62 protein-coding genes (2 of these 62 only partly in view) are annotated in these 55,012 nt (G+C 62.9%); 15 read left to right on the top strand and 47 right to left on the bottom strand.

The window, feature by feature from the left end:
* The 5 genes from BUC08_RS01620 to BUC08_RS01600 all read left to right on the top strand — a co-directional run.
* Positions 1–197, top strand: partial view of a Hint domain-containing protein gene (locus tag BUC08_RS01620; protein ID WP_037921237.1) — the end only. The gene continues 823 nt to the left of window position 1, outside the view; 197 of the gene's 1,020 nt are visible here — the last part of the coding sequence; the start codon falls outside the window, past its left edge; the stop codon is at positions 195–197.
* Between the two features lie 56 nt (positions 198–253).
* The gene (locus BUC08_RS01615) at positions 254–1,861 is read left to right on the top strand and encodes a peptide chain release factor 3 (RefSeq protein WP_037921240.1); all 1,608 of its coding nucleotides are present in this window, start codon (positions 254–256) and stop codon (positions 1,859–1,861) included.
* A gap of 5 nt (positions 1,862–1,866) precedes the next feature.
* On the top strand, positions 1,867–2,877 hold the full coding sequence (locus BUC08_RS01610) for a glycosyltransferase family 2 protein (RefSeq protein WP_051693869.1): 1,011 nt from the start codon (positions 1,867–1,869) through the stop codon (positions 2,875–2,877).
* Positions 2,874–3,809, top strand: coding sequence for a glycosyltransferase family 2 protein (locus BUC08_RS01605; protein ID WP_037921242.1), 936 nt, complete (start codon positions 2,874–2,876; stop codon positions 3,807–3,809). Before BUC08_RS01610 ends, BUC08_RS01605 begins: the two co-directional genes overlap by 4 nt.
* A 128-nt stretch (positions 3,810–3,937) precedes the next feature.
* Positions 3,938–5,476, top strand: coding sequence for a DEAD/DEAH box helicase (locus BUC08_RS01600; RefSeq protein ID WP_037922133.1), 1,539 nt, complete (start codon positions 3,938–3,940; stop codon positions 5,474–5,476).
* A 101-nt stretch (positions 5,477–5,577) separates the two neighbouring features.
* On the opposite strand, the gene BUC08_RS01595 is transcribed toward BUC08_RS01600, so the two are convergent.
* The 39 genes from BUC08_RS01595 to BUC08_RS01410 form a co-directional block, all read right to left on the bottom strand.
* Positions 5,578–6,003, bottom strand: coding sequence for an OsmC family protein (locus BUC08_RS01595; protein ID WP_037915050.1), 426 nt, complete (start codon positions 6,001–6,003; stop codon positions 5,578–5,580).
* Between the two features lie 86 nt (positions 6,004–6,089).
* The gene (locus BUC08_RS01590) at positions 6,090–7,757 is read right to left on the bottom strand and encodes a ribonuclease J (protein WP_037921244.1); all 1,668 of its coding nucleotides are present in this window, start codon (positions 7,755–7,757) and stop codon (positions 6,090–6,092) included.
* Positions 7,758–7,760: 3 nt separating this feature from the next.
* On the bottom strand, positions 7,761–8,534 hold the full coding sequence (locus BUC08_RS01585; protein WP_028956130.1) for a type III pantothenate kinase: 774 nt from the start codon (positions 8,532–8,534) through the stop codon (positions 7,761–7,763).
* 12 nt (positions 8,535–8,546) lie between these two features.
* Complete coding sequence (locus BUC08_RS01580) at positions 8,547–9,296, bottom strand: biotin--[acetyl-CoA-carboxylase] ligase (protein ID WP_037921245.1); 750 nt, start codon at positions 9,294–9,296, stop codon at positions 8,547–8,549.
* A gap of 63 nt (positions 9,297–9,359) precedes the next feature.
* Positions 9,360–10,799, bottom strand: a complete 1,440-nt coding sequence (nuoN, locus tag BUC08_RS01575; RefSeq protein WP_037921248.1) for an NADH-quinone oxidoreductase subunit NuoN — start codon at positions 10,797–10,799, stop codon at positions 9,360–9,362.
* A 16-nt stretch (positions 10,800–10,815) separates the two neighbouring features.
* Positions 10,816–12,357: an NADH-quinone oxidoreductase subunit M gene (locus BUC08_RS01570; RefSeq protein WP_037921250.1), complete on the bottom strand. Its 1,542-nt coding sequence runs from the start codon at positions 12,355–12,357 to the stop codon at positions 10,816–10,818.
* Positions 12,357–14,477: an NADH-quinone oxidoreductase subunit L gene (nuoL, locus tag BUC08_RS01565; protein WP_037921252.1), complete on the bottom strand. Its 2,121-nt coding sequence runs from the start codon at positions 14,475–14,477 to the stop codon at positions 12,357–12,359. Before nuoL ends, BUC08_RS01570 begins: the two co-directional genes overlap by 1 nt.
* 4 nt (positions 14,478–14,481) lie before the next feature.
* The gene (gene nuoK, locus BUC08_RS01560) at positions 14,482–14,787 is read right to left on the bottom strand and encodes an NADH-quinone oxidoreductase subunit NuoK (protein ID WP_008553673.1); all 306 of its coding nucleotides are present in this window, start codon (positions 14,785–14,787) and stop codon (positions 14,482–14,484) included.
* A 91-nt stretch (positions 14,788–14,878) separates the two neighbouring features.
* Complete coding sequence (locus BUC08_RS01555) at positions 14,879–15,481, bottom strand: NADH-quinone oxidoreductase subunit J (RefSeq protein ID WP_037921255.1); 603 nt, start codon at positions 15,479–15,481, stop codon at positions 14,879–14,881.
* Positions 15,478–15,876, bottom strand: coding sequence for a carboxymuconolactone decarboxylase family protein (locus BUC08_RS01550; RefSeq protein ID WP_037921257.1), 399 nt, complete (start codon positions 15,874–15,876; stop codon positions 15,478–15,480). Before BUC08_RS01550 ends, BUC08_RS01555 begins: the two co-directional genes overlap by 4 nt.
* Entirely contained in the window at positions 15,873–16,367 is a 495-nt protein-coding gene (nuoI, locus tag BUC08_RS01545) for an NADH-quinone oxidoreductase subunit NuoI (protein WP_028956122.1), read from the bottom strand. Before nuoI ends, BUC08_RS01550 begins: the two co-directional genes overlap by 4 nt.
* A 2-nt stretch (positions 16,368–16,369) precedes the next feature.
* On the bottom strand, positions 16,370–17,410 hold the full coding sequence (nuoH, locus tag BUC08_RS01540; protein WP_028956121.1) for an NADH-quinone oxidoreductase subunit NuoH: 1,041 nt from the start codon (positions 17,408–17,410) through the stop codon (positions 16,370–16,372).
* Positions 17,411–17,416: 6 nt separating this feature from the next.
* Complete coding sequence (locus tag BUC08_RS01535; RefSeq protein WP_037921259.1) at positions 17,417–17,800, bottom strand: hypothetical protein; 384 nt, start codon at positions 17,798–17,800, stop codon at positions 17,417–17,419.
* On the bottom strand, positions 17,797–19,815 hold the full coding sequence (gene nuoG, locus BUC08_RS01530; RefSeq protein ID WP_037921261.1) for an NADH-quinone oxidoreductase subunit NuoG: 2,019 nt from the start codon (positions 19,813–19,815) through the stop codon (positions 17,797–17,799). The genes BUC08_RS01535 and nuoG overlap by 4 nt, the downstream gene beginning before the upstream one ends.
* 3 nt (positions 19,816–19,818) lie before the next feature.
* Positions 19,819–20,229: a DUF5333 domain-containing protein gene (locus tag BUC08_RS01525; protein WP_037921262.1), complete on the bottom strand. Its 411-nt coding sequence runs from the start codon at positions 20,227–20,229 to the stop codon at positions 19,819–19,821.
* Between the two features lie 134 nt (positions 20,230–20,363).
* The gene (locus BUC08_RS01520; RefSeq protein ID WP_037921264.1) at positions 20,364–20,690 is read right to left on the bottom strand and encodes a hypothetical protein; all 327 of its coding nucleotides are present in this window, start codon (positions 20,688–20,690) and stop codon (positions 20,364–20,366) included.
* A complete protein-coding gene (locus BUC08_RS01515; protein WP_037921266.1) occupies positions 20,690–21,094 on the bottom strand; it encodes an MAPEG family protein in 405 nt (134 codons plus the stop codon). The genes BUC08_RS01520 and BUC08_RS01515 overlap by 1 nt, the downstream gene beginning before the upstream one ends.
* Positions 21,095–21,096: 2 nt before the next feature.
* Entirely contained in the window at positions 21,097–22,392 is a 1,296-nt protein-coding gene (gene nuoF / locus BUC08_RS01510) for an NADH-quinone oxidoreductase subunit NuoF (RefSeq protein WP_037921268.1), read from the bottom strand.
* Positions 22,393–22,398: 6 nt separating this feature from the next.
* Positions 22,399–22,617, bottom strand: a complete 219-nt coding sequence (locus BUC08_RS01505) for a DUF5337 domain-containing protein (RefSeq protein ID WP_037921273.1) — start codon at positions 22,615–22,617, stop codon at positions 22,399–22,401.
* 15 nt (positions 22,618–22,632) lie between these two features.
* The gene (locus tag BUC08_RS01500) at positions 22,633–23,499 is read right to left on the bottom strand and encodes a hypothetical protein (protein WP_037921275.1); all 867 of its coding nucleotides are present in this window, start codon (positions 23,497–23,499) and stop codon (positions 22,633–22,635) included.
* Positions 23,500–23,522: 23 nt separating this feature from the next.
* Positions 23,523–24,698: an NADH-quinone oxidoreductase subunit E gene (locus tag BUC08_RS01495; RefSeq protein ID WP_037921277.1), complete on the bottom strand. Its 1,176-nt coding sequence runs from the start codon at positions 24,696–24,698 to the stop codon at positions 23,523–23,525.
* Positions 24,699–24,789: 91 nt separating this feature from the next.
* The gene (locus BUC08_RS01490) at positions 24,790–26,004 is read right to left on the bottom strand and encodes an NADH-quinone oxidoreductase subunit D (protein WP_037921279.1); all 1,215 of its coding nucleotides are present in this window, start codon (positions 26,002–26,004) and stop codon (positions 24,790–24,792) included.
* Positions 26,004–26,231, bottom strand: a complete 228-nt coding sequence (locus tag BUC08_RS01485; protein WP_037921282.1) for a hypothetical protein — start codon at positions 26,229–26,231, stop codon at positions 26,004–26,006. The genes BUC08_RS01490 and BUC08_RS01485 overlap by 1 nt, the downstream gene beginning before the upstream one ends.
* Positions 26,231–26,404 (bottom strand): hypothetical protein, encoded by a 174-nt coding sequence (locus BUC08_RS24735; protein WP_037921284.1) that lies wholly within the window; start codon positions 26,402–26,404, stop codon positions 26,231–26,233. Before BUC08_RS24735 ends, BUC08_RS01485 begins: the two co-directional genes overlap by 1 nt.
* On the bottom strand, positions 26,404–27,033 hold the full coding sequence (locus tag BUC08_RS01480) for an NADH-quinone oxidoreductase subunit C (protein ID WP_037921286.1): 630 nt from the start codon (positions 27,031–27,033) through the stop codon (positions 26,404–26,406). The genes BUC08_RS24735 and BUC08_RS01480 overlap by 1 nt, the downstream gene beginning before the upstream one ends.
* Entirely contained in the window at positions 27,030–27,431 is a 402-nt protein-coding gene (locus BUC08_RS01475) for a hypothetical protein (RefSeq protein WP_143186653.1), read from the bottom strand. Before BUC08_RS01475 ends, BUC08_RS01480 begins: the two co-directional genes overlap by 4 nt.
* Before the next feature lie 20 nt (positions 27,432–27,451).
* The gene (locus BUC08_RS01470; RefSeq protein WP_028956107.1) at positions 27,452–27,985 is read right to left on the bottom strand and encodes a NuoB/complex I 20 kDa subunit family protein; all 534 of its coding nucleotides are present in this window, start codon (positions 27,983–27,985) and stop codon (positions 27,452–27,454) included.
* A gap of 242 nt (positions 27,986–28,227) precedes the next feature.
* A complete protein-coding gene (locus tag BUC08_RS01465; protein WP_028956106.1) occupies positions 28,228–28,593 on the bottom strand; it encodes an NADH-quinone oxidoreductase subunit A in 366 nt (121 codons plus the stop codon).
* A gap of 137 nt (positions 28,594–28,730) precedes the next feature.
* Entirely contained in the window at positions 28,731–28,994 is a 264-nt protein-coding gene (locus tag BUC08_RS01460) for a hypothetical protein (RefSeq protein ID WP_037921290.1), read from the bottom strand.
* A 226-nt stretch (positions 28,995–29,220) separates the two neighbouring features.
* Entirely contained in the window at positions 29,221–30,003 is a 783-nt protein-coding gene (locus tag BUC08_RS01455) for a crotonase/enoyl-CoA hydratase family protein (protein ID WP_037921292.1), read from the bottom strand.
* Between the two features lie 23 nt (positions 30,004–30,026).
* Entirely contained in the window at positions 30,027–30,881 is an 855-nt protein-coding gene (locus BUC08_RS01450) for a hydroxymethylglutaryl-CoA lyase (protein ID WP_037921295.1), read from the bottom strand.
* Positions 30,882–30,909: 28 nt separating this feature from the next.
* Positions 30,910–32,844, bottom strand: a complete 1,935-nt coding sequence (locus tag BUC08_RS01445) for an acetyl/propionyl/methylcrotonyl-CoA carboxylase subunit alpha (RefSeq protein ID WP_037921297.1) — start codon at positions 32,842–32,844, stop codon at positions 30,910–30,912.
* Between the two features lie 60 nt (positions 32,845–32,904).
* Positions 32,905–33,315: an ASCH domain-containing protein gene (locus BUC08_RS01440; protein ID WP_037921299.1), complete on the bottom strand. Its 411-nt coding sequence runs from the start codon at positions 33,313–33,315 to the stop codon at positions 32,905–32,907.
* 25 nt (positions 33,316–33,340) lie between these two features.
* Positions 33,341–34,948, bottom strand: a complete 1,608-nt coding sequence (locus BUC08_RS01435; protein WP_037921301.1) for a carboxyl transferase domain-containing protein — start codon at positions 34,946–34,948, stop codon at positions 33,341–33,343.
* Positions 34,945–36,432 carry an AMP-binding protein gene (locus tag BUC08_RS01430; RefSeq protein ID WP_051693875.1) on the bottom strand — a complete coding sequence of 496 codons (1,488 nt, stop codon included), beginning with the start codon at positions 36,430–36,432 and terminating at the stop codon, positions 34,945–34,947. The genes BUC08_RS01435 and BUC08_RS01430 overlap by 4 nt, the downstream gene beginning before the upstream one ends.
* A complete protein-coding gene (locus BUC08_RS01425; protein WP_224769734.1) occupies positions 36,429–36,923 on the bottom strand; it encodes a lysozyme inhibitor LprI family protein in 495 nt (164 codons plus the stop codon). The genes BUC08_RS01430 and BUC08_RS01425 overlap by 4 nt, the downstream gene beginning before the upstream one ends.
* A 42-nt stretch (positions 36,924–36,965) precedes the next feature.
* Positions 36,966–37,307 carry a hypothetical protein gene (locus BUC08_RS01420; protein ID WP_051693877.1) on the bottom strand — a complete coding sequence of 114 codons (342 nt, stop codon included), beginning with the start codon at positions 37,305–37,307 and terminating at the stop codon, positions 36,966–36,968.
* Positions 37,294–37,701, bottom strand: coding sequence for a DUF1622 domain-containing protein (locus BUC08_RS01415; RefSeq protein ID WP_037921303.1), 408 nt, complete (start codon positions 37,699–37,701; stop codon positions 37,294–37,296). The genes BUC08_RS01420 and BUC08_RS01415 overlap by 14 nt, the downstream gene beginning before the upstream one ends.
* 25 nt (positions 37,702–37,726) lie before the next feature.
* Complete coding sequence (locus BUC08_RS01410) at positions 37,727–38,890, bottom strand: isovaleryl-CoA dehydrogenase (RefSeq protein ID WP_037921305.1); 1,164 nt, start codon at positions 38,888–38,890, stop codon at positions 37,727–37,729.
* Positions 38,891–39,037: 147 nt separating this feature from the next.
* Between BUC08_RS01410 and BUC08_RS01405 the strand changes: the two genes are divergently transcribed.
* Both BUC08_RS01405 and BUC08_RS01400 read left to right on the top strand, forming a co-directional pair.
* The gene (locus BUC08_RS01405; protein WP_037921307.1) at positions 39,038–39,526 is read left to right on the top strand and encodes a pyridoxamine 5'-phosphate oxidase family protein; all 489 of its coding nucleotides are present in this window, start codon (positions 39,038–39,040) and stop codon (positions 39,524–39,526) included.
* Positions 39,527–39,531: 5 nt separating this feature from the next.
* Positions 39,532–39,981: a CreA family protein gene (locus tag BUC08_RS01400; protein ID WP_037922141.1), complete on the top strand. Its 450-nt coding sequence runs from the start codon at positions 39,532–39,534 to the stop codon at positions 39,979–39,981.
* Between the two features lie 126 nt (positions 39,982–40,107).
* Here the strand turns inward: BUC08_RS01400 and BUC08_RS01395 are convergent, their stop codons facing one another.
* The 4 genes from BUC08_RS01395 to BUC08_RS01380 form a co-directional block, all read right to left on the bottom strand.
* The gene (locus tag BUC08_RS01395; protein WP_073194093.1) at positions 40,108–40,818 is read right to left on the bottom strand and encodes a transporter substrate-binding domain-containing protein; all 711 of its coding nucleotides are present in this window, start codon (positions 40,816–40,818) and stop codon (positions 40,108–40,110) included.
* Positions 40,815–41,180 (bottom strand): MerR family transcriptional regulator, encoded by a 366-nt coding sequence (locus BUC08_RS01390; RefSeq protein WP_037921309.1) that lies wholly within the window; start codon positions 41,178–41,180, stop codon positions 40,815–40,817. The genes BUC08_RS01395 and BUC08_RS01390 overlap by 4 nt, the downstream gene beginning before the upstream one ends.
* Before the next feature lie 192 nt (positions 41,181–41,372).
* Entirely contained in the window at positions 41,373–42,566 is a 1,194-nt protein-coding gene (locus tag BUC08_RS01385) for a DegT/DnrJ/EryC1/StrS family aminotransferase (protein ID WP_037921311.1), read from the bottom strand.
* A complete protein-coding gene (locus tag BUC08_RS01380) occupies positions 42,563–43,234 on the bottom strand; it encodes an HAD-IA family hydrolase (protein WP_037921313.1) in 672 nt (223 codons plus the stop codon). Before BUC08_RS01380 ends, BUC08_RS01385 begins: the two co-directional genes overlap by 4 nt.
* 140 nt (positions 43,235–43,374) lie before the next feature.
* On the opposite strand from BUC08_RS01380, the gene glmU reads away from it, so the two are divergent.
* Genes glmU through BUC08_RS01360 form a run of 4 tightly spaced genes read left to right on the top strand, consistent with a single transcriptional unit; the run spans position 43,375 to position 47,771 of the window.
* Positions 43,375–44,727 carry a bifunctional UDP-N-acetylglucosamine diphosphorylase/glucosamine-1-phosphate N-acetyltransferase GlmU gene (gene glmU, locus BUC08_RS01375; RefSeq protein ID WP_037921316.1) on the top strand — a complete coding sequence of 451 codons (1,353 nt, stop codon included), beginning with the start codon at positions 43,375–43,377 and terminating at the stop codon, positions 44,725–44,727.
* 1 nt (position 44,728) lies between these two features.
* Entirely contained in the window at positions 44,729–46,549 is a 1,821-nt protein-coding gene (glmS, locus tag BUC08_RS01370) for a glutamine--fructose-6-phosphate transaminase (isomerizing) (protein ID WP_037921318.1), read from the top strand.
* Entirely contained in the window at positions 46,549–47,100 is a 552-nt protein-coding gene (locus BUC08_RS01365) for a pyridoxamine 5'-phosphate oxidase family protein (RefSeq protein WP_037921321.1), read from the top strand. Before glmS ends, BUC08_RS01365 begins: the two co-directional genes overlap by 1 nt.
* Entirely contained in the window at positions 47,097–47,771 is a 675-nt protein-coding gene (locus BUC08_RS01360) for a DNA alkylation repair protein (RefSeq protein ID WP_037921323.1), read from the top strand. The genes BUC08_RS01365 and BUC08_RS01360 overlap by 4 nt, the downstream gene beginning before the upstream one ends.
* A gap of 71 nt (positions 47,772–47,842) precedes the next feature.
* On the opposite strand, the gene BUC08_RS01355 is transcribed toward BUC08_RS01360, so the two are convergent.
* A complete protein-coding gene (locus BUC08_RS01355; RefSeq protein WP_037921325.1) occupies positions 47,843–48,220 on the bottom strand; it encodes a winged helix-turn-helix transcriptional regulator in 378 nt (125 codons plus the stop codon).
* Positions 48,221–48,317: 97 nt separating this feature from the next.
* On the opposite strand from BUC08_RS01355, the gene BUC08_RS01350 reads away from it, so the two are divergent.
* Entirely contained in the window at positions 48,318–49,214 is an 897-nt protein-coding gene (locus BUC08_RS01350) for an NAD(P)H-dependent oxidoreductase (RefSeq protein ID WP_073194091.1), read from the top strand.
* Positions 49,215–49,378: 164 nt separating this feature from the next.
* On the opposite strand, the gene BUC08_RS01345 is transcribed toward BUC08_RS01350, so the two are convergent.
* Positions 49,379–49,876 carry a hypothetical protein gene (locus tag BUC08_RS01345; RefSeq protein WP_037922146.1) on the bottom strand — a complete coding sequence of 166 codons (498 nt, stop codon included), beginning with the start codon at positions 49,874–49,876 and terminating at the stop codon, positions 49,379–49,381.
* An 85-nt stretch (positions 49,877–49,961) separates the two neighbouring features.
* Here BUC08_RS01345 and moaA point away from each other — a divergent pair, with 85 nt between their 5' ends.
* The 3 genes from moaA to BUC08_RS01330 are packed head-to-tail and all read left to right on the top strand — an operon-like array spanning position 49,962 to position 53,248.
* Positions 49,962–50,969: a GTP 3',8-cyclase MoaA gene (gene moaA, locus BUC08_RS01340; RefSeq protein ID WP_037922148.1), complete on the top strand. Its 1,008-nt coding sequence runs from the start codon at positions 49,962–49,964 to the stop codon at positions 50,967–50,969.
* A complete protein-coding gene (locus tag BUC08_RS01335; RefSeq protein WP_037921328.1) occupies positions 50,970–52,250 on the top strand; it encodes a 3-deoxy-D-manno-octulosonic acid transferase in 1,281 nt (426 codons plus the stop codon).
* Positions 52,247–53,248: a glycosyltransferase family 4 protein gene (locus BUC08_RS01330; protein ID WP_037921329.1), complete on the top strand. Its 1,002-nt coding sequence runs from the start codon at positions 52,247–52,249 to the stop codon at positions 53,246–53,248. Before BUC08_RS01335 ends, BUC08_RS01330 begins: the two co-directional genes overlap by 4 nt.
* 73 nt (positions 53,249–53,321) lie before the next feature.
* Here BUC08_RS01330 and BUC08_RS01325 read toward each other — a convergent pair whose 3' ends face one another.
* Both BUC08_RS01325 and BUC08_RS01320 read right to left on the bottom strand, forming a co-directional pair.
* Complete coding sequence (locus tag BUC08_RS01325) at positions 53,322–54,485, bottom strand: M20 aminoacylase family protein (protein ID WP_037921331.1); 1,164 nt, start codon at positions 54,483–54,485, stop codon at positions 53,322–53,324.
* A 42-nt stretch (positions 54,486–54,527) separates the two neighbouring features.
* A protein-coding gene (locus tag BUC08_RS01320) for a M20 aminoacylase family protein (protein ID WP_037921333.1) crosses the window boundary here: on the bottom strand, positions 54,528–55,012 show its final stretch. The gene runs 676 nt beyond the window's last position; the window shows 485 of its 1,161 coding nt (coding positions 677–1,161); its start codon lies beyond the right edge, outside the window; its stop codon occupies positions 54,528–54,530.

Below are 55,012 nucleotides of genomic sequence, written 5' to 3'. Positions count from 1 at the left end.
CCGAGGGAATCGCCGCGGAATCGACGCTGGTCGACACCCGCACCCGCGCGACCATGCCGGACGAGGTGACGGCGCAGCTGATGGGCAATGCCGCGACCGAACGCGGCAGTGCGGGGCTTTCGGGGCTGGACGTGCAGGAAACCCTGCTGAACCGTCCCGACGCCGCCGAACTGCTGCGCAAGGCCAGCACGCGTTAGGGTCAGAGCCCTAAGCATCCTTGCGCCGGACGCACCCGCAGAATATACGCCGCAACATGCTGGATATTGCCCCCAACCGCCCCGATCTGCCGCCCGAGATTGCGCGTCGTCGCACCTTTGCGATCATCTCGCACCCGGATGCCGGTAAAACGACATTGACGGAAAAATTCCTGCTGTTCGGCGGGGCGATCCAGATGGCCGGACAGGTCCGTGCCAAGGGCGAGGCGCGGCGCACGCGGTCGGACTTTATGGCGATGGAAAAAGACCGCGGAATTTCCGTGTCCGCCTCGGCCATGTCGTTTGATTTCAAAAACTTCCGGTTCAACCTGGTCGACACGCCCGGCCACTCGGATTTCTCCGAAGACACCTATCGCACGCTGACGGCGGTGGATGCTGCCGTGATGGTGATCGACGGAGCGAAGGGCGTGGAAAGCCAGACGCAAAAGCTGTTCGAAGTGTGCCGGATGCGCGATCTGCCGATCCTGACCTTCTGTAACAAGATGGACCGGGAAAGCCGCGATACGTTTGATATTATTGACGAAATTCAGGAAAACCTGGCCATCGACGTGACCCCGGCAAGCTGGCCCATCGGTGTGGGCCGCGATTTTGTCGGCTGCTATGACATGCTGCGCGACCGGCTGGAACTGATGGACCGCGCCGACCGGAACCGTGTGGCCGAAAGCATCCAGATCGACGGGCTGGACGACCCCAAGCTGGCCGATCACGTGCCCGCGCACCTGCTGGAAAAGCTGCGCGAAGAGGTCGAGATGGCCCGCGAGCTGCTGCCCCCCATGGACCACGCCGCCATGCTGGAGGGGTCGCTGACCCCCATCTGGTTCGGCTCTGCGATCAATTCGTTCGGGGTCAAGGAACTGATGGACGGCATCGCCACCTATGGCCCCGAGCCGCAGATCCAATCGGCCGAACCGCGCCAGATCCTGCCCGAGGAGAAATCCGTTTCCGGCTTTGTTTTCAAGGTTCAGGCCAACATGGACCCCAAGCACCGCGACCGCGTGGCCTTTGTCCGGCTGGCGTCGGGGCACTTTCACCGCGGCATGAAGCTGACCCATGTGCGCACCAAGAAGCCGATGGCAATCTCGAACCCTGTGCTGTTCCTGGCGTCCGACCGCGAGCTGGCCGAAGAGGCGTGGGCCGGTGACATCATCGGCATCCCCAACCACGGCCAGCTGCGCATCGGCGACACACTGACCGAGGGCGAGGCGATCCGGGTGACCGGCATCCCGTCCTTTGCCCCCGAACTGCTGCAAGGCGTGCGCGCGGGCGACCCGATGAAGGCCAAGCACCTGGAAAAGGCACTGATGCAATTCGCCGAGGAAGGTGCGGCCAAAGTGTTCAAGCCGGCCATCGGCTCGGGCTTTGTTGTGGGCGTGGTCGGGCAGTTGCAATTCGAGGTGCTGGCCAGCCGGATCGAGCTGGAATACAGCCTGCCGGTGCGGTTCGAGCCATCGCAGTTCACGTCCGCCCGCTGGGTGAACGGTGCGCGACAGGCCGTTGATAAATTTGTGGAATCCAACAAACAGCACATCGGATATGACCACGACGGCGACGTCGTCTATCTGACCCGGCTGCAATGGGACATCGACCGCGTGGTGCGCGACTATCCCGACATTCGCCTGACCGCGACCAAAGAAATGATGGTGTAGACGCGATGCGTTGGGGCAAGCCGGACAAGGCGCCCGAGCGCGCCAAGACGACGCTGATCGCCAAGGACATCGTGACCGATCCCGACGCGCTGCGCTGGGGCACGGTGTCGACGATCAAGGCCCCCGTTCAGCAGATCGCCCGCTTTATCGCCTACCATCTGGAGGCGGGTGCGGCGCAGATGGACATCTTTCTGGATGTGCCCGACGCAGAGATTGCGCGACAACTGGCCCACCCACGGGTGCGCTTTCACCAATGCGACGATGCCTTTTGGGCCGACAAGCCGGACAAGGCCCGCGAAAGCCACCAGCTGCGGCAGGCGTCCAATGCCTCGCAGGCCTACAAGGCGTCGGATCTGGAGTGGTTGGCGCATATCGACGTGGATGAATATATCCTGACGGATCAACCGCTTGCACAGCACCTTGCCGCTGTGCCCGCTGATATGGCCTTTGCCCGGATGCAGCCGGTGGAGCTGATGGCCTCGGGCGATCCCTGGACCGGCCCCGCCTATTTCAAACGCACCCGCAAGGCGGTCAAGGCCAAGACCGCCGACCTGATCGACATCTACCCCACCTTTGGCGCCTATGTGCCCGAGGGGTTCATCAGCTATACTGGTGGCAAGAACATCGTGCGCACCGGTTTTCGCCGCATCCGGCTGGGCATTCACGCGATGATGCAGGCAGGGTTCAAAGTGTCCAACGGTGCGATGCTGGAAACGGTGCACGTGGGCCACGCCCATGCGCCCGATTGGGACACCTTTCAACGCCATTTCGACTTTCGCATGACTCACGGGTCGTACCGAAAGAAAACAAACGGAAACATGATATTAAACGACGTTCTTCAGGTGTTGATTGAAGAGGAAGGCGACAGCGGCCTGCGCCGTTTCTACGACGAGATGTGCGCCGCCACACCCGAACGGCTGGGCTTGCTGCGCAAACATGACATGCTGGTCACGGCGCGTCTGGACCTGGATGAAAAGGTCGCCCGGATTTTCGGATCGCAGGAGCCTGTCAAATGACCACCTGGGGCCTATCCTCCACCATCCTCGCACCTGCGCGCGAGATCCTGCGCTTTGTCGCCTATCACATCGAGTCCGGCGCGCACCGGCTGTATATCTACCTGGACGATCCCGACAGCGATGCCTTTGCCCCGCTGAAAGCGCACCCGAAAATCCGCGTCACCCGCTGTGATGCGCAGCACTGGCAAAAGCTGGGCGGCAAACGGCCCGAGAAACATCAGGTCCGGCAAAGCCGCAATGCCACCCACGCCTATGCCCGCCGGACCGAGGTCGATTGGCTGATCCATATGGACGCCGACGAATTTCTTGTCTCTGACGCTCCGGTCGCCGATGCACTGGCCGCCCTGCCCGCCACGGTGCAGACCGCCCGCGTGCGCCCGATGGAACAACTTGCAGGCGAAGGCCGCCACTTCAAAGCCTTCGTGCCCAACGGGCCGGACCGCGCGCAGATCGTCAATCGCCTGTACCCGAACTATGGTCCCCACATCAAAGGCGGGTTCCTGTCCCATGTGGCGGGCAAACTGTTCGCGCGCACGGGTCTGGAGGGGCTGGACGTGCGTATTCACAACGTCTTTCAGGGCAAGGTCATGAACCCCGCCGAGGTTGAGCTGGACCAGGTCGACCTGGCCCATTGCCATGCAAAGACCTGGGAAGACTGGCTGTCCAGCTACCGCTACCGGCTGGAAAAGGGATCGTATCGCGCCGAACTGGCCCCCGCCATGCCGCGCGAGGCGGGGGGCTTGAGCCTGCACGAGCTGTTCCGGTTCATCGAGGCCGACAGTGGCGAAGCGGGCTTGCGCGCCTTTTACCGCGAAGTGGCCGAAGACAGCGCGGATTTGCGCGCGCGGCTGGAGGCTCAGGGCCTTTTGCGCACGCATGCGTTGAATCTCGACGAAATAATGACCCGCCACTTCCCTGATTTCACGACATGATTTGACCCCGGCCCCGCGCTTTGGTATGGGCAATCAATGTCGCGGCCTTTGGGCTGCCTTTGGGCCATGCGGGCCGACATTTCAAAGCTGCCGCGGGCCAAGTCAGTGTCCGCAAACTTCGGACATACATGACAAAATTCTCAGATCTGAACCTGAATCCCAAAGTGCTGAAAGCCATCGAGGAAGCAGGATACGAAACGCCGACCCCCATTCAGGCCGGCGCGATTCCCCCCGCCCTGGACGGCCGCGACGTTTTGGGCATTGCCCAGACCGGCACAGGCAAGACCGCAGGCTTTGTTCTGCCGATGATCACCCTGCTGGCCCGTGGACGCGCCCGCGCGCGGATGCCGCGCAGCCTTGTGCTGTGCCCCACGCGCGAGCTGGCTGCACAGGTTGCCGAAAACTTCGACACCTATACCAAACACCTGAAACTGACCAAGGCGCTGCTGATCGGTGGCGTGTCGTTCAAGGAACAGGACACGCTGATCGACAAGGGCGTGGACGTTCTGATCGCCACGCCTGGCCGTCTGCTGGACCATTTCGAGCGTGGCAAGCTGATCTTGTCGGACGTCAAGGTCATGGTCGTGGACGAAGCCGACCGGATGCTGGACATGGGCTTTATCCCCGATATCGAACGCATCTTTGGCCTGACACCGTTCACCCGTCAGACCTTGTTCTTCTCGGCCACCATGGCGCCCGAGATCGAGCGCATCACCAACACATTCCTCAGCAACCCCGCCCGCATTGAAGTGGCCCGCCAGGCCAGCGCCTCAGAGACCATCGAACAGGGCGTTGTCATGTTCAAAGGCTCGCGCAAGGATCGTGAGGCATCGGAAAAACGCAAGGTTCTGCGCATGTTGATCGACGCCGAAGGTGACAAATGCACCAACGCGATCATCTTCTGCAACCGCAAGACGGACGTGGACATCGTTGCCAAGTCGCTGAACAAATACGGCTATGACGCGGCCCCGATCCATGGCGACCTGGACCAAAGCCAGCGCACGCGCACCCTGGACGGCTTCCGTGCCGGCACCCTGCGCTTTCTCGTGGCCTCGGACGTGGCCGCGCGCGGTCTGGACGTGCCCAGCGTCAGCCACGTGTTCAACTTCGACGTGCCCAGCCACGCCGAGGACTATGTGCACCGCATTGGCCGCACGGGCCGCGCCGGACGGGACGGCAAGGCCGTGATGATCTGCGTGCCCCGCGACGAAAAGAACTTTGAAGACATCGAACGGCTGATCCAGCGTGAAATCCCGCGCATCGAGAATCCGTTGGGCCACATCGGTGCCGAGGCGCAGGGCGATGCGCCCGAGGACACCACCGAGAAGAAACCGACCTCCAGCCGCTCACGGTCGCGCTCGCGCAGCCGCAAGACGGACGACGCACCCAAGGCCGACGCCCCGGCTCAGACCAAGCCCGAAGCCGCGCCCAAGCAGGCCGAAACGCCAAAGCGCGACGCGGCCCCGGCCGAAACCCGCGCCGAGCCGCAGAAGGACACGCGCGCGGACAATCGGTCCGACAACCGGAACGACACCCCGGACAGCAAGCGCAGTTCGTCCAGCCGGTCGCGCAGCAATCGCGACGACCGTGGAGGTCGCGTGACAGGTCTGGGCGATCACACGCCCACCTTTATCGAGAAAAGCTTTGCCGAACGCTACGACAGCTAAGCGGCGGGGCTAAGCCCCTGCCCTGAAACCAAAAATGCGCGTCAGGACACAGCCCGACGCGCATTTTTTGTATCTATGACACCGATGGCGTCAAAACGGGTTCAGACCAGTTTGGCGTCCATGGTGATCTCGGCGTTCAACAGCTTGGAGATCGGGCAGTTTTCCTTGGCCGTCTTCGCGCATTCGTCGAAGGACACCTTGTCGGCACCGGGGACGCTGGCGGTCAGGTCCAGATGCACCTTGGTCACTTCAAAGCCTGCATCCTTTTTCTCAAGCGATACGGTGGCCTTGGTTTCGATGCTGTCCGCCTGCAAACCCTTTTCGCCCAGGATCATGCTCAGCGCCATCGAGAAACAGCTGGCGTGGGCCGCACCGATCAGCTCTTCGGGGTTGGTGCCCTTGCCGTCCTCGAAACGGGTGTTAAAGCCATAAGGCTGGTCTTTCAGCACGCCGGTTTCAGTCGAAACATAGCCTTTGCCGGTCTTCAGATCGCCCGACCACTTTGCGGAACCGCTTTTCTTAATCATTGGAAACTCCTTTGCGCGTGAAAAAGGGGCGCAAAGCGTGCGCCCCCGTTATATTTTCAACGCGCTGAGAAGCGGTTTGGTTCCGCTCAGGTCAGACGGCTGATGATCACCGTCACTTCGGGTTTCTTGCCGATCTCGTCCTGCGCGGTCTTGCGCACGGTCCGGCGCAGCGCCTGCTCCAACGCTTCATCGTCGCGCAGGGTTTTGGGGTCTGCACGGCCCAGGAATTGGCTCAGGTCCGCTTCCATGATTTCCACCAGCGGCGCGTTGCTGCTGCCGGTTTCCGCGATGCCCATGGTTTCGCACCACGGATCGCCCAGCGGCTCGTCCTGTTCGTCGATGATCAGCGTCACGACCACATGACCGTTCAGCGCCATGCGGATACGGTCGCGCACGACCCCGTCCAGCGCGCCGATCTGCACCGACCCGTCCAGATAGGTGCGGCCGGTTTCGACATATTCGGCGACCTTGGGTTCATTGCCACTGAGGTCGATCATCATGCCGTTGACGGCCAGAATGCCCTGCATCCCCTTGGCATCCGCGATCTTTGTGTGTTCACGCAAATGGCGGTGTTCGCCGTGCATGGGGATCAGGATCTGCGGTTTGACCACTGCGTGCATCTCTTCCAGATCGGGACGGTTGGCGTGGCCGCTGACGTGGTAATGGCCGCTGTTGTCGTCCACAATATCCACGCCCATTTCCGAAAACGCGTTCATGATCTGGATCACGCCGCGTTCGTTGCCGGGGATCGTCTTGGACGAAAACAGGAATGTATCGCCCTTTTTCATCTCAAGCCCCATGTATTTACCACGGGCCAGCTGCGCACTGGCGGCACGGCGCTCGCCCTGGCTGCCGGTGACCAGCAGCAACAGGTTCTCGCGCGGGATGCTGCGGGCATCCTCGGGGGCGACGACCTGCGGGAATTCGGTCAGGACGCCGGATTCAATCGACGCCTCGATCATGCGTTTCATCGCGCGCCCCAACAGCACGACCGACCGCCCTGCCCGGTCCCCCGCCTCGGCCAGCGTTTTCACCCGTGCCACGTTCGAGGCGAAGGTGGTGGCGACGACCATGCCCGTGGCCGCATTCATCATCTTTTCGATCTCGGGGCCAACGGTCACTTCCGACCGGCCCGCATGGGGGGAAAACACGTTGGTGCTGTCACAGACCAGCGCCTTGACCCCGCCCTTGGACACGTCGGCCCACAGCTCGGGGTCCCACGCCTCGCCCACCAGCGGTGTGCGGTCCAGCTTGAAATCGCCCGAGTGGATCACGCGGCCCTTGGGGCTGTCGATGACCAGACCCGAGCTTTCGGGGATCGAATGCGAGATCGGCAGAAAGCCCACCTTGAACGGGCCAGCCGCGACCTGGTCGGGCCAGGCCTCGACGACGGTGACGGCGTCGGCCGGGTGGCCGTTCTCGGCCATCTTGCGCTTGGCATGGTTGGCCGTGAAGGCACGCGCGAAAATCGGCGCTTCCAGACGGCCATAGGTGTGGGCAATCGCGCCGATGTGGTCCTCGTGGGCATGGGTGACAAACACCGCCTCGATGCGGTCGCGCCGCTCTTCCAGCCAGCTGATGTCGGGCAGGATCAGGTCCACCCCCGGCGTGCTGTCCATGTCGGGAAAGGCCACGCCGATGTCCACAACGATCAGACGTTCCTTTTCAGGTTTTCCGTAACCGTAGACATAGCAATTCATGCCAATTTCGCCCGCCCCACCGAGGGGCAGGTAGATCAATCTTTCACTGCTCATAAGTCAGTTATTTTCCTTGTTGTATCGATGGATCACGGTCAGCCCGTGCATCGTCAAATCATCATGAAATTCGTCAAACAGGTCTTCAGTCTGCTGGAACAATGGTGCCAGTCCGCCGGTCGAGATAATTTTCATCTCGCGCGCCCGTTCGCCCTTGATCCGGGCACATATCTCTTTCACCAGTCCGACGTAACCCCAAAAGACGCCGGATTGCATACAGGCAACAGTGTTGGTGCCGATCACCGACTGCGGTTTGGCAATGTCCACATGGGGCAAGGCGGCGGCGGCGTGGTGCAGCGCCTCAAGGCTGAGGTTCACACCGGGCGCAATCACCCCGCCGATATAGGCGCCATCCTCGCTGACCACGTCAAAGGTGGTGGCGGTGCCGAAATCCACCACGATCAGGTTGCCACCGTAAAGATCATGTCCGGCCACGGTATTGACCAGCCGGTCCGGCCCCACGGCAGTGCCCGTGTCCACGCGCACATCCACGGGCAACAGGCAGTCGGGCTTGCCCACCACGATGGGACGTGTGTGGAAATAACGGTCGGCCAGCACACGCAGGTTGAACACCACGCGCGGCACGGTCGAGCTGATGATCATGTCGGTGATTTCAACGTCGATCTTCTGGAATTTCATCAGCGTCGACAGCCAGACATAATATTGGTCCGCCGTGCGCTGCCAGTCGGTCGAGGTGCGCCAGGTGCCGATAAAGCTTTCACCGTCCCAGATCGAAAAAACCGTGTTCGTGTTGCCGCAGTCGATGGCCAGAAGCATATGCGCTCCCCCTTAGAAATAGACCTCGGCCGCCGTGATCGGCACGGGGCCTTTGGATGTCTCCAGTATCAGGTTTCCCGCGCTGTCCACATCGGCAAAGGTGCCCGTGGTCTCGTCGCGGGTCGTGCGCGCGGTGATCACTTCGCCCAAGCGGGCGGCGTGGCTCAACCAGGCGCTGCGGATCGGCGCAAAGCCGTATGTGGTGAATTGGGTCTCGAACCGGGCATAGGCCTCGGCCAGCAGGTCCAGAAATGCCTCGGGCGCGATCACGGTGCCCAGTTCGCCCTTGAGCGACACGGGGCGCACGGCCCCCGCCTCGACCTCATCCGCGCCGGGGGCCGCGGCCAGGTTCACGCCGATGCCGATCGCCAGGTGCCGCAGTTGCGCACCCTGGCCTGCGCTTTCCAGCAGGATGCCCGCCAGCTTGCCCCCGCGCAAAAGCACGTCGTTGGGCCATTTCAGTGCAAATATGTCGGCGCGGCCCGTTGCCGCCACCAGTGCCTCGTACAAGGCCAGCGATGCCACGAAGGACCGCAAGGCCGCCTGCCCCGGCGCCTCGGACACCGGCAACAGCAGCGTCGCGGCGAAGTTGCCCGCAGGCATGGACCAGGGCCGCCCGCGCCGGCCCCGCGCGGCTGTCTGTTGTTCGGCCATGATCCAGACCGGCCCCGACGCATCGGCGGCCATGCGTGCCGCCTCGGACAGCGTCGAATCGACGCTTTGCAGCACGCGGCGTCCGTATCCGTCAGGCCAGCCGGTCATGTCTTCTCTGGTTCGGGACAGTCCCCGCCGGAGGCGCCCTCAGCAGCCACCAGCATCACCGGATCAGTTGACAAGAGACGCAGCCGCCGCAGCCGCCGCCCCCTCGACCCCGAACATGTTGACGATGCCCAGCACCATCACCACGGCAGAGGCCATCAGAAAGCCCCACAACACGGGCGACTTGCCGCCATCCAGCCCTTCGGCGTTCTCGTCGCCAAAGTACATGTAGAACACGATGCGCAGGTAATAGAAGGCACCGATGACGGATGCGACCACACCGGCAATCGCCAGCCAGGCCAATCCGCCCTCATAGGCCGCGCGCAGCACGTAAAGCTTGCCGAAAAAGCCCAGCATCGGCGGCACACCAGCCAGCGAGAACAACAGCACCAGCATCGCCAGCGCCTTGCCCGGCTCGCGCTTGGCATACATGTTCAGCGAGGCCACATCGACCACCGGCTGTCCGTCCCGTTCCATCATCAGGATAAAGGCAAAGGTGCCCACGTTCATCGTGACGTAGATCGCCAGATAGACCAGCATCGCCTGCACGCCAAAGATCGTGCCAGACGCCAGACCCATCAGCGCATAGCCCATGTGGGCAATCGAGGAATAGGCCATCAGGCGTTTGATGTTGGTCTGACCGATGGCGGCAATCGCGCCCAGGAACATCGACAGCAGCGAAATCAGCGCCACCACCTGTTGCCAATCCCCCACCGCATTGCCAAAGGCGTCATGCATCACGCGGGCGAACAGGCCCATCGCGGCGACCTTGGGCGCGGTTGCGAAAAAGGCGGTGACCGGTGTCGGCGCGCCTTCGTAGACGTCCGGCGTCCACATGTGGAACGGCACGGCGGAGACTTTGAACGCCAGACCCGAGATCACGAAGATCAGGCCAAACAACAGACCCAGCGACACGTCGCCTGTCTGCGCGGTCTGGATGATGCCCGAAAACAGCGTGGTGCCCGCATAGCCGTAGATCAGCGATGCGCCGTACAGCAGCAGACCCGAGCTGAGCGCGCCCAGCACAAAGTATTTCAGGCCCGCCTCGGTCGACTTGACCGAGTCGCGGCGCAGCGAGGCCACCACGTAAAGCGCCAGCGATTGCAGTTCGAGGCCCATGTACAGCGACATCAGGTCGCCCGCGCTGACCATCACCATCATGCCGACCACGGCCAGCGTGATCAGGATGGGATACTCGAAACGCAACAGGCCGCGCGCGGACATGTATCCTTCGGACATCGCCAGGACGGCAGCGGCGGACAGCAGCAGCGTCACCTTGGCAAAGCGCGAGAACCCGTCGTCGATGAACATGCCACCGAACCCGGTGTGCGTCTCGGGTGCGGCCAGACCGACCCAAAGAGCAACCAGCACAAACAACGCCGAGGTGGCCCAGACCAGTGCAGAGGCCAGCGCGTCCTTGCCGGTATAGACCGCACCCAAAAGGCCCAGCATCGCAAAAACGGCCAGAACGATCTCGGGAAGAATAAGCGTCAGATCAGCGGACATGGGTCCCGTTCCTTTATCAGTTTCCGACCATGGGGGTCGCGGCGGCTGCCGCGGCCGTGGCCGTGTCGTAGTTGTTGACCAGTGCAGTAACCGATGGCCCGATGATGTCCAGCACAAGTGCAGGATAGATGCCCAAGAGCAGCGTCATGGCCACCAGCGGCGCAAAGATCAGCTTTTCGCGGCGGGTCATGTCGGTGATGGATTTCAGGCTTTCCTTGATCAGGTCGCCCATGACCACGCGGCGGTACAGCCACAGCGCATAGGCCGCCGAGAAGATCACGCCCGTGGTGGCCACGGCGGCCACCCATGTGTTCACCTGGAACGTGCCCATCAGCGTCAGGAATTCCCCGACAAAGCCCGATGTGCCCGGCAGGCCGACGTTGGCCATGGTGAAGAACATGAAGATCATCGCATAGGCAGGCATCCGGTTGACCAGACCGCCATAGGCGTCGATCTCGCGGGTGTGCATACGGTCATAGATCACGCCCACGCACAGGAACAAGGCGCCGGAGATGAACCCGTGGCTGACCATCTGGAAAATCGCACCGTCCACGCCCTGTTGGTTGGCGGCAAAGATCCCCATGGTGACAAAGCCCATGTGCGCAACCGACGAATAGGCGATCAGCTTTTTCATGTCTTCCTGCACCAGCGCCACCAGCGACGTATAGACAATCGCAATCGCCGACATCCACAGCACCAGCGGCGTCAGAACCTCTGCCCCCACGGGGAACATCGGCAGGCTGAACCGCAAGAAGCCATAGCCGCCCATTTTCAGCAGGATCGCCGCCAGAACCACGGACCCCGCCGTCGGCGCCTGGACGTGCGCGTCGGGCAACCAGGTGTGCACGGGCCACATCGGCATCTTCACCGCAAAGCTGGCAAAGAAGGCCAGGAACATCAGCGTCTGCATGCCGCCAACGATCTGGACACCCAGGATGCTGAAGGTGCCGCTGTCGAATTCATGGCCCAGAAGTTGCACGATATCGGTGGTGCCCGCGTCCGAGAACATGGCAACCATCGCCACCAGCATCAGTACCGAGCCAAGGAAGGTGTAGAGGAAGAACTTGAAGCTCGCATAAATGCGGTCCGCCCCGCCCCAAATGCCGATGATCAGGAACATCGGGATCAGGCCGGCCTCGAAGAACAGGTAGAACAGCACCAGGTCCAGCGCCATGAACACGCCCAGCATCAGCGTTTCCAGCAGCAGGAAGGCGATCATGTATTCCTTGACCCGTGTGTCCACGTTCCAGCTGGCCGCGATCACCAGCGGCATCATGAAGGTGGTCAGCATCACGAACAGAACGCTGATCCCGTCAACGCCCATCTTGTATTGCAGACCCAACAGCCATTCGCCCTGTTCGACGAACTGGAACCCGGTGTTGCTGGGGTCGAATTCGAACAGGATGAACAGCGACACAAGGAAGGTGGCCGTGGTTGCGAACATCGCCACCCACTTGGCATTGCGCTGCGATGCGGCGTCGCTGCCGCGCAGGAAGACCGCCAGGATCAGGGCCGCAACAGCCGGGATAAAGGTGGTGAAGGAAAGCAGGTTGTCCATCAGTTTGCTCCTCCGAGGGTCATCCAGGTGATAAGTACGGCAATCCCGATGACCATCGCGAAGGCATAGGTAAAGATATAACCAGACTGCGCACGCCCGGCGAGACGGGTCAGGAAGGGCACGATGCCCAGGGCCACCCCGTTCAGCGTGCCGTCGATCACGTTGCCGTCGCCCTTTTTCCAAAGCTGGCGGCCGATCCATTTGGCAGGGCGCACAAAGACGACGTCATAGAGCTCGTCAAAGTACCATTTGTTCTTGAGGAACAGATAGATAGGACGCTGGTTTTCGGCCAGACGTGCAGGCAGTGTCGGGTTCCAGATGTAGAACCACAGCGCCATCAGGAAACCTGCCAGCATCGCGATGAACGGCGATACCTTGACCCAGACGGGCGTGGCGTGGGCGTCTTCCAGGACGTGGTTGTCCGGACCCATGTACAGCGCGCCCTCACCCGGCTTGCCTGCGAAAGCCAGATGGTGTTCGCCAGCGGCACCATGACCGCCTTCGGCTGTCGCGTGCTCTTCGGTGGCCGCAGCTTCGCCATGGCTTTCTGCGGCGCCCTCGACATGGGCCGCGCCATCGGCCCCAGCTTCCGCCACCGGAATGCCATAGAACTTGCCCACCTGGTCGGCGTGACCAAAGAAGCTGTTGTACCAGATCATCCCGGCAAAGATCGCGCCCAGCGACAGAACGCCCAGCGGGATCAACATGACCATCGGGCTTTCGTGCGCGTGGTCGTGGGTGTGCTTGTCACCGCGCGGCTCGCCGTAGAACGTCAGGAAGATCAACCGCCAGCTGTAAAAGCTGGTAAAGGCCGCCGCAATCACCAGCATCCAGAAGCCGTACATCGACCCGCCGCCATAGGCGCTTTCGATGATTGCATCCTTGGACAGGAAGCCCGCGAAACCGATGTGCGTCAGAGGAATGCCGACACCGGTGATGGCCAGCGTACCGATCATCATCGCCGCAAAGGTATATGGGATTTTCTTACGCAGACCGCCATAGTTGGTCATGTCCTGCTCGTGGTGCATGGCGTGAATGACCGAACCGGCGCCCAGGAACAGCATCGCCTTGAAGAACGCGTGCGTCAGCAGGTGGAACATCGCCGCCGAATACATGCCGACGCCTGCGGCCACGAACATATAGCCCAACTGCGAACAGGTCGAATAGGCAATCACACGTTTGATGTCGGTCTGAACCAGACCCACGGTCGCGGCAAAGAAGGCCGTCGTCGCACCGATAAAGGTGATGAACATGGTCGCCTCGGGGGCGAACTCCATGATCGGCGACATGCGGCAGATCAGGAACACACCGGCGGTCACCATGGTCGCCGCGTGGATCAGCGCCGACACAGGAGTCGGACCTTCCATCGCGTCGGGCAGCCAGGTGTGCAAAAGCAGTTGGGCCGATTTGCCCATCGCGCCGATGAACAACAGGATCGCAATCAGGTTGGCTGCATTCCATTCGCCCCACAGGAACGAAAGCTGCGTCTCGGCCAGACCGGGTGCTGCGGCAAAGATGTCGTCAAACCGGATGCTGTCGGTCAGGAAGAACAGCGCAAAGATGCCCAGCGAAAAGCCAAAGTCGCCCACGCGGTTGACCACGAACGCCTTGATCGCAGCCGCGTTGGCCGACGGCTTGCGATAGTAAAAGCCGATCAGCAGATAGGACGCGACGCCCACGCCTTCCCAGCCAAAGAACATCTGGACCAGGTTGTCCGAGGTCACCAGCATCAGCATGGCGAAGGTAAAGAACGACAGATAGGCGAAAAAGCGGGGCTTATAGCTTTCGTCGTCTTTCCACTGCGGATCGTGATCCATGTAGCCGAACGAATACAGATGCACCAGGCTGGACACCGTGGTGATGACGATCAGCATGATCGCGGTCAGACGGTCCAGACGGATCGCCCAATCGGTGCTGAGCGAGCCGCTTTCGATCCAGCGCAGGATCTGGATGGTCTCGGTGGTGCCGTCAAACGACAGGAACACGACCCACGACAGCAGCGCCGACAGGAACAACAGCCCCGTGGCAATGCACATCGCCGCCGTTTCGCCAAAGGCGCGCCAGCCAAAGCCGCACAGGATCGCGCCGACCAGAGGGGCAAACAGGATAGTCAGTTCCATGAATTCAGCCCTTCATCACGTTGACGTCTTCAACCGCGATTGTGCCACGGTTGCGGAAGAAACACACAAGGATCGCAAGGCCGATCGCGGCCTCGGCGGCGGCGACCGTCAGCACGAACAGGGTGAACACCTGCCCCACGAGATCGCCCAGGAAACTGGAGAAGGCCACAAGGTTGATGTTCACCGCCAGCAGCATCAGTTCGATGCTCATCAGCAGGATGATCACGTTCTTGCGGTTCAGGAAAAGCCCGAAGATGCCGATGACAAACAGCGTGGCTGCAACTGTCAGGTAATGTTCAAGTCCGATCATTCTCGTCCCTCGGCTTTTTGTTGTATTTCAGATCCGGTGCAGATCGTTGCCATCGCGGCAAGATCCCCATCGGCGGTCAGCGCAAAGTTCATTACAGCCCCTGCCCCGATTTCACGTCTTTCAGTTCCATCGCCTTGGCCGGATCGCGCATCATCTGTGCAACCACGTCCTGGCGTTTCACGTCCTTGCGGTGGCGCAGCGTCAGCACGATGGCCCCGATCATCGCCACCAGCAGGATCAGACCCGCAAGCTGGAACAGCAGGAAATACTGGTCATAGAGGATCAGCCCCAGCGCTTCGGTGTTGTGCCGGTCGACCGGGATCGCCTGTGCGCGCAGCCCTTCGGCGGCGGCGTTGGCTTCCCATGCGCCAAAGGCCATGACGAATTGCATCAGGATCACCAGCCCGATCAGCAAGGCCAGCGGCATATAGCGCGCCATCTCGGCCTTGAGCTCGGCAAAGTCGATGTCCAGCATCATCACCACGAACAGGAACAGAACCGCGACCGCGCCGACATAGACAATGACCAGCAGCATGGCGACGAATTCCGCGCCCAACAGCACGAACAGGCCCGCAGCCGACAGGAACGACAGGATCAGCCACAGCACCGAATGCACGGGGTTGCGGCTGATGACCGTGAACAGCCCACCGGCGATCACCGAGATCGCAAACAGGTAAAAGGCAAAAACGCTCATGTCTCTTTGTCCTCTTTCAATACGGCCTGCGCCAGGTCCATGGCCTTGGTCGTTGCGGGGATGCCTGCAAACATCGACATCATCGCTATCGTTTCGCTGATATGCTGGTCGGTGGCGCCTGCCTCGACCGCGTGGCGCACCGTCTGGCGCACCGCGATTTCATTCTGTGCGCCCTGCATCACCAACCCGGCCAGCGTCAACAGCAACCGCGTGCGCGCGTCCAGACCGCCCTCGTTAAAGGCGTTGCCGAACATCGCTTCCATCACGTCCTTGGGCATGGTTGGAAACATGCCTTCGAACTTGCGGATGTCGAACGCTTCCATCGCCGGAAAGGCTTTCGCCATTTCCTGCATCTGGGCCATCATCGCGGCAAAGGGGTTGGTGGAATCACTCATCGGTACGGCGCGTCCAGTTCCAGGTTGCGGGCAATCTCGGCTTCCCAGCGGTCACCGTTTTCCAGCAGCTTGGTCTTGTCATAGAACAGCTCTTCGCGGGTCTCGGTCGAGAACTCAAAGTTCGGCCCCTCGACAATCGCATCCACCGGGCAGGCTTCCTGACAGAAACCGCAATAGATGCACTTGGTCATGTCGATGTCATAGCGCGTGGTGCGGCGGCTGCCGTCCTCGCGGGGTTCCGCGTCGATGGTGATCGCCTGCGCGGGGCAGATCGCCTCGCACAGTTTGCACGCGATGCAGCGCTCTTCGCCATTAGGATAGCGGCGCAGGGCGTGTTCACCCCGGAAACGCGGGGAAAGCGGCCCCTTCTCGTGGGGATAGTTCAGCGTCGCCTTGGGCCGGAAGAAATATTTCATCCCCAGCTTCATGCCGCCCCAGAAATCCTGCAACAGGAAATATTTGGCCGCGCGGGTATAGTCGATCTGAGTCATGCTTAGCCCCCTACGGTCCAGCGCGCGTAAACGCCCCAGAACCATTCAAATTTTGCAGCGAATGCCACGAAGACCACCCAAACCAGGCTGAACGGCAGGAACACTTTCCAGCCCAGACGCATCAGCTGGTCATAGCGGTAGCGCGGGGTGATTGCCTTGACCATCGAGAAGATGAAAAAGACAAAGCCCATTTTCAGGATCATCCAGACGATGCCATCGGGCAGGAACGGCACCGGCGACAGCCAGCCGCCGAAGAACATCAGCGAAATCAGCGCGCACATCAACACCACGGCCACCAGTTCACCGATCATGAACAGCAAGAAGGGCGTGGACGAATATTCGACCTGATAACCGGCCACCAGTTCCGATTCCGCCTCGGGCAGATCGAACGGCGGGCGGTTGGTTTCGGCCAGCGCCGAGATCAGGAACAAGAACAGCATCGGGAAGTGCGGCAACCAGTACCAGTTGAAGACGCCCCAGTCGCCGTCCTGCGACCTGACGATGTCACCAAAGTTCATCGAACCGGACGAGATGATCACACCGATGATGATCAGACCGATGCTGACCTCGTACGAAATCATCTGCGCGGCGGACCGCAGCGACCCCAGGAACGGATATTTCGAGTTCGACGCCCAGCCGCCCATGATCACGCCGTACACTTCCAGCGATGAGACGGCAAAGACGTACAGGATTGCGACGTTGATGTTGGACAACACCCAACCGTCGTTGAACGGGATCACCGCCCAGGCGATCAGCGCCATAACAAGGCTGACCATCGGCGCCATGAAGAACACCGACTTGTCGGCGCCCGCAGGCACGACAACCTCTTTGACGATATATTTGCCAAAGTCCGCGAAACTTTGCAGCAGGCCAAAGACGCCCACGACGTTCGGCCCCCGGCGCATCTGGACCGCGGCCCAGATCTTGCGGTCGGCGTACATCAGGAACGCCAAAGCGACCAGAAGCGGGATCACCAGCAGGAAAATCTGCCCGATGATCAACAGGGCAATGCCCAACGGATGGTTCATGAAAAAGTCAGCCATAGGTCCTCACACCGTCGGTATCCCTTTTTCCGCACAGTTGGCAGCCTCGACTTCGGCGTCGATGGTGCGCAATCCGCGCGGCAAGGATGGCGAGATGGTGTAAACAGCATCTGCCTGCCACACGCCACCCTCTTCGTTTACATTTGTCCGCACATGGCGCGCAAATCCGTATCCCCGGATCAGCGTATAGCCAGCAGCGGCGCATTGCGCATAATCAGACACGTCCTTCGTGCTGAGCGCATTGGTCATTTCCACGTCGAACTGCACCAGATCGTTGTCCAGCAACGAGGTCTGAACGCCCCGGTAATCGGGAATCAGCCGCTCGGCGGTGATCTCCGGTTCGGAACAGGCGGCCAGCGGCGCCAAGGCTATGAGGCCCACGCGGATCATTCAGCGGCCATCGCCCCTTGGATGCGCGCCTTGGCGTTGGCGCTCAACTCGGCCATCAACTGGCTGGAGCGTGCAATCGGGTTGGTCAGCCAGAAATCGGACACCGCGTTGCGGAAGGACGCCGTGCCCAGTTTGCCCGTGGCCACGGGCTGCCATGCGTTTTCCGGCACCTCGTCCAGATCGGCGATATGCGGCACCGCCTCGACCAGCGCCGTGCGCAGGGCGGCCAGGTTGTCATAGGGCAGAACCGCCTCCAGCTCGCCCGACAGCGCGCGCAGGATGGCCCAGTTTTCCTTGGCCATACCGGGGGCAAAGCTGGCACGTTGGGCCAGTTGCGGGCGGCCTTCGGTGTTGATGAACACGCCGCTTTCCTCGGTATAGGCGGCACCGGGCAGGATCACGTCGGCGCGGTGCGCGCCCCGGTCGCCATGGCTGCCCTGATAGATCACGAATGCACCTTCGGCGATTTCAACCTCGTCCGCGCCAAGGTTATAGATCACGTCGGCCTCGGCCACCGCGTCCATGCCACGGTCGTTGACCGCGCCCACGTCCATCGCACCCACGCGGGACGCGGCGGTGTGCAGGACCATGAACTTCGACTTGGTGTCCTCGGCCAGCTTCATCGCGGCGGCCAGAACGGCCGCACCGTCCGCCTCTTGCAGCGCACCCTGTCCCACGATCACGATCGAAGGGGCGTCCAGCACGTCGCCATAATCCTTGCCCAGCAGGCTGTCCAGCGCGGCACGGTCGGTGCCGACATGGGCATAATCATAGGTCAGATCGACAGCTTCGCCCACCAGACCCACATTCGCGCCAGCGGTCCACGCCTTGCGGATACGCGCGTTCAGAACGGGCGCTTCGGTGCGGGGGTTGGTGCCGATCAGCTGGATGAACTTTGCGGTATCAATATCCTCGATCCGTGCGGTGCCCGCATAGGACGACCGGTTGCCCGCCTCAAGCTTGGCCCCATCGGTGCGGCATTCGACAACGCCGCCCTGCCCTTCGATCAACGACTTCAGCGCAAAGATCGCCTCGACCGGGGCCAGATCACCGACCAGACCGGCCAGTTTGTCCGCGCCTTTGATCTTGGACGCGGTCAGTTGCAGCGCCTCGCCCCAGTCGGCTTTGCGCAGCTTGCCGTTTTCACGGATGTAAGGCGTGTCCAGACGCTGGCGGCGCAGACCGTCCCAGACGAACCGGGTCTTGTCCGAAATCCACTCTTCGTTCACCCCGTCGTGGTTCAGCGGCAGGAACCGCATCACTTCGCGGCCCTTGGTATCAACGCGGATCGACGAGCCAAGCGCGTCCATCACGTCGATGCTTTCCGTCTTGGTCAGCTCCCAGGGACGGGCGGTGAACGCATAGGGTTTCGACACCAGCGCGCCCACGGGGCACAGGTCGATGATGTTGCCTTGCAGGTTCGAATCAAGCGTTTCGCCCAGATAGGACGTGATCTCGGCATCCTCGCCGCGCCCGGTCTGGCCCATCTGGGTGATACCAGCCACTTCGGTGGTGAAGCGCACACAACGGGTGCAGGAAATGCAGCGCGTCATATGGGTTTCGACCAGCGGCCCCAGATCCAGATCTTCGGTCGCGCGCTTGGGTTCGCGGAAACGGCTGAAATCAACGCCGTAGGCCATCGCCTGATCCTGCAGGTCGCATTCGCCGCCCTGGTCGCAGATCGGGCAATCCAGCGGGTGGTTGATCAACAGGAATTCCATCACGCCCTCGCGGGCCTTCTTGACCATCGGGCTGTTGGTTTTCACCACCGGCGGCTGGCCTTCGGGACCGGGACGCAGGTCGCGGACCTGCATCGCACAGGACGCCGCAGGCTTGGGCGGGCCGCCGACAACCTCGACCAGACACATCCGGCAGTTGCCCGCGATCGTCAGCCGCTCGTGGTAGCAAAAGCGCGGAACCTCGACCCCGGCCTGCTCACAGGCCTGGATCAGGGTCATGGCCCCGTCTACTTCGATTTCGTGGCCGTCGATGATGATCTTGCGAAGGTCGCTCATGCGTCAATTCACCCTGAGTAACGAACCGATCTGGCTCGATTTTTCGATTTCGTTGCGCCCAAGCGCGCAATACGTCTCTGGCTGTCCGACGACAACCCCATTGGCCGCCAAATATGCCTTGCCGCGCTTTTTCAGGCGCGCCTTTTCCGTATCGGACTTCCGATAGGCGTCAATTTCGGCGTCCGTATAGCCCAGGGCATGCGCCTGGCTTTTCAATCCGTTCAGATAACCCAGCGCACGGATCATGCGCGCCGAAATAGAGGGACAGGCGTTGCGAATCTCGTCGGCCAGCCCAAGGGCCAACAGCCCGTCGTCAATCGGCGTGTCGCGCAGATGCGGCTTGGCCACGGCGGCGGTGGTGGTGGCCATCGACAAGGCGATTGCGGCGCCCAGAACCAAAGTTGTCAGTCGCATGTTCAAGTCTCCTGTGCTGCGAAACGGGCCGCGCACGCGCGCGGGCCCCCGCTGGCAGATGGGAAACCTGCGCCCTGATATGCAATAACAAGGCCGCGCCACCGGGGAAACAGGGCGATATGTCGCCTCGCGGGTCATAGAAACTCGCATTTTCCTTGCAGCAACAGCTTGTCATTGCTCACCGACAACGAACCGTTTTCGGGGTCCGGTCCGCGCGTCCAGGCGATGTTCGACGTGCCGAAATTATCGACACAGTACTTGGTCGCCGCATGACGGCCCGCCTCGCGCGCCCCCTCAAGGCTCTGCGACACCTGCCGGACCTCGACCTGAAAGACCGAACGGTCGTCGCCCGCCTTCTTGGCCGTCGCGCGGTAATAGTGTCCGTCAAAGGCCAGGCCCTTTTCGCTCTTGGCACAGCCGGTCACCGCCAATGCCACCGCAAGGATACAGATCAGACGCATCAAAAAGCCCTCCAGATTGCCATGACGGCCAGCGCCAGCACGCAAACCATGCTGATCGCCCAGAACAGGCTGCGCATCGGCTGGTTGGTGGTGCCGATGTGCACATAGGCCATCACGATCCGCGCGACCAGAAACACCGAGGCAAACAGGTTCACCCAGAACGGTGCAGCCCCCATCATGATGGCCGCAACCAGCGCCGCGATGAACGGTCCCGCGCTTTCCACCGCGTTGGCGTGCGCGCGCCCCTTGCGGTACATCGCATTGGCATAGTCGCGTTTGACCTGCCCGCAGTCACAGCGCATCGCATCGGTGCGCCCCGATGCGGACAGCGCCGTCAGCACCATCATCAACAGGGCATAACCGGCCAGCGATACGATGGCGTGGGAATACAGGATCATGTCCATGATTATTCCGCCGCCACGGCACTGACGCGGCCTGTGCGTTTGTGCTTGATACGGTCCTCAATCTCATCGCGGAAGTTGCGGATCAGACCCTGGATCGGCCAGGCCGCCGCATCGCCAAGCGCACAGATCGTGTGGCCCTCGACCTGCTTGGTCACGTCCAGCAGCATGTCGATCTCTTCGACCTCGGCATCGCCTTTGACCAGACGGTCCATCACGCGCATCATCCAGCCGGTGCCTTCACGGCACGGCGTGCACTGGCCACAGCTTTCGTGCTTGTAAAAGGCCGCCAGACGCCAGATCGCCTTGATGATGTCGGTGTCCTTGTCCATCACGATCACCGCCGCCGTGCCCAGACCCGACCGCTGCTCGCGCAGATAGTCAAAGTCCATGATCGCATCGCGCATATGCTCGCCACGGATACAGGGCACCGATGACCCGCCGGGGATCACAGCCTTGAGGTTGTCCCAACCGCCGCGAATGCCGCCGCAATGCTTTTCGATCAGCTCTTCGAACGTGATCGACATCGCCTCTTCGACGACACAGGGGTTGTTCACGTGACCGCTGATCGCAAACAGCTTGGTGCCCGCGTTGTTGGGGCGGCCAAAGGACGAGAACCAGTCCGGCCCACGGCGCAGGATCGTCGGCACAACGGCAATGGATTCGACGTTGTTCACCGTGGTCGGGCAGCCGTACAGACCCGCACCCGCCGGGAACGGCGGCTTCATCCGGGGCATGCCCTTCTTGCCTTCAAGGCTTTCCAGCAGCGCGGTTTCCTCGCCGCAGATATAGGCGCCGGCACCGTGGTGCAGGTAGATGTCAAAGTCCCAGCCTGATTTCGCGGCGTTCTTGCCCACCAGACCCGCGTCATAGCATTCGTCGATGGCCGCTTGCAGCGCCTCGCGCTCGCGGATGTATTCGCCGCGAATGTAGATGTAGCAGGCATTGGCGTTCATCGCGAAAGACGCGATCAGGCACCCCTCGATCAGCGTGTGCGGATCGTGGCGCATGATCTCGCGGTCCTTGCAGGTGCCCGGTTCGGATTCATCCGCGTTCACCACCAGATAGGCGGGGCGACCGTCGCTTTCCTTGGGCATGAACGACCATTTCAGACCGGTCGGGAACCCCGCACCACCGCGCCCGCGCAACCCGCTGTCCTTCATCTGGGAGATGATCCAGTCACGCCCCTTCTTGATGATAGCGTCGGTGCCGTCCCAGTGGCCACGCGCCTGCGCGCCTTTCAGCGTGCGGTCGTGCATACCGTAGAGGTTGGTAAAGATCCGGTCCTTGTCCTGCAACATGTCCGTTCAGCCTTTGTCTTGCCGGCGCGCACGCCAGATGTTGAAACCCGTCCACAGCGCCCAGCCGAAACCGGCAAGCGCTGCGAGGTCAAAAAGGGCGTGGGTCCGGCTGGTCCAGCCGAGGTAGCCCCCTGCGATCGTCGTGCCAAGCCAGAAAAGCGCAACGCCGACAATCCACAGCGCCAGACGCTGCCCTGTCTTGTTTGTGCTATCCTTGCCTTGCATCAAATCTGTCGGCGTTTAGTAAACGCCGCCTTTCTTGACCTTGTTTGAAAACTCCGTGCTGCCACCCTTGGCCAGCACCTTGGCCTGTTTGACCCATTCATCACGGCTGACCCGACCTTTGAACCCCACAAGGTTCTGGTCGGCCCATTCCACTTCTTTTTTGCGCCATCCCGCCACCTGCGAAAAGTGGTAGATGCCCATTTCGTTCAGCAGCGCTTCCAGCTTGGGGCCGACACCCTTGATCTGTTTCAGATCGTCGGCACCGCCCTCGCGGGGGGCGTCCAGCATCTCGGGCTTGCCATCGGCGGCCACGGGCGCGCGCTTTGTGGTCGCGGCGGCGTCGGCATCCTTGTTTGCGGCTGCTTTGGCTGCCGGCGCTTTGGCTGCGGGGGCCTTCTTGGCCGGAGCCTTTTTGGCGGGCGCAGCCTTGGCCGGCGCCGCCTCTGCCGGTTTTTCGTATTTCCAGTCGCCCTTGCGCGCGGCCAGCTCTTCCTGACCTGCCAGGCGGGCGCTGGGTTTCACCAGCACCTTTTCGGCGGGCGCGGTTGCCGCAGCCACCACTGCCGGTTCGGCGCTTTCAGCCTCTGGCGCGGCGGCATCCGCCACGGGGGCGGTGTCAGCGGCAGGCTTGGGCGCAGCCGCGGCCTGTGCCGGGGCTGGAGCCTGTGCCGCAGTGTCCTGCGCCTGATCGGCCAGCGCACCGCACAGCATGGATTTCAGGAGAAAGCCGCCAACAACAAAAATCACGATCCCCGCAAGGATCGAGCTGAAGAATGTCCAGCCCGTAAAGGCAATCATCAGGATGGCAATCACCACCCCCGCAATCGCCGACAGCATCCAACACTTGCGTGTGCAATCCTGCATTTGTGTATTCTCGTTCATTTGGTCCCTCTCCTGATTAATTCTTATTCTTTATAGATACCGTCCTTTTTGGCACGGTTGGAAAATTCGGTCTGTTCACCGGCGGCCAGCTTGCCCGCCTGCTCGACCCAGTTGTCACGGCTGACGCGCCCCTTGAACCCGACAAGGTTCTGATCGGCCCATTCCACTTCTGCAGGCCCCCATTTGGCGATCTGGTCGTAATGGAAATAGCCCATTTCGTTCAGCATCGCTTCCAGCTTGGGACCGACGCCCTTGATCAGCTTCAGATCGTCGGCACCGGCCTTGCGGGGCGCTTTCATCGTGCGGGGCTTCTTGCCTGCACCAGCCTGGGCCGCGGGAGTGGGTTCGGTTTCGGTGCGCGGCGGTTTGGCCTTGGACTGTGCTTCGGACGCGGGCGCAGGTGCCACTTCGGCCTTGGTTTCGGTCACTGGCGCAGAGGGGGCCGTGCGTGTCTTGGGCTTGGCGGGCGGTTTGCCGGAGGCATTGGCCGCCTTGCCCTGCCACGGCGCGGTCAGCGGCACTTCGGTCCCGTCGATGCGCTTGATGGTGTCACCGATGTCCGTCGCAAGCTGGGCGCTGGCGTTATACTGCGTCTTGCCGCTGTCGTATTCCGTCAGCGAGGTCAGACCGCTCAGCGGCTCGGACGCATAGCGCCCGTTTTGCGGACCCGGCACAGGCACGCGGCCTGCGGCCATCTCGTCGATGATCTCGGCCATCCGTTCGGATGTCAGATCCTCGTAATAATCCTTGCCGATCTGGGCCATGGGCGCGTTGGCGCAAGAGCCCAGGCATTCGACCTCTTCCCACGAGAACTTGCCATCCGCAGACAGCTCGTGCGGTTTCGCCGCGATCTTCTTCTTGCAGACCGCCATCAGGTCCTCGGCGCCGCAGATCATGCAGGACGTGGTGCCGCAGACCTGAATATGTGCCACGGAACCAACCGGTTGCAGCTGGAACATGAAGTAGAAGGACGCCACTTCGAGACCGCGAATATAGGCCATGCCCAGCATTTCGGACACATGTTCAATCGCCGGACGGGTCAGCCAGCCCTCTTGCTCTTGCGCGCGCCACAGCAGCGGAATGATGGCGCTGGCCTGACGGCCCTCGGGGTACTTGGTGATCTGCGCCTCGGCCCAGGCCTGGTTGGCGGGGGTGAAGGCAAAGCTTTCGGGTTGGTCAGGGTGCAAGCGGCGGAGCATCAGTTCGACTTTCGGTTCGCATGGCAGAGGTGGGAGCCTCCGGCGGGAGTTTTACGGGCAAGATGAAGTGCAGGGATGACCGGGGACAACATCACCGGTCAATCTCTCCGAACACGACATCCATGGTGCCGATGATCGCGGCGACATCGGCCAGCTGGTGGCCACGGCTGATGTGGTCCATCGCCTGCAAGTGCAAGAACCCGGGCGCGCGGATCTTGGCGCGGTAGGGTTTGTTGCTGCCATCGGCCACAAGATAAACGCCGAATTCGCCCTTGGGGGCCTCGACGGCGCAGTACACTTCGCCAGCAGGCACGTGGAACCCTTCGGTATAAAGCTTGAAGTGGTGGATCAGGCTTTCCATCGAGGTTTTCATGTCCGTCCGGCTGGGCGGGGTGATCTTGCCGCGCGCCAGAACGTCGCCGGTGGCTTCGCGCAGCTTGGCAATGGCCTGTTTGATGATGCTGACCGACTGGCGCATCTCTTCCATGCGCACAAGGTAGCGGTCGTAGCAGTCGCCGTTCTTGCCCACCGGAATCTGGAAATCGAACTCGTCGTAGCATTCATAGGGCTGCGACCGGCGCAAATCCCAGGCCAGGCCAGAGCCGCGCACCATCACACCAGAGAAGCCGTATTCCAGAATGTCATCTTCGGTCACCACGCCAATGTCGGCGTTGCGCTGTTTGAAAATGCGGTTTTCGGTCAGCAGCCCGTCGATGTCGGCCAGAACGGCGGGGAATTCATGCGCCCACTGTTCGATGTCGTCCAGCAGCGCATCGGGCAGGTCCTGATGCACACCGCCAGGGCGGAAATAGGCCGCGTGCAGACGTGCACCGCAAGCCCGCTCGTAAAAGATCATCAGCTTTTCGCGCTCTTCAAAGCCCCACAGCGGCGGGGTCAGCGCGCCAACGTCCATCGCCTGCGTGGTCACGTTCAGCAGGTGGTTCAGCACGCGCCCGATTTCCGAGTACAGCACCCGGATCAGCGAGGCACGGCGCGGCACCTCGACGCCGGTCAGCTTTTCGATGGCCAGACACCAGGCGTGTTCCTGGTTCATCGGGGCCACATAATCCAGCCGGTCGAAATAGGGCAGGTTTTGCAGGTACGTCCGGCTTTCCATCAGCTTTTCGGTGCCACGGTGCAGCAGGCCGATGTGCGGATCGCAGCGTTCCACAATCTCGCCGTCCAGCTCCAGCACCAGCCGCAACACGCCGTGTGCCGCCGGGTGCTGAGGCCCGAAGTTGATGTTGAAGTTGCGGATTTTCTGCTCGCCCGTCAGGGCGTCTTCGAAACCTTTGGAGCCATCCATCATGATAAATCCTCTTCAATCTTACGCGGCTCGGAAGTGGCAAACGCCCAGAGCAGTATGTAGGGGCCCATATATGGAACGAGGCAAAACACCAACGTCCACACCGGATAGCCATGTCGTTTCTGAATGACGCGGGCGGGAAGCGCAAACAGAGTCAAAAGGATCAACATCGCAAAAAGAGCAGATGTCGAATAGTACCAGTCCGCCTGAAAATACTGGTCGCCCATCAGCGTTTCTCCAGCTCTTGCAGGCGCATCCCGATCCACCACAGCAACGCAATGGTGCCGAACGGGATCAGACAGACCGCAGACCAGTATTTATTGATGCCAAAGAACGGCAGCAGCTTGATCATCGGAATGATCGTCAGCGCCGACAGTATCAGCCACCAGACGCCACCCATCACTTGGCATCCTTGCTCACGTGTCCGTCCGGCGCGACCTTGTCATCGCCCGGCAGGATGTATTCGGCACCCTCCCAGGGGGACATGAAATCGAACTGGCGGTATTCCTGCACCAGGCTGACGGGTTCGTAGACCACGCGCTTTTGCGCCTCGTCATAGCGGACCTCGGTGTAGCCGGTCGTCGGGAAATCCTTGCGCAGCGGATAGCCGCGAAAGCCATAGTCGGTCAGGATGCGGCGCAGGTCGGGATGGCCCGAGAACAGGATGCCGAACATGTCGAAAACCTCGCGCTCGAACCAGTCGGCCGACGGGTGCACGGATGTGATCGACGGCACCATCGCATCCTCGCGCACCGACACCCGCAGGCGGATGCGCTGGTTCTGGTACATGCTGAGGAAATGGTAAACCACATCGAACCGCTTGGCGCGGCCCGTGTAGTCCACCGCCGTGATGTCGACCAGCGACGAGAACCGGCAGGTCGCGTCGTTCTTCAGGAATTCGACCAGCCCCACGATGTTGTTGGGCGTGACATCCACGTTCAGCTCGCCGTGGCTGACGTCCCAGGACAGAACGCAGTTGGGGCGTTTGGCTTCGATGTAGGCGCCAAGTTCGTTCAGGGCTTCGCTCATCTCGTTGTTCCTTCCGATAAGGGCCTCGTTTCGCCCTCATTCCAATATGCGCCCGGCCCGCCCATCAACGTGGTGAAGTGGATCAGATGCGCCTCGATTCCGGCGATGGCGCGCGCATCGGGCTTCATTTCGAACTGCACCCTGATCACGGTCGGGTCGGTTTTGGTCACTTCGGCAACGGCACCGGGTATGCCCTGCTCGACCTCGGCCTGAATGCACAACGCGCTGGTTGCATCGTTGAACCGGGCCGTGAACGCCACTTCGCATATCCCGTCCAGTCCGCCCGACTGCCTGGCCATGACAGCAAGCCGTTCTTCGATCTCGCGCCTGCGCTCCCGGGCGGGCTTGGGGTTCGCCAAAAGCTTTCTCCGCCCACGCCACGTTTCGAAGGCGCGCATTGTATTGGCCATGACACCGATCACCGCACGATTGTCCCGGTGCGGCGCATCTTGCGCTGCAATTGCATGATCCCGTACAGCAACGCCTCGGCCGTGGGCGGGCAGCCCGGCACGTAGATGTCCACCGGCACGATGCGGTCGCAACCGCGCACCACCGAATAGCTGTAGTGATAATAGCCGCCGCCATTCGCGCAGGAGCCCATCGAGATCACATAACGCGGCTCGGGCATCTGGTCGTACACCTTGCGCAGGGCCGGTGCCATCTTGTTGGTCAGCGTGCCCGCCACGATCATCAGGTCCGACTGGCGCGGAGACGCGCGCGGCGCGGTGCCGAACCGTTCCAGATCATAGCGTGGCATCGACGTGTGCATCATCTCGACCGCGCAGCACGCCAGACCGAATGTCATCCAGTGCAGGCTGCCGGTGCGGGCCCAGTTGATCAGATCCTCGGTCGAGGTCAGCAGAAAGCCCTTGTCCTGCAACTCGGCGTTCAGGCTCTGGGTTGCGACCTCGCGGTCGGCTCCCGCAGCGTTCGGTGATGTGGCAATTGACATATGCGCTTCGCTCCAGCGTTTTGTCGGGATGACGGGGTGCGAATTTCCGCCGACCCGCATGTTGTTCTCGGGTGTAGCCCAGCCCTGCCAGAGCGTCAACGCGACATGGTCGCATGTCCCCCCGGAAAAAGCAGGCCCGTTCGATGGGGTGCTTGCAGAATAAACCGTTAATCCCTCTGCTTGCTTGAAATGACAAAAGCCGCCCGTGCGGGGCGGCTTTTCAACTCTGGCTTACCCGTGGATCACTGCCACTCAAGTGCGCCTTTTTTCCACTCATAGGCAAATCCTGCGGTCAGGACGCCCAGGAAAACCATCATCGACCAGAAACCTGTCATGCTGATGTCCTTGAACGCGACGGCCCAGGGAAACAGGAATGCGATTTCCAGATCGAAGATGATGAACAGGATCGACACCAGGTAGAACCGCACATCGAATTTCATCCGCGCATCGTCGAATGCGTTGAACCCGCATTCATAGGCGCTGACCTTTTCGGGGTCGGGACGGCGCACGGCAATGACCAGCGCGGCGAGGATCAGAATCAGGCCCAGTGCAATGGCAACGGCCAGAAACACCAGAATCGGAAGGTATTCGCGCAGCATCTCGTCCACGTTTGGTTCCTTTGCTTTGCCGGCGCACCAGATCGCGCGGCCCCGGAGATTGGTGCAGGTTTACGCGGCACTTGCGGCGGGGTCAACCGAGAGGCGGGCAGTTTGGCGCGCCCTTTGCCCCCCGTCCCCTGTGCGGCTCAGGATTTGTCCCTGTCCTCATCCTCGGGGTCGCTCCTGGCCTCGGGATTGTTATAGTCGTTGGGATCAAAGTCCTCGGGGTCATAGGCCTCTTCGTCCTCGGCAATGCCGGTGACGTGGGTGGTTCCGGTCTCTTCATTGTAGACCAGCCCGTAACTTGCCTTGCCTTCGGAATTGTAGCGCAGATATTCATGGATGCCCGCGTAGATAAACGCCACCGCGAAGGGCAGGATGATCAGGAGTGCGATCCAGTGAAGTGCCATAAAGCGCTCCTTTGCTATGTGGATGGGTCAGCGGGGGCCAATGCCCGACAGGCAGTGGGACGCGTCCGCTTTGGATGTGTGCCGGTTACTTTAACCAGATGGCGCATGCGGGAGGTTTGTCAAACCAGGCCGCAGAGATCAAGCAAGGGATAGGGATGCCACGAGCCACGACGGGCAACGCGCACCCTGTCCGCAAGTCCCCGTCCGCGACCAAGGCCGTCGGCCCTCACCCCATCCACGCCGCCTTGCGCTTGTCAAAGAACGCGCCGATGCCTTCGGCGGCTTCCTCTGTTTCCCAGCGGTCTTTCAGAGCCTGAATGGTCATGTCGATGGTCCCCGCATCAATGCGCGGCCCCAGACTGCGCGCCAGCGCCTTGGCCGAGGCAACGGCGCCGGGGGCCGTGCTGAGATAGGGCAGCACCTCTGCTTCAACGGCGGCGGCCAGATCATCCGCCGGCACCACCCGCGCCAACAGGCCCAGTTCCACCGCCTCGGCAGCATCGAACAGGCGGCCGGAAAAGAACACCCGCCGCGCCCGCCCCTCGCCCATACGGGCGATGACATAGGGGCCGATGGTGGCCGGGATGATCCCCAGGCGGACTTCGGTCAGGCCCATCTTCAGATGGTCCGCACCGATGGCCACATCACAGACCGACGCCATGCCGACGCCACCGCCGAATGCATTGCCCTGCACCCTGCCGATCAGCGGTTTGGGCATCGTGTTCAGCGCCTGCAACATATGCGCGAGCTTCCCCGCCTCACGCGCCCGTGTCTCGGGATCGGCGGCCATCTGTTCGCGCATCCAGTCCAGGTCGCCGCCCGCACAGAACGATTTGCCCGCGCCGGTCAGCACCACCACCCGCACCGCATCATCCGCGCCCAGCGCCGCCGCCGCGTCTGTCAGGTCGGCCAGCATCTGCGCCGACATCGCGTTGTGCTTTTCCGCGCGGTCCAGCGTCAGCGTGGCCACACCGCGTGCGTCCACGTCGATCGAAATCGTCTTGTACATATTCCTGTCCTTTTCGTACGTCTTCAGCTGCGCAGGCTGCGGGCAAAGGCCGCCGCCTCGGCAATGACATCCGCGTCCAGCCCGGTCTGATAGCCCAGCCGTTTCAGATGCGCCGCCACCGCTTCGGTCGCCACGTTGCCCGACGCGCCGGGGGCATAGGGACATCCTCCCAAGCCACCCACTGCCGCGTCGAACACGCGCAACCCCATCGCCAGTGCCGCGTCGATATTATCCATCGCGCGCCCGTTCGTGTCGTGAAAATGTCCCGCCAGACGCCCCGCAGGCACCACGTCACGCACCGCCAGCAGCATCCGCGCCACCGCGTCGGGCGTGCCCTTGCCAACGGTGTCGCCCAGGCTGATCTCGTAACAGCCCATGCCGAACAGCTTGTCGGCCACATCGGCCACCGCCTGCGGTGCGACGGGTCCGTCATAGGGGCATTCCACCACGCAGGACACATAGCCCCGCACCGGCAGGTCAATGTGGCGCGCCGCCTCGATCATCGGGGCGAACCGTTCCAGCGATTCCGCGATGGTCGCGTTGATGTTGGCCTTGGAGAACCCTTCCGAGGCCGAGGCAAAAACCGCGATCTCGTCCGCGCCCGCCGCCTGCGCATCCTCGAACCCGCGCATGTTGGGGGTCAGCGCCGCATAGCGGATGCCGTCGCCACGGGTGATTCCCGCCAGCACCTCGGCGCTGCCTGCCATCTGCGGCACCCACTTGGGGCTGACGAAGGACGCGCATTCGATGCGGCTGAAACCGGCGCGGCTGAGCATATCGACCAGCTTGACCTTGTCGGCCACCGATATCTCTTTGGATTCGTTCTGCAATCCGTCGCGTGGACCGACTTCGAAAATCTCACAGGCACCCAGACTCATGGCAATTCCTCCCTTGCTCGAAACCAGCCTAGGCCTCCGGTTCCAATTGCACCAGTGCCGCGCCGGCCTCGACCTGCGCGCCCTCTTCCACCAGCACCTCGGCCACCACGCCGTCGCGGATGGCCAGCAGGCTGTGTTCCATCTTCATCGCCTCCAGAACCGCCAGCCGTTCGCCCGCCTTGACCGCCTGCCCCGCCTTGGCGAACAGCGCCCGCACCAGCCCCGGCATCGGTGCCTCGATCAGGTTGCCATCGCCGCCTGCGGCACTGGCGCGTTCCAGCGGATCAACCACGGTATAGGCAAGTCCATAGCCGTCAAAGACGGTGAGCTGCGCCCCTGCCTGCGCCACATCCGGTGCCGCCTGTCCGTCGATCTGCCAGAATGCGCCAACGCGGCGTACCGCGACCGGCGTGCCGTCCACGGTCCAGTCCTGCGCCGTTGGCCCCAAGACATCCACCGTCAGGGCAACGTCCGCGCCGTCATGCACCAGCGTCAGGCTGCGCCGCAGCGGTGCCCACAGGGCAAAGCCCGTGTCGGCAGCGGGCCGGTCCAGCCCCAGCGTCACCATCCCTGCCGCCACCGCGTGACGCGGCGCGGCCTGCGGAGCCGCCACCAGATCGTCCAGATCACGTGCGATCAGGCCGGTGTCCACCTCGCCCCGGCCAAAGCCCTTGTGGCCCGCCAGCGCCCCCAGAAAGGCAAGGTTGGTCACCGTGCCGCCCACCTGCGTGCCCGCAAGTGCGGCGCGCAGCCGCGCCAGTGCCACGTCGCGGGTGGGGCCGTGCACGATCACCTTGGCGATCATCGGATCGTAAAACGGGCTGATCACATCGCCCGCCCGCACACCGCTGTCGGCGCGGCACCCATCGGGGAACTGCAAATGCGTCAGCGTGCCGGTCGCGGGCAGGAAGCCCTTCGGCACATCCTCGGCATAGAGCCGCGCCTCGAAGGCGTGGCCGCTGATGCCCAGTTCTTCCTGTGTGGCGGGCAAAGTCTCGCCCGCCGCGACGCGCAACTGCCATTCCACCAGATCGACGCCGGTGATCGCCTCGGTTACGGGATGCTCCACCTGCAACCGCGTGTTCATCTCCATAAAGAAAAACCCGTCGGCGTTCAGCCCGTCCGACCCGTCGACGATGAATTCCACCGTGCCCGCACCGGCATAGCCGATGGCCTCGGCGGCGCGCACAGCCGCCGCGCCCATGGCGGCGCGTATCTCGGGTGTCATGTCGGGGGCCGGTGCCTCTTCGATCACCTTCTGGTGGCGACGCTGCAACGAGCAATCGCGTTCGAACAGATGCACCGCACGGCTGCCGTCGCCAAAGACCTGCACCTCGATATGGCGCGGTTTGCTGACGAATTTTTCAACCAGCACATCGGCATTGCCAAAGGCGGTCTTGGCTTCGGACCGGGCCGAGGCCAGCGCCTCTTGAAAGCCCTCCGGCGTCTCGACCTGACGCATCCCCTTGCCGCCGCCGCCCGCGACGGCCTTGATCAGCACCGGATAGCCGATCTTGTCAGCCTCTGCCGCCAGCAGATCGTCCGATTGGTCCGCCCCGTGATAGCCGGGAACGACCGGCACGCCTGCCTCGACCATCAGCGCCTTGGCGGCGTCTTTCAGCCCCATCGCGCGGATCGCTTTGGCGGATGGCCCGATAAACACCAGCCCCGCCGCCTCAACCGCCTCGACGAAATCGGGGTTCTCGGACAGGAACCCATAGCCGGGATGGATCGCCTGCGCGCCCGTCTCCAAAGCCGCGCGAATGATCGCATCGCCGCGCAAATAGCTTTCCGACGGGGCCGACCCGCCAATGTGCACGGCGCGGTCGGCCATCGCCACGTGCTTGGCCCCCGCATCGGCATCCGAATAGACCGCCACACAGGCAACCCCCATGGCCTGCGCCGTTTCCATCACCCGACAGGCAATCTCGCCCCGGTTCGCAATCAGGATCGTGTCAAACATCATTCCCGTCCTTGTTCATAATTTCTCGCCTCAGGTCTGGCGGGGCTGCACCCCGACCGGTCAGAATTCCTCGACCACCTCGAAGCGCTCCCAGATCAGCACCATGTCTTCCGAGAATATCCCCTTGCGCTCGTAGTAGCGCCGGTGCCCGGCCTTCCAACTTTCCAGCGTGTCGTCTTCGCCCTCGGCCAGCGCCATATGCGCGGGCATGTCGGCCCAGGTGGTTTCGACCAGCTCCTTGGTCTCGATCACCAGTGCGGGACGGCCATCGGCATCCAGCGCAATGTCGCGCCGCCCGATCACCGGCATCTGTTCCTGTCCGGCTTCGACTTCGACACGCGCGGTGCAGGTTGCACGCTTTGCCCCGGAGCGCACCAGCGCCGTCAGATCGGCGATCAACGCGGGCGTGTCCCCGAAGGAAAAGGTTTCCGCCCCGGGATAGCGGGCCTGGACGTCTTTCAGTTCTGCCATTTCCTGTCTCCTTGTTCGCGCCGGATCACATCCGGAACAGGCCAAAGCGCGTGTCGGCAATCGGCGCATTCAGGCTGGCGCGCAGGCTCAGGTCCAGCACGTCGCGGCTTTTGCGCGGGTCGATCACCCCGTCGTCCCACAGCCGCGCGCTGGCATAAAGCGGGTGCGACTGTTCCTCGAACATATCAATCGTGGGCTGCTTGAACGCCTGCTCGTCTTCGGCACTCCATGTCTCGCCGCGCGCTTCCATGCCGTCGCGTTTGACCGTGGCCAGCACGCCCGCCGCCTGTGCGCCGCCCATGACGCTGATGCGGCTGTTGGGCCATGTCCACAGGAAACGCGGCGAATAGGCGCGCCCCGCCATGCCATAGTTGCCCGCCCCGAACGATCCGCCGACCAGCATGGTGATTTTCGGCACCGAGGTTGTCGCCACGGCCGTCACCATCTTGGCCCCGTGGCGCGCGATGCCTTCGTTTTCGTATTTGCGGCCCACCATGAAGCCGGTGATGTTTTGCAGGAACACCAGCGGGATTTTCCGCTGCGAACACAGCTCGACGAAATGCGCGCCCTTTTGCGCGGCTTCGGAGAACAGCACCCCGTTGTTGGCGATGATGCCCACGGGCGTGCCTTTGACATGGGCAAAGCCGCAGACTAGCGTTTCGCCGAAACGGGATTTGAACTCGTCGAACACGCTGCCATCGACCAGCCGCATGATCACCTCGCGGATGTCATAGGGCGTGCGCGCGTCCGCAGGGACCACGCCCAGCAGTTCCGACGGATCATAGGCCGGTTCGGCGTAGCTGACGGGATCGGTCGTCAGACGCGACGCGGCACCTTCCAGCGACCCCACCGCGCGGCGGGCCAGAGCCAGCGCATGTGTGTCATCCTCGGCCAGATAGTCCGCCACGCCGGACAGGCGCGTGTGCACATCGCCGCCGCCCAGATCCTCGGCTGTGACGACCTCGCCCGTTGCGGCCTTGACCAGCGGGGGGCCGGCCAGAAAGATGGTGCCCTGATCGCGCACGATGATGGTGACGTCGGACATGGCAGGCACGTAAGCCCCGCCCGCAGTACATGATCCCATCACGACAGCGATTTGCGGGATACCTTTTGCGCTCATCTGCGCCTGATTGAAAAAGATGCGGCCAAAGTGGTCACGGTCGGGAAACACTTCGTCCTGATTGGGCAGGTTCGCGCCGCCGCTGTCCACCAGGTAGATGCAGGGCAGATGGTTCGCCTCGGCAATCTCCTGCGCGCGCAGGTGTTTCTTGACCGTCATCGGGTAATAGGTGCCGCCCTTCACCGTGGCGTCGTTGCACACGACCATCACGTCGCGGCCCATCACCCGGCCAATGCCGGTGATGACACCCGCACCGGGGGCATCGCCACCGTACATGCCGTGGGCGGCTGTGGCACCCACCTCCAGAAACGGGCTGCCGGGGTCCAGCAGGTTCGCCACACGCTCGCGCGGCAACATCTTGCCGCGTTTCACATGCCGCTCACGCGACCGCGCGCCGCCGCCCAGCGTGGCCGCCTGCGCCGCCTCCTGGATCTGTTGCAAGGCCGCCTCGTGCGCCTGCTGGTTGGCTTTGAAATCAGCCGAAGAAGTCAAAATCTGTGACGTCAGTTTCATGCCGTCCCTTTCCCAGTTTCTGCCACCGCTTGCGCACGCAGCGCCTTGCGGATCACTTTGCCCGTCACCGTCATCGGCAGCGCATCGACGAATGCGATTTCGCGCGGGTATGAATATTGCGCCAGACGCGCCTTGACATAGTCTTGCAAGCTTTGTTCGGTCGCCGTGGCCCCGTCTTTCAGCACCACATAGGCCTTGACGATCTCGGTGCGCAGCGCGTCGGGTTTGCCGACCACGCCGACGGTCGCCACGTCCCCATGGGTCATGAGGCAATCCTCGATCTCGGCGGGGCCGATGCGGTAGCCGGACGAGGTGATCACGTCATCCTCGCGGCCTATGAACCGCAGATAGTCGCCTTCCCACAGGCCACGGTCGCCGGTCAGCATCCAGTCGCCGCGAAACTTTTCTGCCGTCGCTTCGGGCCGCTGCCAATAGCGCAGCATCATGCTGGGCGCGCCGCGGCGGATGGCGATGTCGCCCTCTGCGTCGGTGGGCTGGCCCGCGTCGTCGATCACCGCGATGTCAAAGCCGGGCACCGGTTTGCCGATGCATCCCGGGCGCGGCGGGAAATCGGCGGCGCAGCTGCTGGCGACCATGTTGCATTCGGTCTGGCCGTAAAATTCGTTGATCTGCACGCCAAAGGCATCCCGCCCCCAGGCCAGCATTTCCGCGCCCAGCGGCTCGCCGCCGCTGGCGACGGTGCGCAGGCCGGGCAGCTTTGCCCCTGCCGCTTTCAGCATCCGCAGGGCCGTGGGCGGAAAGAACACATTGCGCACGCGCCCCTCGGCCACGATCTGCGCGCAGCGGTCCACGTCGAATTTCGGCATACGGGCGGCAACCACCGGCACCCCCAGCCGCAGCCCCGGCATCAGCACATCGAAAAGCCCGCCGATCCACGCCCAGTCGGCGGGTGTCCACAGGCAATCGTCCGGCTGGCCCAGATGGTCGTGGCTGGCGCTGACACCGGGCAGATGTCCCTCAAGCACGCCGTGCCCGTGCAGCGCGCCCTTGGGCGTGCCGGTGGTGCCCGAGGTATAGATCAGCACGCAGGGCACATCGGTCCCGCCCGGCGCATAGTCCACCGGTCCACCCGCGACACCGCAGGTCGCGGCGATCACCGGGGTTGCCAGATCGCTCAGCAACGCCGCCCCTTCGGCATCGGTCAGCACCAGCGCAGCACCGGCATCGTTGATACGGGACGCCAGCGCATCGCGCTGGAACAGCTTGAACAGCGGCACCGAGATGGCCCCGACCTTCCAGATCGCCAGATGCGCCGCTGCGCACCATGGCGTTTGGCTGAGCAGCACGCCCACACGGTCGCCCGCCTGAACGTGCCGTGCCAGATAGCGCGCGATGCCGTCGACCCTGTTGGCCAGCTCGCCATAGCGCACATCACGGCGCGGCCCGTCCGACAGGTCGATGATCGCCACCGCCTGCGGGTCATGGTCCAGACAGGTCCGCGCTATGTTGGGCAGAGTGGTCACTCACCAATCCCGCTGTTGACCAGATACAGCGCCTGCTGCCCGGTCAGCCGCATCAGGCACCCATACGTAGCAGGGCCACCACCGGTGCCGCCGCCCCAATGCGAGCGTTCGTAATCGCAGGTCGCGTCGCGGAAGGGTATCCACGCCCGCTGCATCTCGCGCAGCGCCGTTGCAGAAGGCGTGCCATCGACATATTCATCCGCTTCGCGTGCCCGCTTGAGGGCCTTGCTATAGTTTTCGTTCAGCTTGGCATCCCAATACTGCAACTCGCGGTCCAGACAGCCCGACATCGCTGCGGTGGACGAGCCACCGGGCGTGTCCTCCATGCAGGCGTTGGCAGATGCGCCGACACAGGCCATCTGCCCTGCCAGATCGGGGGCATGCGCCACGCAGGATGCGGTGATTTCCGTGTTGAACGTCAGCTCCTGCGCCGCCAGAGGGGCAGCGGGGCCGGCCAGAATGGCCGCGATCAGGGTTCGTTTCAAAAGCATTTTCAATCCTTTGTTTGTCGTCCAACGGCCTAACGCGGCCCCTTATGTTTTCGACGCGTCCCCTGACGCGGGAATCTGTTCCAACAGCCCGCCAAAGCGGCCAATCGCGTAGACCCGTTTGCCGCCGTCCGGTGCCGTGCAGCTGATTACCAGCCGCACACCGTCGCCCTGTCCCGGTCGCCCCACGCAATCGCTCAGCCGCGCGCCCTCTCCGGTTTCGGCCACGTAAAACCGCGCGTAGTGGTCCAGCAGCGCGCTTTCATCAACATGCGCCGCGATCCAGCCCAGCCGGAACAGCCACAGCGCCCCACAGACCGTCACCACCGCCAGCGGCATCCAATACAGCCAGCGTGGCCGCAGGGATGCGGGCCTAGCGCGGATCATCGCCCAGCTCTTGCCGCAGCTCCGACAGCTCGCGGTCCAGAAAATACGAGGTGATCGAGCGGATGATCACCAGAAGCAGCAGGAAAATCAGGTCGGTTGCGGCAAGGCTGAGCGCGGTGTGGATCACGTCCGAGACGATGAACAGCTCCAGCCCCGCAAGGATGTAATTGCCCAGTTCCAGCCGTGCGCGGTTCGAGGTGCGCAGACGCTGGCGGCTGTCGCGGCGCAGTTCGGCACGGATGAACCCCACCATGAACCGCAGCGCCCCGATGACCAGCAGCAGGATGGCGAACAGGTCAATGCCCGCCGCGATCCATTCCAGCACCTCGACGAGCAAAGGCAGGCTGGCGTGCAGCACCGTCTCTTTCGTACCAAGGTCCAACAGCCGGTCCATTTGCGCCCCCTCCCCGCGTGCCGCCTTAGGCCATCGCGCCCATCAACTCGCGCCCGATCAGCATCCGGCGGATTTCCGAGGTGCCCGCGCCGATTTCCATCAGCTTGGCGTCGCGGAAGATACGGCTGACGGGGCTGTCGGACAAAAACCCTGCCCCGCCCAGCGCCTGCACCGCCTGATGCGCCTGCACCATCGCCTGTTCGGAGGCATAAAGACAGCAGGCCGCCGCATCCTGCCGTGTCACGGTGCCACGGTCGCAGGCACGCGCCACCTCGTAGACATAGGCCCGCGCGCTGTTCATCGCGGTGTACATATCGGCGATCTTGCCCTGCATCAGCTGGAAGTTCCCGATGGGCTGGCCGAATTGCTTGCGTTCGGACACATAGGGCATGACCTCGTCCAGGCAGGCGGCCATGATGCCAAGGCCAATGCCCGCCAAAACGACGCGTTCGTAATCCAGACCCGACATCAGCACGGCAACGCCCTTGCCCTCTTCGCCAAGGACATTTTCAAACGGCACTTCGACGCCATCAAAGATCAGCTCGGCGGTGTTGCTGCCGCGCATCCCCAGCTTGTCGAAATGCGGTGAGGTGGAAAAGCCCACCATATCCTTTTCGATCAGGAAGGCGGTGATGCCCCGGCTGCCGGCATCGGGGTCGGTCTTGGCATAGACCACCAGCGTGTCGGCGTCGGGGCCGTTGGTGATCCAGTATTTGTTGCCGCTGAGGCGAAAGTGATCGTTCCGCTTTTCGGCGCGCAGCTTCATGCTGACCACGTCGCTGCCCGCACCGGGTTCGGACATCGCCAGGGCGCCCACGTGCTTGCCGCTGACCAGACCGGGCAGGTATTTCGCCTTTTGCGCAGGCGTGCCGTTCAGCTTGATCTGGTTGACGCACAGGTTCGAATGCGCGCCGTAGGACAACGAGACCGAAGCCGAGGCGCGCGCGATCTCTTCGACCGCGACAGTGTGCGCAAGGTAGGACATGCCCGATCCGCCAAATTCCTCCTCGACGGTGATGCCAAGCAGGCCCAGCTCGCCCATCTCGGTCCACAGCTCTGGGGGGAATGTGTTGCTCTGGTCGATCTGATGCGCCATCGGGCGGACCCGTTCCTGCGCCCAGCGGTGCACCATCTCGCGCAGGCTGTTGGCATCCTCGCCCAGATCGAAGGTCATTGAATGGGTAAACATCGGCGCATCCCTCCCGTTATTGAACGCTTGTTCATTACTTACATCCCTGCCGCCTGTCTGGTCAAGTCTGATCACCATCGCCGCCATGGAACAAGCTTTGTCATCGGGCGTTGGTGTGCCGACACTTCAGGAAACAGGAGACACGCCATGAAAGACCATACCCCTCAATCCGAATTGAAAGAGACATTCTGGGACCGCATCGGCGACATCAATGCCGGGATGCTGGCCACGCCCAGCGACCGCGCCCGCCCGATGTCGCACACGCTGCATGACGATGACCGCACCGCGCTGTGGTTCATCACGGCCCACGGCACCGACATTGCCGATGCCGCCAAGAAGGGAAGTGCGGCCACCTATCTGGTCGCCTGCCAGCACAACAAGCTTTATGCCACGGTCGAGGGCGCGCTGGACGTCGTGACCGACCCCAAGACGCTGGATGACCTGTGGTCGCCCGTCGCGGATGCCTGGTTCGAAGGCGGTCAGAAAGACCCCGATGTCTGCCTGGTGCGGATGAAACTGTCCAAGGCCGAAGTCTGGGCCACCGACGGCGGCGCGAAGTTCCTGTTCGAGATCGCCAAGGCCAACCTGACCGACGCCAAGCCCGATATGGGCGACCACGGGGTTGTGACGTTTTGAACCGTCTGGGCACATGGATCACCGTCGCGGCGCTGGGGATCAGCGGCGCGGCGCTGGCTGAACAAGTGGGCGAGATTGGCGTCGACTGGGCGGGCAACGACATCGTGATCGAGGCGATCCCCGACCCGGAGGTCAGCGGCGTGACCTGTCACATCGCCTATTTCGACCGTGGGCTGATCGACCGGCTGGCCAATGGCAACTGGTTCGAGGACCCGTCGAATTCGTCGATTTCCTGCCGCCAGACCGGCCCGATCAAGATCGGTGACATCGACCGCAGCGAGGGGGGCGAGGATGTGTTCCGCACCTCGCGGTCCATCGTGTTCAAATCGCTGCGGGTGAAGCGGATCTTTGACGAGGCGAACCAGACGCTGATCTATGTTGCCCACGCCCGCGAACTGACCGAGGGCAGTGCCAAGGTCAGCATGTCCACGGTGCCGCTCTACGGGGCGGAGTGATGGCTGGTGTCGCATGCCAGGCATGTCCGATCCAACACCGGACATTCGGAACGGGATGCGCCAAGGTCCGGTGAGCGGACGGAGCTGCCGTTGACAGGCGAGCAGAGAATGTCCGCTTCACAGACATCAGATGGTCACCAAATCCACTTCGGCATTCGAGAAACCAAATGCGGCAACCATTTGTCTGTGGGCATCCGATCCTAGAAATTCTGACAGGACAGCATCGACATCATTGAGCAAACCGGTGTCGTTCCAACTGACCGCAAATGACCCGAATGCTGGCGGTTTCTCGTCTGCCGACACCAGAACCAGATCCAATTGCCAATCCGCATGCTGTTCAATGAATCCACTGTGCGCCCTGCCGACACTGGCATATGCGTCTACTGCGCCATCGCGCACAGCCTTGGCAGCTTCTGTGTATGTTTCGAACACTACTATCTGCTGATCACTCACGCCGAACTCCACGGCAGAACGGTGCTGAAACTGGTCACGGATCACGGCCAGTCGAGCATCTCTGCTGCTCGCAAGTGATCTGTAGCCGGTCAAACCCATCGGATTGCCATCACCCACAAGCAGCCCGTCCGGTAGCGCCCAGATCGGTCGGGTGAATTGCGCAGACTGTCGTCGTTCATCCGTTCCGAACAGTCCGGTGGTCATCCGCCAGCGACCATCGACCAAACCGGGCAAGAGTTCAGCAAATTCAGTCTCGACCGGCTCGAAATCGGAAATCCCCAGTTCTTGGAATACATGCCGCGCTAATTCAACGTCGCAGCCCGTCACGTCGCCGTTGGTGTCGATATAATTGAAAGGGGGTTCGATCAAATAGGCGAATTTCATGAAGTATCCTCGTCTTCCACAGGGCCATAACTGGCGACTTTGATTGCCAGAACGCTTTCGCATTTTTCAATCACGGCGCGCTTGGCCTTCAGCGTATCGGAATGGTTTGCAAGGATTTGCCGCCTTTCAGCGATTCCGGCATCGCCCGCCTTCGCAAGCTCTGTGAAACGGCGCATCTGCTTCAGCGGCATTCCCGTTTCGCGAAGCCAATAAAGCAAGGTTAGCCATTCAACATCCCGCCGAGTGAAGTGACGATGCCCATCTGCGCCGCGCACTATCTCAGGTAGCATTCCTGATTTCTCGTAGAACCTGATCGTATGTGCGGATAGTCCACACGCCTCCGCAGCCTCTGCAATTCTCATCGTCGCGTTTGCTCCTCTAAACCGTCGATAACGACTTAGAGTAACTCTAAGTCAATACAGAAGTCGTGGAGGCGGACCTTCATGCAGCGCGCAGCATCGGTGACTCTAGGCTCATTCCCGCCGTTCGCCGCGCCAGACACGAACGGCCCCGTTCTTTTCCCGCATGCGACTTGGGACAGCCAGAGGCTAGGCTCAAGCCGCCTGAAACACCGCCGACACTTCGCTTCGGATGATCCGCGCGATCAGCGCGCAGTCGTCCAGCGTGAACGTCAGCGGCACGCGCATGTCCACGATGCCTGCCAGCACGCGATCCGTGGCGGGCATGGCTTCGGCGGCAGCATAGCGCCAGCTGTCGTATTTCGAGGTGAACGCGGTGGGTTCGGGCGCGCCGAACCATTTCAGCTCGACCCCGCGCGCGGCACAGCGTTTCAGCACTGCCAGAATGTCGTCTGCCTTCCAGTCCAGCAGCAGGAACTGAAAGGACGAGCCGACAATGCGCTCGACCGCTGCCCGTTCGACAATCTTCAGCCCCGGCGTGCCGCGCACACCGTCTTCCAGCACCTTGTAGCGGTCGTTCCAACGGGCGCATTGCGTGTCCAGATTGGCCAGTTGCGGGCGCAGGATGGCGGCGCGCAGGTTGTCCATGCGGCCCGAGATATTGGGCGTGGTATAGCGCAGCTCGGCGAAAACCTCGGCGTCCGGTGCGGCCAGATGCCGTTCGTACAGCATGTAGCTGCCCGACAGCATCACCGCGCGCGCCGCGATATCCGGGTCGTCGGTCACCAACAGGCCGCCCTCGCCCGCGTTCACATGTTTGTAGGTCTGGCAGGAATAACAGCCCACCACCCCGTGCCGTCCCGAGGGCACGCCGTTCCACGCGGCCCCCATGGTGTGGGCGCAATCCTCGACGACCCGGATGCCGTGGCGGTCGCAGATCTGCATCAGCCGGTCCATGTCGCAGATATGCCCGCGCATGTGGCTGAGCAGCAGGACGTCGGCGGTGTCGCCCTTGGCGTCCAGATCGTCCAGATCAATCGTCAGATCCTCGGTCACACCGACAAAGACCGGCACAGCCCCCAGCGATGCAATCGCCCCCGGCACCGGCGCCAGCGTAAAGGCATTGGACAGCACACGGTCGCCCGGTTTCACCCCCACCGCCCGCAGCGCCGTGGCCATGGCATAGCCACCCGAGGCCACCGCCAGACAGTATTGCGCACCGACCAAAGCCGCGAACTCCTGTTCCAGCATCGCGGCCTCGGCCACTTCCTCGCCCACGGTGTTGTAGCGGTGCAGACGCCCGTGGCGCATCACGCGCACGGCGGCCTCGATGCCCGCCTCGGGGATCGGTTCCTGCTGGGTGAAACTGCCCTTGAACACCTCGGTCATGCGGCAGCCTCGCCGCGCAGAAGCTGCCGCGCCAGTGCGGGCAAGTCGGCGTAATCGTTCAACAAAGCTTCGGGGTTCAATGCGGCCATATCCTCGCCCGAGGGGCCGAAGGTGACCAGAACCGACGGCACGCCCGCCGCCCGTGCCGTGTTGCGGTCGGTGTCGCTGTCGCCGATCAGGATGCAGTGTTCGGACCCGCCCGCCTGTCGCGCCGCCTCGAACAGCGGCGCGGGATCGGGTTTGCGCACGGGCAAGGTGTCGGCCCCGATCATCGAGGCGAAAGCATCACGCACCCCCAGCGATTGCAGCAGCTTTTCGGCCAGCCCGGCGGGTTTGTTGGTGCAGATGCCCACAGCGATGCCATCGGCCTTGATCGCGGCCACAGCCTCCATCGCGCCGGGGTAGATCACCGTGTGATGGTCAATCGCGCCGTCATAGGCCTCGAGCAGCACGGGGTAGTATTTGGTGACCAGCGCCTCGTCGAACCGTCCGATGCGGTGCAGGCCCAGCGTCAGCATCGACCGCCCGCCGCGCAGCGCCGCCCCCGCATCGGCCACCGTCAGCACGTCACCCGCCCCCATGTCGCGAAAACACACGTTCGCGGCGGCCAGCAGATCGCCGCTGGTGTCTGCCAAAGTGCCGTCTAGATCAAAGATTACCGATGTCATGCCTGTCTCCTGATGGGCGGATCATTGCCGTCCTGTCATTGTTCGTGTTACGGCCAGCAATCTTGTTTGATGGGGCCGACGGTTGCGCCGCTTGGCAAGATGGATAAAACGGTCACACCAAGAACACAAAGAGATTTGGCATGAGCATCGCGACGGTCATCCTTGCCGCAGGCAAAGGCACACGGATGAATTCGGACATCCCCAAGGTCCTTCATCCCATCGCAGGCGCGCCCATGCTGGTGCATGCCCTGCAAGCGGCACGGTCGCAGGAACCCGAGCGCATGGTGGTCGTCGCAGGCCACGGTGCCGAAGCGGTGAGCCAGGCGGTGCGCGACTACGACGAAGACGTGCAGGTCGTCGTGCAAGAAGAACAGCTGGGCACCGGCCATGCGGTGCAACAGGCCCGCGCGGCGCTGGACGGGTTCGAGGGCACGGTGATCGTGCTGTATGGCGACACGCCTTTCGTGCGCCCCGAGACGCTGGAAGCGATGATCGCGGCGCGGGGGGCGCAGGACGTGGTTGTGCTGGGCTTCGAGGCGGCTGATCCGGGCCGCTATGGCCGGTTGAAGATGAACGGCGAAACCCTTGACGCGATTGTGGAATTCAAGGACGCCACCGAGGCCGAGCGTGCGATTAGCTTATGCAACTCGGGCGTGGTGGCCTGTGACGCGGCGACGCTGTTTTCGCTGCTGGATGATGTGACCAACGACAATGCGGCGGGCGAGTTTTACCTGACCGACATCATCGGCCTGGCCCGTGCGCGTGGTCTGAGTGCCGGCGTCGTCACCTGCCCGGAGGCGGAAACGCTGGGCATCAACTCGCGCGCCGAACTGGCCGCTGCCGATGCGCTGTTCCAGCAGACCGCGCGGGCGGCTGCGATGGAGGACGGCGTGACCCTGCTGGACCCGTCCAGCATCTATTTTTCCTATGACACCTTCATCGGGCGCGACACGGTGATCGAACCGCATGTGTTTTTTGGCCCCGAAGTGACCGTCGAGTCCGGCGCCCGCATCCGTGCGTTTTCGCATCTGGAAGGGTGCCATGTGGCGCGCGGCGGGGTCATTGGCCCCTATGCCCGCCTGCGCCCCGGTGCCGAGCTGGCCGAAGACGTGCGGGTCGGCAACTTTGTCGAGATCAAGAATGCTACCATCGACGCCGGCGCCAAGGTCAACCACCTGAGCTATATCGGCGATGCCTTTGTGGGCGCTGCGGCCAATATTGGTGCCGGCACCATCACCTGCAACTATGATGGCGTGTTGAAACACCACACCCATATCGGCGCGCGCGCCTTTATCGGGTCGAACACCATGCTGGTGGCGCCTGTGTCCGTGGGCAACGAGGCGATGACAGCCTCGGGGTCGGTGATCACATCGGACGTCGAGGACGGCGCGCTGGCCATTGCCCGCGCCCACCAGGTCGAAAAGCCAGGCATGGCGCGAAAGCTGATGCAAATGCTGCGGGCCAAAAAGGCCAGACAAACAAGGGGCAACTGATATGTGCGGAATCGTCGGCGTTCTGGGCAACCACGAAGTGGCCCCCATCCTGGTCGAGGCGCTGAAGCGTCTGGAATATCGCGGCTATGACAGCGCGGGCATCGCCACCGTGAACAACGGCACGCTGGACCGCCGCCGCGCGGTGGGCAAGCTGGTGAACCTCAGCGACCTGCTGGTGCACGAGCCGTTGGCCGGCAAATCCGGCATCGGGCACACCCGCTGGGCCACCCATGGCGCGCCTTCGGTCACCAATGCGCATCCGCATATGGCAGGCCCAGTGGCCGTGGTGCACAACGGCATCATCGAGAACTTTCGCGAGCTGCGCGCCGAACTGGCCGAGGCCGGTTTCCAGTTCGTCACAGAGACCGACACCGAAACCGTCGCCCTGCTGACGCAGATGTACATGAACGCGGGCGCAGGTCCGGTCGAGGCCGCATACCAGACGCTGGACCGGCTGCAGGGTGCCTTTGCGCTGGCGTTCCTGTTTCAGGGTGAAAACGACCTGATCGTCGCCGCGCGCAAGGGCTCTCCGCTGGCCATCGGCCACGGGCATGGTGAAATGTTCGTAGGCTCGGACGCCATTGCGCTGGCGCCGCTGACCGACCGCATCACCTATCTGGAAGAAGGCGACCGCGCGGTCGTCACGCGCAATTCGCTGGAAATCCACGATGCCAACGGCGCCTTGGCCAACCGCGCGATCAAGACCATCCAGATCGACGCGGCACGTGTGGACAAGGCCGGGCACAAGCATTTCATGGCCAAGGAAATCGCCGAACAGCCGACGGTGATCGGCAATGCGCTGGCCAACTACCTGACCGCCGACGGGCACATTGCCCTGCCCGATCCGGGCGTGGATTTCACCGCCATCGACCGGCTGACGCTGGTGGCTTGCGGCACCGCCTATTACGCCTGTCTGACGGCGAAATACTGGTTCGAGCAGATTGCCCGCATCCCGGTCGAGGTCGACGTGGCGTCCGAATTCCGCTATCGCGAGCCGCCGATCCCCGACCGCACGCTGGCGCTGTTTGTCTCGCAATCGGGCGAAACCGCCGACACGCTGGCCGCCCTGCGCTATTGCGAGGGCAAGGCCGCGCGCATCCTGTCGGTGGTCAACGTCCCCGAAAGCTCGATCGCGCGCGAAAGCGATCTGGCGCTGCCGATCCATGCAGGCATCGAAGTGGGCGTCGCCTCGACCAAGGCGTTCACCTGCCAGTTGACCGTGCTGCTGATGCTGGCGCTGAAGGCGGCGTCGGACCGGGGCACGTTGTCGGAGGAGGCGCTGGCCGATCATGTGTCTGCCCTGCGCAGCCTGCCTGCGCTGATGACCACGGCGCTGGAACAGAACAAGGCGATGCAGAACACCGCCCGCCGCCTGTCCGAGGCGCGCGACGTGCTGTTCCTGGGGCGCGGGCTGATGTATCCGCTGGCGCTTGAAGGTGCGCTGAAACTCAAGGAAATCAGCTATATCCACGCCGAAGCTTATGCGTCGGGCGAACTGAAACACGGCCCCATTGCATTGATCGACAAACATGTGCCGGTGGTGGTCATGGCCCCCCGCGATACGCTGTTCGACAAGACCGTCAGCAACATGCAAGAGGTGATGGCGCGCAAGGGCAAGGTCGTGCTGATCTCGGATGCCGCCGGGCTGGAAGAGGCGAATGAAGGGGTCTGGGCGTCGATCTGCATGCCGACCGTGCACAATGCCGTGGCCCCGATCCTCTATGCGCTGCCCGCGCAGCTGCTGGCCTATCACACCGCTGTCGCCAAGGGCACGGATGTGGACCAGCCGCGCAATCTGGCCAAATCGGTAACGGTGGAATAATGGGCAAGCAATTCGACAGCATCGAAGACGACCACGTCAATTTCATCGCCCAACAGCATATGTTTTTCGTAGGCACTGCGGCGGACACGGGCCGCGTGAACATCAGCCCCAAGGGCATGGACAGCTTGCGCGTGATGGGGCCGAACCGGATCGTGTGGCGCAACCTGACCGGGTCGGGCAATGAAACCGCCGCCCATCTGGCGCTTCACAATCGCATCACGCTGATGTGGTGCGGCTTTGAAAAACGTCCGATGATCATGCGCGCCTATGGCACCGCCCGCACCCTGCACCCGCGTGATGCGGAGTTTGCCGAACTGGATGCCATGTTCGAACCCTCGCCCGGCGCGCGGCAGATCTATGACGTGACGGTGGAGATGCTGCAAACCTCCTGCGGCTATGCGGTGCCCTATTTTGACCACGCAGGTCCCCGCGACACCTTGGAAAAATGGGCCGACACCAAAGGCCCCGAGGGTGTGGCGACCTATTGGGCCGACCGCAACCAGACCAGCATCGACGGTCTGCCCACACATATATTGGACACCAACACATGACACCCGAAGCGGCCCTGGCCGAAATCAACGCACACGCCGATCCCGAGCGGGCGACAGGCGCGCAAGCCTATCACAAGGCCGACCGCACCTATCTGGGCGTGCCCAATCCGGTGTTGAACGACCTGACAAAGACATGGCGGCAAGAGCTGGACATAGGCACCCGCGTCGCACTGGCCGACGGGCTGTGGAAGACGGATATTTTCGAGGCCCGCATCGCCGCTGCCAAGCTGCTGACACAGGCGCGTATGGACCCGGATGCCGAGGTCTGGGCGCTGATCAAGTCCTGGGCGCCCGATTTCGACAGTTGGGCCATTGCCGATCACGCCTGCATGGCGGGCCAGAAACGTCTGATCGCCGATCCGTCGCGGCTGGACGAGATCGAGGCCTGGACCACCTCAGATCACATGTGGACCAAGCGCGCCGCGCTGGTCATCACCCTGCCCTGGACCAAGCAGAACCACCCCAAGCCGCAAGAGGCCGAAGCCCGCGAGCGCATCCTGGGCTGGGCCGCCAGCTATGCGCCCGATGGCCGCTGGTTCATCCAGAAGGCCGTTTCCTGGTGGCTGCGCGATCTCAGCAAACACGACGCCGACCGCACCCGTGCCTTTCTGGCCGAGCATGGCGATACGATGAAGGCCTTTGCCCGCAAGGACGCGGCCAAGTTCCTGTGACCACGGAAAAGGGGGCGGCCCGCTAAAGCCGCCCCCTGGCTTCGCGCGCGGCTATCCAGCCTGACAGCCAGTCAACTTTCGTCGTACCGGCGCTTGGCGGCTTCGATCGTGTCCAGCTCGCTTGCAATCCATCCCGTGATTTGCCCCATCACATCAAGAAGCCCCGCGCCGCAGGGCGTAAGGCTGTAGCTGACCTTTGGCGGGACGCTCGGCTCGACATGCCGGGAGATCAGGCCGTGGCGGCAAAGATCTTTCAACGCGCTGGACAGCACACGTTCGCTGACGCCTTCGACCTGGTCCCTGATCTGGAAAAAGCGCAATGTGCCGGATTTCAACGACCACAGGATCAGAAGGGTCCAGCGGCCGGTTATGAGTTTGAAAACATCCCGCCCCGGACAGTCCGCGTGCATCGGGTTCGTTGGGTCGGTGAGTGCCGGGCTTACTTCCATGTCAGGTCCTTATCTGAAAGCCGGTTCTTTAATAAGTAAGCGACTTACTTATTGTTAGCTTAGTTGAAACCTGATTCTAAGCAAGGACGAACATCCAATGGCAAACGAAACCATTTGCACGCTGATCAACACGTTCACGCCGAAAGAAGGGAAAGCCGATAAGCTGTTGGACGTTCAGCTCGACGAGATCGCTGCGCTGCGCGCAACAGCGGCCGCGACGGGATGGCTTGGCAATGAAGTTTACCGGGCCAGCGATGGCAGCAAACTGGTGATTGTCACCCGCTTCCGGTCACATGAGGCAAAAGAGCAATGGGCGGCATCGCCCGAATTCGCGGCACATCTTGAGCGGATCAGACCGTTTCTGGAGCATGTCGCATCGACCCCTGTAGAATTGGCCGGAGCGTTTCGTGGATTGGCTGAGGATGCGCCGCTTCGGCTGGCCGTCATCACCGGCAGCACCCGAGAGGGACGGTTTTCCGAGAAACCTGCGGCCTGGATCGCGGAAAAGGCGGCGGCGCATGGCGGTTTCGATGTGACCGAGATAGATCTGCGGGATGTGAACCTGCCGTTTCTGGGCGACCCGAACGCGAGCAAGGCGCAAAAACAGGCCGCCGAAACCTTTGGTGCCCGCATGGCTGAGTTCGATGCCTATCTGTTCACGGTGGCAGAATACAATCATGGCCCGACGGCGGTCTTGAAAAATGCGCTGGACCACGGTGACTGGGCGCGCAAACCTGCGGGGTTGGTCGGTTATGGCGGTGTCGGCGGGGCACGCGCCGTTGAACATGTGCGTGGCATCGCCGCCGAATTGGAAATGGTGACGATGCAGGCCGCCGTTCACATAAATTTCGGGAACTACCTTGCTGTCGCAAACGGTGAAAAACGCCTGGACGAATTCACCCACGTTGAAAAGGCGGCGGACAAGATGCTGGGCCAACTGCTGTGGTGGGGGCGGGCATTGCGGGCAGCCCGGACAGCCGCGGCGACCGAATAGGCCGGTTCCGGTACGTTGGCGCGGTCCGCCCCGGATCTCTGACAGTTCGGGCGACCGTGCCGATGATCGATCTCTTTGGCGCCGTCACGACACCCGGCCCCGGGGCGTGGCCGCAATAACGGCCCCCTCACCTTCGTCTTGCAACAGAAACGCGCGCCGCTGGCTTACGAGGCGGTGAACACCTCGATCTGGGGCAAACCGGTCAGCGGTGCCTCCAGCGTCTGGAACGCAGACAGCGACATGCGGCTGCCCCCTGTAGCAGGACCGTCGATCGGAATCAGCGTCACGGCCACGGACTTGCCCGATCCGGCAAAGGTCACGCGCCCGGGTTGCTCGCTTGTGACCAGCGGTGTTTTCAACCACAGCCCCGGCTCGGACGGGCTGCCCAGTGATGCCACGGTCACGCCCAGACGCGCGCCAGCCTTGGCCGGAGCGGCGGTGGCGGCCGCCTTTTCCTCGGCGCTGACGGTGTCAAAGTCCGCAACCGTGCGCGCGCCCGTCGCAGGCACGGCCGCAGCGGGCCGCTCCTTGGGGCGCACCCCGGCGCTGTCGCTGTCGGTGCTGGCCTCGGCTGCATCGGGGCGCGGTTGCAGAAATGCGGGCAAACGCGAACACCCGGTGAGGGTGCAGGCGCAAATCAGGATCAGGGATATCGTTTTCATAAGCGCCAGATAAGCACAGGCCGCAAACCGCATCAACGTGCATTCCCCCTTGCTGCGCTTTCCCGCCACCCTTACCTATGGTGTCATGAATGCACCGTTGATTGATCCCTTCGCCCGCGCGATCACCTACCTGCGCGTCTCTGTCACCGACAGATGCGACTTTCGTTGTGTCTATTGCATGTCCGAGAACATGACCTTTCTGCCCAAGAAAGAATTGCTGACGCTGGAAGAGCTGGACCGCATGTGTTCGGCCTTTGTCGATCTGGGCGTGGAAAAGCTGCGGATCACCGGGGGCGAGCCGCTGGTGCGCCGGGACATCATGACGTTTTTCAACAGTATGTCCCGCCATCTGGACGCGGGCACGCTGAAGGAACTGACGCTGACCACCAATGGCAGCCAGCTGGAACGCTTTGCCAAGGATCTCTATGCCGCCGGTGTGCGTCGCGTGAACATCTCGCTGGACACGCTGGACGAACAGAAGTTTGCCGACATCACCCGCTGGGGCCGCCTGCCCCAGGTGCTGCGCGGTATCGACGCGGCGCTGGCTGCGGGGTTGCACGTCAAGATCAACGCCGTGGCGCTGAAAGGCTTTAACGAGGACGAATTGCCCACGATCACCCAATGGTGCGCCGAGCGTGGCATGGACCTGACGTGGATCGAGGTCATGCCGATGGGCGATCTGGGCAACGAGGACCGGCTGGGCCAATACTGGTCGCTGAAGGATGTGCGCGCCTGCTATGCAGAGCACTACACCGTCACCGATCTGGCCGAACGCACCGGCGGCCCTGCCCGCTATGTGCGGCTGGAAGAGACCGGGCAAAAGATCGGTTTCATCACCCCGCTGAGCCATAACTTCTGCGAAAGCTGCAACCGCGTGCGCCTGACCTGCACCGGCGAGATTTACCTGTGTCTGGGCCAAGAGGACATGATGGACCTGCGCGCGCCGCTGCGGGCGCATCCCGACGACGATGCCCCCCTGCACGACGCCATCCGCGCCGCCATCGGGATCAAGCCCAAGGGCCACGATTTCGACTATTCCCGCCAAAGGGCCGACGGGCAGATGCCCCGCCACATGAGCCATACCGGCGGCTGAATGCGCCCGACAGCTCTTTACCGCGCCTATGTGGCCGCCGCCGCGCTGGTGGTGCCCTTTGCCGCCCACGCCCGTATCCGGCGTTTGCGGCGTGACGGGGTTGCGGCGTACCGCGCCCATGAAATCCTGGGCAACACCACCGAACAGCGCCCCGGCGGGCTGCTGGTGTGGTTTCACGCGGCCTCTGTCGGCGAAAGCCTGTCGGTGCTGCCGCTGATCACCGCGATCGGGCGGCAATTGCCCGAGGCGCGGTTCCTGATCACCTCGGCCACGCCCACGTCTGCGGCGATGATTGCCGCACGGATGCCGCCGCGCTGCGTGCATCAGTTCGCCCCGCTCGATACCGCAGGCCCGGTCAATCGGTTTCTGAAACGCTGGCGGCCCGACGCGGCGGTCTTTGTCGAATCCGAGCTGTGGCCGCAGATTCTGGTGCGGGCGCGCCGTCGCAATGTCCCACTGGCGCTGGTGGGCGCGCGCATGTCGCTGCGGTCGCTCAGCCGCTGGGCGAGGTTTCCGCGCACCGCCGCGTTCATCCTGGGGCAGTTTCGCCTGATCCTGACCCAGAATGCCGAAATGGCCAAAGCGCTTGGTGATCTGGCTCCGCCGCACACGACCGTCGAAACCGGCTTTAACCTCAAGAGCCTGTCGCCCGCCCTGCCGGTCCACGGAGCGGCCCATGCCGAGTTGGCCGATACCATCGCAGAGCGCCCCACATGGGTTGCCGCCTCGACCCATCCGGGCGAAGAGGCCGACGCGCTGCTGGCCCATGCCCATGTGCTGAAAACCCATCCCGATGCGCTGCTGATCCTGGCCCCGCGCCACCCGGACCGGGGCGACGAGGTGGCCGCGCTGATCGAGAACATGGGGCTGAGCCACACCCGCCGCACCGACGGTCACGCGCCGGACGCACAGGTTTACCTGGCCGATACGCTGGGCGAGATGGGGTTGTGGTATGCGCTGGCGCCTTTCGTGTTTCTGGGCGGGTCGCTGCAACCGCATGGCGGGCACAACCCCTATGAGGTGGCGCAGGCCGGTGCCGCGATCCTGACCGGGCCGCATCTGTCGAACTTTGCCGAAACCTTTGCCCCGCTCGAAGCCTGTGGCGCTGTGCGCATCGTGGCCGACGGGCAAGACATGGGCGAACGCGCGCTGCACTGGTTCGACACGCCACAGGCCCTGCGCAAGGCGCAACAGGCCGCCGCCGACTTTGTCGCCAAGGGTGACACCGATGCGGCGCATATCGCCGACCGGCTGATCGCTGTGCTGGACCTTGGCCCATGACCCGGCGGGTTTTTGTCACCAACTTCAACCGGAACTTTACCGGCGTTTCGGCCACCGCCGCCAATGTGGTACGCCAGCAGGTTGATCGTTATGATCTGTATCTGGTGGGCCAGCCCCTGCCCGGCTGTCCCGCGCCGATCACGCTGAAACAGGCACGCGCGCTGTCACGGGAACCGTGCATCTGGCACGTGCGCCGCAACACCGAAATGCGCGCCGCACTCTGGGCGCGTGATGTGCTGCGGCTGCCGGTGAAGATCGTGTTCACCTCTGCCGCACAGCGCCGCCATTCGGCCTTTCCGCGCTGGCTGATCAGCCGCATGGACGCGGTGATTGCCACCACGGACAAGGCCGCGACCTTTGTGCCCCATGTGCGCGCGACCGTGCCGCACGGCGTGGATACCGACCTGTTCACCCCTGCCCCCGACCGCGTGGCCGCGTGGGCGGCGCTGGGGTATGGCGGCGCGCGCGGCATTGCCACGGTGGGCCGCATCCGTCCTGAAAAAGGCACAGACCATTTCGTCGCCGCGATGATCGAGCTGCTGCCAACCCTGCCCGACACCACGGCGCTGGTCATCGGGCGCGCCGCAAAGTCGCATCAAAGCTTTCTGAATGACCTGAAATCCCGGATCGCTGCCGCAGGCCTTGGCGACCGCATCCTGTTCCCCGGCGAGGTGCCTGCCGCCGAACTGCCCGCCCTGATGCGCGCGCTCAGCCTGGTGGTGCAACTGCCCCGCTACGAGGGGTATGGCATGGTCCCGCTGGAAGGGATGGCCAGCGGCGTGCCTTTTGTGGGCACCGACGCGGGCTATTACAAAGCGTTCACCAACGCTGGAACCGCCGGTCTGATCGCCACGCCGGACGCCGCCGCAGCGGCAGCCCGCTCCATTCTGACCACCGGTTTCGACAAAATGGCCCAAGCCGCCCGCGACACCGCCTGCACCCAATTCTCGGCCCAAGCCGAAGCTGACGGTATCGCGCGGGTCTACGCGGCCCTCTGACCTTTCTTTTGGCCAGAAATATCCCGGGGGGAGGCCGCAGGCCGGGGGCAGCGCCCCCGACCCGACGCCTATATCACGCCGCAGGCATCCGCTGTTCGACGATGCCCGCCCACCAGGAACAGCCGGCCGGAATCGCCTCGTCGTTAAAGTTGTACTCGGGGTGGTGCACCGACGCGCCTTCGCCGTTGCCGACCAGGATATAGGCGCCGGGGCGCTCTTCGAGCATAAAGGCAAAGTCCTCGCCGCCCATGACCAGCGGCGCGTCATCGCAGTTGCCAGAGACCGAGCGCGCCACGTCGGCGGCAAATTCGGTCTGGGCGTTGTGGTTGGCCATGACCGGATAGCCACGGTGATAATCCACATCTGCCACACCGCCAAAGGTGGCCGCGATACCGGACGCAATGGCGTTGATCCGCGTTTCGGCCAGATCGCGCATCTCGGCGCTCATGGTGCGCACGGTGCCTTTCAGGTGGACCTTTTGCGGGATCACGTTGAATGCCTTGGACGAGGTTTCGAACGAGGTGACCGACACAACAACCTGATCCACCGGATCGGCGTTGCGGCTGGCGATGGTTTGCAGCGCCAGCACCAGTTGCGCGGACATCACGGTGGTGTCGACGGTTTCATGCGGTTTCGCCGCGTGGCCCCCCTTGCCCTCGACATAGATGTCGAACTGGTCCGTGGCCGCAAAGAACGGACCCGTGCGGATCGCGAACTGCCCTGTGGGCAGGCCGGGCCAGTTGTGCATCCCGTACACTTCCTGCACGCCCCAGCGTTCCATCAGGCCGTCTTCGCACATCTCGCGCCCGCCGCCGCCGCCTTCTTCGGCGGGTTGAAAGATCAGCACGACAGTGCCGTCAAAGTTCCGGGTTTCGGCCAGGTATTGCGCCGCACCCAGCAGCATCGCGGTGTGGCCGTCGTGGCCACAGGCGTGCATGGCGCCATCGGTTTTCGAAGCGTATTCAAGGCCCGTCTGCTCGTGGATCGGCAGCGCATCCATGTCGGCGCGCAGGCCGATGACCTTGCCCGATGTATCCGTCTTGCCCTTGATGATGCCGACGACGCCGGTGCGGCCGATGCCGGTGACGATCTCGTCGCAGCCAAAGGCTTTCAGCTTGTCAGCCACCAGCGCGCTGGTGCGGTGGGTGTCGAACAGGATCTCGGGGTTTTCGTGCAGGTCGCGGCGCCAGGCGGTGATGTCGGCGTGCAGTTCTGCAAAGCGGTTCTTGACGGGCATGGTCTGTCTTCCTTCTTGGTATGAATGTGGCGCGCCGGGTGATCAGGCGCGCAGGCGTTGTTCAACGATCTCGGCGAACCAGCTGCATCCGGCCGGGATCGCCTCGTCGTCGAAGTTGTATTCGGGGTGGTGCACCATCGCGCCGTCGCCGTTGCCCACAAGGATATAGGCACCGGGCCGCGCGTTGAGCATGAAGGCAAAATCCTCGGCGGCCATGACCGGCGGGATGTTTTCGGCCACGTCCCCCGCCACGGCGCGGGCAGCGGCGATGGCGTATTCGGTGTTTTCTGCGGCATTCACGGTAACCGGATAGCCCACGACATAGTCAACCTCGGCCACGCAGCCGTAGGCCTGTGCCGTGGCGGTTGCGATGTCTTGCACACGTTTTTGCGCCATCGCGCGCACGTCTTCGTCCAGCGCGCGCACGGTGCCCTTCATCGTGGTCGCCTGCGGGATCACGTTGCTGACGTGGCTGTCGGAATGCAGCGCGCCCACGGTCACCACCACGGACGACAGCGGGTTGGCGT

The organism is Pseudosulfitobacter pseudonitzschiae (assembly GCF_900129395.1).
In the GTDB taxonomy this organism is placed as follows: Bacteria; Pseudomonadota; Alphaproteobacteria; order Rhodobacterales; family Rhodobacteraceae; genus Pseudosulfitobacter; species Pseudosulfitobacter pseudonitzschiae.
Note: the sequence above shows the minus strand (reverse complement) of the source record. Positions and strands in the feature narration are given on the sequence as shown.

Bases quoted from the DNA above. Each gene is read 5' to 3' on its own strand.
- BUC08_RS01615 (WP_037921240.1), top strand. From the start codon at position 254: ATGCTGGATATTGCCCCCAACCGCCCCGATCTGCCGCCCGAGATTGCG.
- BUC08_RS01610 (WP_051693869.1), top strand. From the start codon at position 1,867: ATGCGTTGGGGCAAGCCGGACAAGGCGCCCGAGCGCGCCAAGACGACG.
- BUC08_RS01605 (WP_037921242.1), top strand. From the start codon at position 2,874: ATGACCACCTGGGGCCTATCCTCCACCATCCTCGCACCTGCGCGCGAG.
- BUC08_RS01600 (WP_037922133.1), top strand. From the start codon at position 3,938: ATGACAAAATTCTCAGATCTGAACCTGAATCCCAAAGTGCTGAAAGCC.
- BUC08_RS01595 (WP_037915050.1), bottom strand. From the start codon at position 6,003: ATGATTAAGAAAAGCGGTTCCGCAAAGTGGTCGGGCGATCTGAAGACC.
- BUC08_RS01590 (WP_037921244.1), bottom strand. From the start codon at position 7,757: ATGAGCAGTGAAAGATTGATCTACCTGCCCCTCGGTGGGGCGGGCGAA.
- BUC08_RS01585 (WP_028956130.1), bottom strand. From the start codon at position 8,534: ATGCTTCTGGCCATCGACTGCGGCAACACGAACACGGTTTTTTCGATC.
- BUC08_RS01580 (WP_037921245.1), bottom strand. From the start codon at position 9,296: ATGACCGGCTGGCCTGACGGATACGGACGCCGCGTGCTGCAAAGCGTC.
- nuoN (WP_037921248.1), bottom strand. From the start codon at position 10,799: ATGTCCGCTGATCTGACGCTTATTCTTCCCGAGATCGTTCTGGCCGTT.
- BUC08_RS01570 (WP_037921250.1), bottom strand. From the start codon at position 12,357: ATGGACAACCTGCTTTCCTTCACCACCTTTATCCCGGCTGTTGCGGCC.
- nuoL (WP_037921252.1), bottom strand. From the start codon at position 14,477: ATGGAACTGACTATCCTGTTTGCCCCTCTGGTCGGCGCGATCCTGTGC.
- nuoK (WP_008553673.1), bottom strand. From the start codon at position 14,787: ATGATCGGACTTGAACATTACCTGACAGTTGCAGCCACGCTGTTTGTC.
- BUC08_RS01555 (WP_037921255.1), bottom strand. From the start codon at position 15,481: ATGAGCGTTTTTGCCTTTTACCTGTTTGCGATCTCGGTGATCGCCGGT.
- BUC08_RS01550 (WP_037921257.1), bottom strand. From the start codon at position 15,876: ATGAGTGATTCCACCAACCCCTTTGCCGCGATGATGGCCCAGATGCAG.
- nuoI (WP_028956122.1), bottom strand. From the start codon at position 16,367: ATGACTCAGATCGACTATACCCGCGCGGCCAAATATTTCCTGTTGCAG.
- nuoH (WP_028956121.1), bottom strand. From the start codon at position 17,410: ATGGCTGACTTTTTCATGAACCATCCGTTGGGCATTGCCCTGTTGATC.
- BUC08_RS01535 (WP_037921259.1), bottom strand. From the start codon at position 17,800: ATGATCCGCGTGGGCCTCATAGCCTTGGCGCCGCTGGCCGCCTGTTCC.
- nuoG (WP_037921261.1), bottom strand. From the start codon at position 19,815: ATGAGCGACCTTCGCAAGATCATCATCGACGGCCACGAAATCGAAGTA.
- BUC08_RS01525 (WP_037921262.1), bottom strand. From the start codon at position 20,229: ATGCGACTGACAACTTTGGTTCTGGGCGCCGCAATCGCCTTGTCGATG.
- BUC08_RS01520 (WP_037921264.1), bottom strand. From the start codon at position 20,690: ATGCGTCTGATCTGTATCCTTGCGGTGGCATTGGCGGTGACCGGCTGT.
- BUC08_RS01515 (WP_037921266.1), bottom strand. From the start codon at position 21,094: ATGGACATGATCCTGTATTCCCACGCCATCGTATCGCTGGCCGGTTAT.
- nuoF (WP_037921268.1), bottom strand. From the start codon at position 22,392: ATGTTGCAGGACAAGGACCGGATCTTTACCAACCTCTACGGTATGCAC.
- BUC08_RS01505 (WP_037921273.1), bottom strand. From the start codon at position 22,617: ATGCAAGGCAAGGATAGCACAAACAAGACAGGGCAGCGTCTGGCGCTG.
- BUC08_RS01500 (WP_037921275.1), bottom strand. From the start codon at position 23,499: ATGAACGAGAATACACAAATGCAGGATTGCACACGCAAGTGTTGGATG.
- BUC08_RS01495 (WP_037921277.1), bottom strand. From the start codon at position 24,698: ATGCTCCGCCGCTTGCACCCTGACCAACCCGAAAGCTTTGCCTTCACC.
- BUC08_RS01490 (WP_037921279.1), bottom strand. From the start codon at position 26,004: ATGGATGGCTCCAAAGGTTTCGAAGACGCCCTGACGGGCGAGCAGAAA.
- BUC08_RS01485 (WP_037921282.1), bottom strand. From the start codon at position 26,231: ATGGGCGACCAGTATTTTCAGGCGGACTGGTACTATTCGACATCTGCT.
- BUC08_RS24735 (WP_037921284.1), bottom strand. From the start codon at position 26,404: ATGGGTGGCGTCTGGTGGCTGATACTGTCGGCGCTGACGATCATTCCG.
- BUC08_RS01480 (WP_037921286.1), bottom strand. From the start codon at position 27,033: ATGAGCGAAGCCCTGAACGAACTTGGCGCCTACATCGAAGCCAAACGC.
- BUC08_RS01475 (WP_143186653.1), bottom strand. From the start codon at position 27,431: ATGCGCGCCTTCGAAACGTGGCGTGGGCGGAGAAAGCTTTTGGCGAAC.
- BUC08_RS01470 (WP_028956107.1), bottom strand. From the start codon at position 27,985: ATGTCAATTGCCACATCACCGAACGCTGCGGGAGCCGACCGCGAGGTC.
- BUC08_RS01460 (WP_037921290.1), bottom strand. From the start codon at position 28,994: ATGGCACTTCACTGGATCGCACTCCTGATCATCCTGCCCTTCGCGGTG.
- BUC08_RS01455 (WP_037921292.1), bottom strand. From the start codon at position 30,003: ATGTACAAGACGATTTCGATCGACGTGGACGCACGCGGTGTGGCCACG.
- BUC08_RS01450 (WP_037921295.1), bottom strand. From the start codon at position 30,881: ATGAGTCTGGGTGCCTGTGAGATTTTCGAAGTCGGTCCACGCGACGGA.
- BUC08_RS01445 (WP_037921297.1), bottom strand. From the start codon at position 32,844: ATGTTTGACACGATCCTGATTGCGAACCGGGGCGAGATTGCCTGTCGG.
- BUC08_RS01440 (WP_037921299.1), bottom strand. From the start codon at position 33,315: ATGGCAGAACTGAAAGACGTCCAGGCCCGCTATCCCGGGGCGGAAACC.
- BUC08_RS01435 (WP_037921301.1), bottom strand. From the start codon at position 34,948: ATGAAACTGACGTCACAGATTTTGACTTCTTCGGCTGATTTCAAAGCC.
- BUC08_RS01425 (WP_224769734.1), bottom strand. From the start codon at position 36,923: ATGCTTTTGAAACGAACCCTGATCGCGGCCATTCTGGCCGGCCCCGCT.
- BUC08_RS01420 (WP_051693877.1), bottom strand. From the start codon at position 37,307: ATGATCCGCGCTAGGCCCGCATCCCTGCGGCCACGCTGGCTGTATTGG.
- BUC08_RS01415 (WP_037921303.1), bottom strand. From the start codon at position 37,701: ATGGACCGGCTGTTGGACCTTGGTACGAAAGAGACGGTGCTGCACGCC.
- BUC08_RS01410 (WP_037921305.1), bottom strand. From the start codon at position 38,890: ATGTTTACCCATTCAATGACCTTCGATCTGGGCGAGGATGCCAACAGC.
- BUC08_RS01405 (WP_037921307.1), top strand. From the start codon at position 39,038: ATGAAAGACCATACCCCTCAATCCGAATTGAAAGAGACATTCTGGGAC.
- BUC08_RS01395 (WP_073194093.1), bottom strand. From the start codon at position 40,818: ATGAAATTCGCCTATTTGATCGAACCCCCTTTCAATTATATCGACACC.
- BUC08_RS01390 (WP_037921309.1), bottom strand. From the start codon at position 41,180: ATGAGAATTGCAGAGGCTGCGGAGGCGTGTGGACTATCCGCACATACG.
- BUC08_RS01385 (WP_037921311.1), bottom strand. From the start codon at position 42,566: ATGACCGAGGTGTTCAAGGGCAGTTTCACCCAGCAGGAACCGATCCCC.
- BUC08_RS01380 (WP_037921313.1), bottom strand. From the start codon at position 43,234: ATGACATCGGTAATCTTTGATCTAGACGGCACTTTGGCAGACACCAGC.
- glmU (WP_037921316.1), top strand. From the start codon at position 43,375: ATGAGCATCGCGACGGTCATCCTTGCCGCAGGCAAAGGCACACGGATG.
- glmS (WP_037921318.1), top strand. From the start codon at position 44,729: ATGTGCGGAATCGTCGGCGTTCTGGGCAACCACGAAGTGGCCCCCATC.
- BUC08_RS01365 (WP_037921321.1), top strand. From the start codon at position 46,549: ATGGGCAAGCAATTCGACAGCATCGAAGACGACCACGTCAATTTCATC.
- BUC08_RS01360 (WP_037921323.1), top strand. From the start codon at position 47,097: ATGACACCCGAAGCGGCCCTGGCCGAAATCAACGCACACGCCGATCCC.
- BUC08_RS01355 (WP_037921325.1), bottom strand. From the start codon at position 48,220: ATGGAAGTAAGCCCGGCACTCACCGACCCAACGAACCCGATGCACGCG.
- BUC08_RS01350 (WP_073194091.1), top strand. From the start codon at position 48,318: ATGGCAAACGAAACCATTTGCACGCTGATCAACACGTTCACGCCGAAA.
- BUC08_RS01345 (WP_037922146.1), bottom strand. From the start codon at position 49,876: ATGAAAACGATATCCCTGATCCTGATTTGCGCCTGCACCCTCACCGGG.
- moaA (WP_037922148.1), top strand. From the start codon at position 49,962: ATGAATGCACCGTTGATTGATCCCTTCGCCCGCGCGATCACCTACCTG.
- BUC08_RS01335 (WP_037921328.1), top strand. From the start codon at position 50,970: ATGCGCCCGACAGCTCTTTACCGCGCCTATGTGGCCGCCGCCGCGCTG.
- BUC08_RS01330 (WP_037921329.1), top strand. From the start codon at position 52,247: ATGACCCGGCGGGTTTTTGTCACCAACTTCAACCGGAACTTTACCGGC.
- BUC08_RS01325 (WP_037921331.1), bottom strand. From the start codon at position 54,485: ATGCCCGTCAAGAACCGCTTTGCAGAACTGCACGCCGACATCACCGCC.